Source organism: Anaerocolumna sp. MB42-C2 (genome assembly GCF_030913705.1).
Classification (GTDB): Bacteria; Bacillota; Clostridia; order Lachnospirales; family Lachnospiraceae; genus Anaerocolumna.
Map to the genome: position 1 here is coordinate 3,615,172 of NZ_CP133190.1, position 57,671 is coordinate 3,672,842.

Genomic DNA, 57,671 nt, shown 5'->3' on the forward strand with positions numbered 1-57,671 from the left:
TTCACACCCGGTGCCGCGACGTCTGGCTTAGGATAATTGTTAATGGTGAAACCTTTACTTGCATAATAATATAAAGCACCGTTTATCATATTATATGCCGTCATGCAGATTAAATTAGTTTGATTTCCCGGTGCGGTGATGGTGGTATTATTGTTGGATTTATAAAAAAATGTACTTTTGGATATAAAATTATTCATAGGAAGCCAAAAATGAAATTGCAATGGTAATTCTTCTGATTTGCCATAGATATAGAAACGCCAGATTCCAGGCGCCGGTTTAATAAATCGGAAAACAATAAATTGATTATTACTTTGGGGTTCCTGCAGCTGGTTGTCTATTATCAACATAGTATCTTTATACTTATAAATCTGTGTCTTATTAAAAACTTCCGCTGTTGCTGTTATGAATTCACCAGTGGGCGAAAAAATATCAATAAAGAACCGGTTGGGTGAGGTGCTGCGAAACTGCATGGAAAATCCCTGTTCATTATTACCCACGTTAAGAAACACATTATCGGTAGCGGCCGGACTTACAATATCACCGTAATAATGGTGTCGGCGGTTTCCCTCATTACCGGCTGATACGATAACACAATTGCCGGGATGATCACTGACCATAGCCAGGTATCTGCTTATTATCCGGTTTCCGGTATGATCGCTTTGGCCGGTACCGATTCCAAGGCAGATAACCAGAGGTCTTTTTAAACGATCCGCTACCTGGGTCAAATACTTTATACCCATTATAATGTCATTTTCCTGATAACACAGGGTATCTTCCGGTATTACGAAGAATTTTTTCAGATAGGGTTTCGCAGGTTTTAACTTAACAATTACAAATTCAGCATTAGGTGAAATGCCTGAAAAATTATTTTCGAGGTTGGGAGAACCGGCCGCTATGCCTGCTATTGCCGTACCGTGTCCTATTTCATCCATGCTTGGAACTACGGCTAAAGGATTGGGAGCCAAAAAGGCCTGATTAATCTGAGCCTGTTTATACTCTGTACCATAATAAAATCCTTCCGGATAATCATTTATACTGTCTATTGTCTGATCCCAGATAGCAGTTACTTTGGAGGTAACGGAAGAGTTAATAAAAGCAGGGTTTCTATAATCAATACCTGTATCAACAATGCCAATTAAAACACCTTGGCCTGTATAATCCTGTGAGGATTCGTTCAGTCTTTGAATTTGAAAAGTAGTATCGGCAGAGTCAGATAACAGACCAAAGCAGGTTGGTATGGAAAAATATCCGAACTTGCTTATACTATCCGGTCCCATATTATATTCCGGAATATGAAGAACTGCAAAATTAGGGTTAATAATATTAATAGATCCATCCGGATAGTTCTTAAATAGATTCATATTGCCGTTATATTCGATTAATAGATCAGCATATTCATTGCTTGTTATTTGGTATCGTTCTGCATCTGTCATATACTTATTTACCTATTATATTTCTTAATATCTTATATGATTTAAAAACGAAATGGTGCCTGATGGGAGATAATTTATAAGTTTTTAAGCACTGATTCTGCATAAGGTATTACCAGTCTTCTGCATGAAAAATTATTTCATTCCTTTGAGTACTTATGGCAATCAGACTTATCTTACCATGATTCCAGTTATTCTGTTTATATGGTTTACCCTCAATAAGATAAATTGTAAAATCCTCCGGTAGTTCATCATAACCTGCATCATAAAAATCAGCAGTATTGATACCGTTGTTCTCTGCGTTGCTGTCATTTGATTTCCCAATCCATTTAGCACCTTGGGATAATGCTTTTACATATTTATTGATAGAAACGGAATCGGATGTGTACTTTAAGTCAAATTGCTCACCACCCTGCAGGAAAGCAGGATTATAATGAAAGCTTATATTTTGAGCATCTGCTGGAATTTTATCAGGAAAACACCTGGTTAAAGGGTTATTAGGATAACCCGTAACTTTTAAGACCCTTTCGTATCTATTAATATCAACCGTTGTTGTCAACGCTGCATTGATTGACATAAAAATAAATACAATTGACATTCCGATTCCGAGAGCAAAAATAAGCAGGCTGGTTATTATAGTTGAAGCAGTAATACTCAATTTATCCGCAGCAGTATAAAAGGTTACAATTCCAAAGCAAAGAAAAGGTATTATAAAAATAAGACCTTTTATATAATATGGATTTACAACAGTTAATGTAAAAAGCAAATATAATCCTGTAAATAATATAAAAGAAATAATCGTCAAAAAGGCAGGATAGGGAGCTTTTTTAAAGATCTTCAATACTTTATTCATTATGATAGATTCTCCATTCTATAAATTTCTCCTGATAAATCTTGATTATGACTCGGTAACACTATCATCATTTCCTAATTTATTAAGCTGTGATTGATAAACATACTTGTTTTATGCCTTAAGTATAAAACAAATGGAAGAATATAGCAAATAAATTGGCATTTATAATTCAAGTCTTTTGGACTAATTAACGAATTTAAGTATAAAAAATGAATAATTTAAGCAGTAATTTTATATCTGTAACTCATTTTTTGCAGATTTTTAAAAGTAATATCAAAAAATTATAATTACATTTGCTATTTTTCAAAGATGTTAGCAATTTTTCCTTGGTTTACACCATGTAACATACATACTAGAATGAGAACAAAACAGAATAAAAGGAGGTGTTGAGGTTTTGAAGAGATATGGAACAGTTAGAACAAAAGAAATAAGTGCGGTGCCATATAACAAAAAGAAAAAGGTTAGCCTATTTCAGGATATTGCAAGAAATAAGTTTTCTTATATCATTGCATTACCGGCAATTCTTTATGTATTTATATTCAGTTATATGGCGTATCCGTATATGCTGATTGCCTTTCAGCGGTATGATTATAGAAATAATTCCATTTTTGATATTATATTCAGAGCTAAGTGGGTCGGGTTTCATAATTTTAAATTTTTCTTCCAGTCACAAAATGCTTTTCGCGTTACGTTTAATACTATTTATTTAAATGTTTTATTTATATTAACAGGAACCATAATGGCAGTGGTAATGGCACTTCTGCTGAATGAACTGCGTTGTAAGTGGTTCGTTAAGACAACACAGTCGGTAATGTTGTTTCCAAGTTATATTTCCTGGATTATGGTCAGTTATATATTAATAAGTTTATTCTCTACGGAGTATGGCTTGGTGAATTCGTTCTTAAAATCAATCGGAACGGAACCTGTGAACTGGTATACCAATCCGGACGTGTGGCCGGTTATACTAGTGATCATGCGAATCTGGAAGGGTGCCGGTATGAGTGCCATAATCTTTCTGGCTTCCATTACAGGCATTGATGATTCCTTATATGAAGCTGCATCTATTGACGGAGCCGGACGTTTACATAAGGTATTTCGAATTACCATTCCTTTAATTATGCCCACAATTATTATTATGACATTATTATCGCTGGGTAAAATTATGTACGGTGACTTTGGTATGATATATGCTTTGGTTGGAGATAATGGTACGCTATATAAAACCACAGATATTATTGATACTTATATATTCCGTTCCATGCGGCAGGTAGGGGATATGTCCCAGTCTACAGCAATCGGTTTATTCCAGTCAGGCATCGGATTCATTATGGTTTATGGCTCTAACTGGCTGACCAGAAAATTTTATCCCGATGGTGCATTATATTAAAGGGCATATTCAAAAAGCTATTTCGTTTTACAATTGCCTATATACATAAAAAAAGAAAGGAGGAAGAAAATTGAAAAATAAGATCAAACCTAAAAAGAAAACCATGGTAACAGTCACCAAAAAAAAGCTGAATTGGTCTAATTTTATCATTGGGGGAGTCATTTTGGCATTCGCACTGATTTGCCTGTTACCCATGGTATTAACCTTTATGGTGTCCGTAACGGATGAAACCTCCATAATGCGTAACGGATATAGCTTTTTTCCAAAAAAGTTATCTCTATATGCTTATAAACTTATATTTCAAGGCGGGTCTGATGTAATACGAAGTTATTTCATATCCATCTTTATAACAGTAGCAGGAACCTTACTTGCGATTGTAATTACAGGACTTGCGGCTTACACCTTGGCAAATAAAAAAGTAAAATACCGGAATCTTCTTGGGATGTATTTCTTTATCCCGATGGTATTTGGTTCCGGAATCGTTCCCTGGTATTTAATCTGTGATATGCTCCATCTGCGTAATAATTTATTGGCTTTGATCGTACCGGGACTGTTGTTTAACACGTTTAACATGTTTTTAGTCCGGAATTTTATGAGTTCATTACCGGACTCTTTAAGGGAATCGGCTACTATAGACGGAGCTAATGATATGATAATTGCATTAAAAATATACTTTCCCTTGACGGTTCCCGCACTGGCTACGGTAGGATTATTTTATGGGTTGGGCTACTGGAATGACTGGTGGAATGCGGTTATGTTAGTGGATAATGAAAAGTTATATCCCGTACAATATTTACTGCTGCAGCTAAAATCACAAATCAGCATGTTAAAAGATCTACAGTATTTAAGCGGAACGGCATCAGCGGTGGCACCGGCGGAATCGCTTAAGATGGCAACGGCAATTGTAACTATAGGGCCCATTGTACTTTTATATCCATTTTTACAAAAATATTATGTAAAAGGTTTGATAGTTGGCTCTGTTAAGGGTTAATTATAAATTCAAAAGTAATTGCAAAACTATATAAATTTTTTGAAAATACAAGAATCTTGTTTTGTAATTACCTATTATAATGAATAGGAGAGGTGTTTATGAAGAAAGGAATTGCTTTATTACTTACCGTTATGATGGTTATTTCCATTTTTGCCGGCTGCAGTAACAAAACAGATACGGACACGGCAGGAGGTAAACAAACAGAGGGGCAGTCAACAACGGGAAGCACTGCATCAAATGACAATACGACATCGGATGAGGTGGTAAAACTGGTTTATGTTGTTCCGGGAGATGCTCCTAAAGATTTAGAGAGAGGTCTTAAAAATGTAAACGATAAATTACTGGCAGATGGTGTCGGTGTTCAGATTGAAGTAAAATTTATCGCATGGGATGCATGGGATCAGAAACTTAATATTATGCTTTCTACCGGAGAAGAGTTTGACATGTTCCATGTTATGAACGACCGTGTGTCGCTGGCAAATTACGCCTCCAGAGGAGCATTGACAGATCTTGCTGAAATAATTAACCAATACGGTCCTGCAATTAAAGAAAAAAATCCGGAAAGTGCTATGAAATCCGGACAGGTTGGCGGCAAACAATACGGTATTCCGGCTTATTGGGTGGAAAGTGCATTAAATCATCAGGCTTCCCTCAGAATGGACATCTTGAAGAAATACAATCTGGAAATTCCATCCACATTTGAGGAATTAACCACTGCCTACGAAACAATTATGAAAAACTGGGAGGGTAACCAAAAACCTTATTTTCCAATGTGCGGAACCGAACAGGTAGGCGGTTATTTCTTTAATAGTGATAATAACTATGTATTATATGATAAAATGTTCTATGTTAATCAGGACGGAACTGTTAAAAATTATTTCGAAACCGATGCTTTTAAAGAAAGCTGCAACAAAGCACGTCTGTGGTATGAAAAAGGACTCATTAACCCGGATGTATTAACAACAACTAAGGACCAGATGAATAATCAGTTGAGTTCCGGAGACTGGCTTGTTCATGCAGGTACTATCGGAGATATTACCGGTATTAAGAAAAACTATCCTGATATTACAATAGATGATTTTGTTTGGTTGGATTTTGATACGAAAACACCGGAAATCCGCCCTTATGGTACACGTAATATGCAGGCGGTTCCTCTATCCAGCAAACATCCGGAAGCGGCAGTTAAATTTATTAACTGGTTATATTCCGGCCAGGATAATTTTGATTTATTTATATATGGAACGGAGGGTACGGATTATAAGAAACTGGATGGAAGAAATTATGAAGCGATTACCGATGTCACATCCGGTGCTGCACCGTATTCTTTCCCGACCTGGATGATCGGTAATATCAATTACGAATATACCAGTGCCAATGCACCGAAGATAACCAATGAGCATCTTTATCAACTGGATAATAACGCGGTGGAAGGAGTCGCTTCCAAATTCACCTTTGACGGTTCAAAACTTCAGACTCAGCTGGCTGATGTTAATACGATTATAGCTTCTAATATAACACCTATGGCGTCCGGTGTAATAGATTATGATAGTAATATCGAGGAAACGTTAAAATTATTAAAGGATGCCGGTATTGATGATCTGGTAGCTGAATTTAACAAACAATTGGGAGAAAGTCAATAATAGTCAGTCAATTATTCCTTATGTTAAGAAAATCTTTGGAGTATCTTCTCCGAAGATTTTCTTAACTTGCAAATAAGTTTACCAATTGCTATAGTTAATTCAGTGGGTTTCATAAAAATAAGGAGGAGGCATTATATGTCTATTAAGAGTAAGAAAAATCTATTTGAGGCGGATAAAGTGGATAAAATCTATGAAAGTGTGATATTATCCTTTCATGGAGTAGAGGGATTTGATGTTTATAATTGTTCCATACCTTTTAGCTGGGACGGGAAAGAATATATCTATGGCCGGGTTGAGAAAAGGGAAGAATGGGCCAGATCCTGGGTGAGATTATTTGAAAAGACAGGTATAGACGATTATACGCTTGTGAAAGATCATATGATTTACCAGTTGGAAGATCCGTACATCAGTATAATCAAAGGTGAAATAATATTAGGCGGTACCCATGTGCGAAAACGCAGCGGTAAAATCGATACGTATTATGGTTACTTTTATAAAGGAACTGATTTAAATGACCTGGTTTATTTTACGACAGGGCCGGATTATATGAAAGATATCCGTCTCGTGGAACTTTCTGACGGAAAGATCGGAGTTTTCTCAAGACCCAGAAATGAAGAAATCAAAAAGAAATATGGCTGTGATGCTATGATTGGTTTTGCGGTAATAGAAACTATGGATGAACTTACAGATGATGTAATACAAAATGCAGCTCCCATTGATGGTATCTTTGCCATGGATGAATGGGGCGGTTGTAATCAGGCTTATCTGCTGGAAGACGGTAATATAGGAATCATAGGACATCAAAGTTATAAAGACGTGGTTGATGGAGAAGAATTAGCCGTTTATGTGAACGTGTCTTTTGAATTTGATCCTGTTACATTTGAAATAAAGAATAAAAAAATAATCGGTACCAGATCATGTTATCCAAAAGCTCCGGCTAAGATACCAAGCCTTGTAGATTGTACATTTACTTCCGGAATTGTAAAAAGAGAGGATGGCAGGGCGGATCTTTACGGAGGAATTGGTGATTCTATGGAAGGACGTATTACAATTGACTATCCATTTAGTGTACCTCTTAAATAAACAGTCCTGGATGGAGGAATCAAAGTGGTATGGAATCGCATCCCCGTATTTATAAATGTGCCAGGCACATTAGATGGGAGCCAGGCTTGAAAAAGTTTATCAAAAAGCTGTTATCATATTCCGTTTACCGTAAAACTTTACTTGCCTATTCAGTCAGTATTCTTGTTATTACCGTATTAATTCTTATTTGCACCTATAAAGTTTTTTCGAATAATTTAAAAGATTATTCCACAGAGACCTCAAAACAACTTCTAAATCAGTTGGTAAGCGGTGTGGAGAATGTAAAGACAGACGTTGACAATGTAATGACGGTGATAGCCGGTGACAGTAAAGCTTTGCGCTTTTATCAGAATAAAAAAGATAATAAACAGGTTGACTATTATCTATTTTTAAGGCTTACGGAAATCAAAAGTTATTATTCTTACATAGAAGATATAGCTGCTATTAATTTTAATAATTCCGTGTGTCTTAAGGCTTTGGGTAGTAATAATGAAAATGAAACTATAAACTTTGTTTCTTCAATGATTAAGGAGCAGAAATATATCGTACCAAGAACAATTAAAATGCCTGGGGAATCCAAAAATGTAGTATCATTTATACAATACCTCCCCTACTACAATGCTGCGGTAGTCATTGATGTGAATGCGGACTGGTTTCAATACAGTATTAATAAAAACGGGAAAGAGGAACGTTGTGTTTATATTATAGATTCCAATGGGAATGCAGTAACAGGTAATACGAAAGATATTATAGAAAATCAACCTTTATCCGATTATTTTTACTCTATTATTACTCTTAAAAATAAAATGCAGGGATGTTTTGTTTATGACGATAAAGTAAGGAGGCAGATGGTATTTTTTTCTAAATCTGCAGAATTCGGATGGTGGTTCATTGATGTACAGGATTATTCCTATTTTAATAAAACGTTTCAGGATATTAGTTATCCCTTTATCGGTATTTCAGCAGTATTTATCCTAATCTGTTTAATAATATCTGTTTTATTTAATAAAAAGATTAAAAAGCCGCTTGTACAGCTGGTGAATAAATGCCGTAATGCTGCTGATATGGAAGAGCTGTCTGATATGGACGAACTTAGATATCTGGATATTGCTATCGCAAGAGGGAAGCAGGAAAGGTATGCTCATCAGAATTATATCAGGACACAGTTTTTACGGTGTTTATTATTAGACCAGCAAATGCCGCTAATGATTCCGGAGCACGAATTAAGACAGATAAGAGGGGAATATCTGGCGAATCATTTCAGTGTTTTATTAATAAAAATACAGAATTTAGAGTCTTTTAGTGAGGAGGAACAAGAAGAGGAGTTTAAAATATACCGTTATACCATCTGTAATCTGGCAGACGAAATATTTGAAAAAAGTTTTCGCTGCAAAGCCGTTGATATCGGTAATGATCTGGTTGGATTATTATTTATGTTAGAAAAAAAGGATATCCCGGAGGATTATATGTTATGTTTTAAACAATTAAAACAATTTGCAGAAGAAATGATTCATATTACCATAAGCGGAAGTCTTGGACTTATAGTCGACCATCAAAAAGATGTATTCATATCCTGTCAGAAAGCAAAGCAATACCTTGAAATGAATCAGTTAATCGGAAGAGAAGAACTGGTTGATTCCAACAACCAGGTTACTGCCAATTATCATGAGAAAAACAAAAAACTGGTTGAATCCATATTGGAATATACGATCTCAAATTATAAAAATCCTGATTTATCCTTAAAAAGTATTTCTCAGATTTTTGGTTTATCCACGACCTATGTTGGGAAGATATTTAAATCCATTCAAGGGGAATCCTATTCTAATTATGTTATGAATTATCGGCTAGAAAAAACGAAGGCTGTCCTTTTGGAAACAACAAAAACGATCAATGATATCGCAATTGAATTCGGATTCACCAATTCTGCTTATTATGCCACACTATTTAAAAATGCCTATGGAATGACTCCGACTGCATTTCGTAATAGTGCGGGATGATTTGCATTTAGTTTATTATCTGGTATAGCAATCAAAAAATGAGGAGTATACTATAGTATACTCCCCTGAATTAACTCATATTTTAAGTCCTTGTTGAACGGATAGATTATTAATTGTTTCTGTCATAGTTACAATCTCGTCTATGAAATCAACCACGCCCTTCATTGCCTCTTCCTGCTGCCTGGTTATCTGCAGGGTAGAATCACTTAGTTTAATAGTATCAGAAACAGAATCGCTAATATGAGAAGTAAATTGTTTGATATTTTCTACTGCATCATGAGAACCGCTTGCCATTTTTTGAATCTCTTTTGCTACAATACCAAAACCCCGTCCGAATTCCCCAGCTCTTGCTGCTTCAATGGAGGCGTTTAGGCCAAGGAGCTTCGACTGACCGGCTAAGGTTTCAATAGAATTAGAGAATTTATTAATCTGTAATATAGTTTCGTTAACATTAATAATTTCTTTATTCAATTTCTCCTGATGTTCATTTACATTGGTTGCAGTGGCAGTTAATTCTTCTATGGTAGCCATCATATCGGTTACACTGTCACCCAGTTTTTCAACTATTTTTTTTAAGACTAACCGCTGATACCCCATTTTTGATATTTCATTTGTAACAATAAATAAAAGGTCTGCGGCAGCCCTTAACTGCTCCTCAGGAACAATTTTAATTTTATTCACAGCTTCTATAAATTCATCGGGATTCACATCTATTTCTTTTGCAATTTGTATAAACTTTTCTTTTTCCGGAGCACTTGGAAGTACCTGTCCACCTAAAATAGATCCGATCTGTACTCCATTAAGCATAATGGGGGCTCCAAAATCCATTAAACCGCTGCCACAGTAATATACTGCCGGTTTTCCTGTTCTGGCGCTTTCAGCGCCTCCAAATGCATCACTTTCCATACAGCGCCTAAGACCCTCCTTGGATTCTCTGGAGAGTTTCATACAAAAATCGGTGAAATTAGAGCCTTGGGTAACCGGAACGCCGTTTTTGTCTGTGGTTAAGCCGGCAACGCCTACAGCATTTGAGAATGCATCCTGGAATTTCTGGAGAAATTCCAAACTGAAAATATCAGTCAATTTAATATCTTCTGCCGTTATACCTAACTCTTGATTCGCATCTTTTCTGTCTTCCTTATCTATATTCATTTTTGTCAACTCCTTATCTGCCTTTATTTGACTCCCATGGTAAAATGTAACAAAAATTATTTAATAATATTAATTTTATATCATTATTACACAAAATACAAGCAAAATATGATAAAATTAGACAAAATACGACCTGATTATAAATAAAGTGAAAATTGTTTTTTTGGTCTCCATTTTATTACAATCTAGTAATATATGGTTTTATGTAGTAGAATATTTTTACCATTAGTTTGTAAGTATTAAAAAAACAATAATAATTGGGGGAAGAATATATGAACTGTCATAAGATCATCGGGACAGGTAATACGGCAACTGTTTATGAATGGGAAGCAGGCAGAGTACTAAAATATAAGCGTTATTGATTTTATGAACCTGTGCCATGGTAATTATTTATATGATGTAGCAAGAACTGTATTTTTAATAGAATTTACACTTGCACCGGCCGGAATTCATAATAAGGAAGACGTATTATATCTAAAGAAAACCTTAGCAGAACGATATCTTATGCAAATGAATGTTACCAGAGAGATGATACAGGATTATCTGTCAGTTATTATGATTGCAAGAAAGGGTGAATGTCCTGAGGAGTAGAGATAAGGGGAAGTGGAATCGAAAAGCGATAGCTTGTTTAACCGGGTAATTGTGAACCGGAAATAATTTTCTGCATGTATAAATCATACAGAGAGCCGGTTTCGCAATTACCACTCACGTTTATCGTTTATCGTATTAATATTTTATTAGGATAAAAGGGAAGAGGTTACATTTAATATCTTTGAAATATTGTATTGGGAATTAGTAGTGACCCATAGCTGGGGTGTAAAATCCATTGTAGTCCAGATACTGATTCCACTGAGGTTATACTCATCTATCAGATCTAAAATGGCATCTAATGATCTTGCGTCTTTTAACCAGACAAAATGTTCTATTCCGTCGGTATAATACCGGAAGTAAGGGGTAACATGATATGCATCAAACCCAAGATCAATCCCGATCTGGTTTGCTAAAGCCAATGCCTGATAGTTTGCTAAAGCAGTAACAGGAGATTCATTTTCTACATAAGGTAATTCCCAATCGTATGCTATACGGGTATAACCTAATGAAATTTTTTCGGGAGGTATTTGTGTTAAAGCATATTCGATATAACCTTTTAAAAACGGAATCGTAGTCTGTTCGTAAGAGTTAATATCTGCCGATGCCCATGAATAGGAAAGCAGAATTGACAGGTCTGCCACCTGACCTATCTGAAAATAATATGGATTATCCGGATTGCCATCGGCATTGTATAAAAACGTGTTGGGGGATAAAGTAACGTGTACATGGAAACCCTCACTCCGAAGTATTTCTGTTGTTCGTATGATGAAATTAACATAACTTTGTAAATCCTCCGGAATTATATGTATAAAACCGAAATTGACACCATAACATTCTCGTTCTCTCAAAATATATAGTATATTATTAATTAATTCATTTTGCAATTCTTCACTGTTAAGTATCTTGTGCATAATACCAAAGCTTCCTCTTCCCAGTTCCGAAGAAGTTGAAATCATGATAACAGGAGCCACACCATACGCTTTTGCCGACTGAATTATATAAACATCATCGGGTGCTTCAATTTTAGCATATGCATTTACCCTATAGTTAGCAATTGTAATATAAGTCAGGTAAGGTAATGTTTTTATCAGAATAGTATCATCAATAAATGAAAAACAATAAGCATTTACCTCGATTGCTCTCTCTTTTCTATCATAACTTATAATCAACTCTTCCCCTATAGTTAAATAATCTCTGTCTGCAAGAGAAGGATTATTCTGGAGTAACTGAATAATTGTTATACCATTTGCCGCGGCTATACTTTTCCAAGTATCACCTGGTTGTACCTTATAAATTTGCTTGGGGTAGGCTAATATAATTATTTGACCGGTTACGATTCCGTAATCAGGAGAAATATTATTATCATGAATTATTTTTTCAATTGGTAAATTAAATTTATTAGCAATAGAGTAGACAGTATCTCCAGGCTGAACTACATAAATGTTCATATTAATTATCCTTCACATGATTAACTTAATAAGATAATATGAAATTTTTGAAGAAAAAATGATAATAGAAAAGGAGCATAGCATTGCATAATGAAAAAATTAATATTTTATATTAATTATTTTAAAATCACTCTTGCATAATTATATTATAGGTGTTATATTAGTTATAGAACAAATAAAAAATTAAATGCATATACAAATATAGTTAATTAGAAAGGCCGGTGCAAATAATGAATATCAATAAATTTACTCAAAAATCCATGCAGGTTGTTCAGGATTGTGAAAAAATTGCCTTAGAATATGGGCACCAAGAGATCGACCAGGAACATTTGCTTTACAGCTTGATTACTGTAGAAGACAGTTTAATTCAAAAATTATTAAAAAAGATGGATATTACCATGGAAGTATTTACCGCCCAGGTGGAAGGACTTCTTAACAAAAGACCTAAAGTGTCCGGAGGGCAGGTATATATCAGCAATGATTTGAATAAGATATTGATTTATGCGGAAAATGAAGCGAAATCAATGGGAGATGAATATGTGTCCGTTGAACATCTTTTCCTGAGTATGTTAAAACAGCCGAACAGGGAAGTGAAGGAGCTGTTCCGGAATTTCAGAATCACCAGGGAAGATTTTCTTCTGGCATTACAAACTGTTAGAGGTAATCAAAAAGTAACCAGTGATAATCCTGAGGTTACTTATGATACCCTTGAGAAATACGGTTCTGATCTGGTTGAGAGGGCAAAAGCACAGAAATTAGATCCGGTTATCGGCAGGGATTCTGAGATCCGTAATGTTATTCGTATTCTTTCCAGAAAAACAAAAAACAATCCGGTATTAATCGGTGAACCGGGTGTCGGTAAGACCGCAGTAGTGGAAGGCCTGGCGCAGAGAATCGTAAGAGGAGATGTACCGGAGGGCCTGAAAGATAAAAAAATATTTGCCCTGGATATGGGGGCATTGGTGGCCGGAGCAAAATACCGGGGTGAATTTGAAGAAAGATTAAAAGCGGTATTGGAAGAAGTTAAAAACAGCGACGGACAGATAATTTTATTTATTGATGAGCTGCATACCATTGTGGGGGCCGGTAAGACGGAGGGTGCAATGGATGCCGGGAATATGTTAAAACCTATGCTGGCCCGTGGTGAGCTGCACTGTATCGGTGCAACCACTCTGAATGAATACCGGATGTATATCGAAAAGGATGCGGCCCTGGAGAGGCGTTTCCAACCGGTTTTGGTGGATGAACCCACCGTCGAGGATACCATATCCATATTAAGAGGACTAAAGGACCGCTATGAAGTATTTCATGGTGTCAAAATAACAGATGGTGCTTTAGTATCGGCAGCCATATTGTCAAACCGTTATATATCCGACCGTTTTCTGCCGGATAAAGCCATCGATTTAGTGGATGAAGCCTGTGCTTTGATTAAAACGGAACTGGATTCCATGCCTACCGAGCTTGACGATATTCAGAGGCGTATTATGCAGATGGAAATCGAAGAAGCGGCGCTTAAGAAAGAAACGGACCGGTTAAGTATGGAACGTCTTCTAGATCTTAAGAAAGAACTGGCAGAACAGAGGGAAATCTTTGCTGCAGGAAAAGCCAAATGGGACAATGAAAAAGCGGCGGTGGAAAAAGTCCAGAGATTAAGAGAAGAGCTGGAAGCTTTAAATAATGAAATTGAAATTGCCGAACGTAATTATGATTTGAATAAAGCAGCGGAATTAAAATACGGTAAACTTCCGTCGCTTACCAGGCAGTTGTCAGAGGAAGAAGAGATAGTTAAGAAAGAAGCCCATACTTTAGTACATGAAAATGTAAGTGAAGATGAAATTGCCAGAATTGTATCCCGCTGGACGGGTATTCCCGTGGCGAAACTTACGGAAAGCGAAAGAAATAAAACCTTGCATCTGGACGTGGAACTTCACAAACGGGTAATCGGGCAGGAAGAAGGAGTCAGTAAAGTCTCCGATGCTATCTTACGTTCCAAAGCCGGAATTAAAGATCCTGCCAAACCCATTGGTTCTTTTCTGTTCTTAGGACCTACCGGTGTGGGCAAAACCGAATTAGCAAAAGCATTAGCGGCATCCCTGTTTGATAATGAGCAGAATATGGTACGGATTGATATGAGCGAATATATGGAGAAGTATTCGGTTTCCCGTTTGATCGGAGCACCTCCTGGATATGTAGGATACGAAGAGGGCGGACAATTAACGGAAGCTGTGAGGAGAAAACCTTATTCTGTTGTTTTATTTGACGAAATTGAGAAAGCACATCCGGATGTCTTTAATGTATTGCTTCAGGTGTTGGATGACGGCCGAATTACGGATTCCCAGGGAAGAACCGTAGACTTCAAAAATACCATACTCATTATGACTTCCAATATCGGATCCACTTATCTGCTGGAGGGAATTGAAGCAGACGGTAATATTTCAGAAAGATGTGAATCACTGGTTATGAATGACCTGAGAAACCATTTCCGTCCGGAATTTTTAAACCGTCTGGATGAGATAATACTGTTTAAACCCTTATCCAAAGAGAATATCGGTGATATTATTGTTTTACTCCTGGCTGATTTAAATGAAAGATTGTCTGATAAAGAGATTACCATAGAATTAACCGATGCAGCAAAAGCCTTTATCATCGACCAGGCCTATGATCCGGTATACGGTGCAAGACCCCTTAAGAGATACCTGCAAAAACATGTGGAAACATTAAGTGCGAAGTTGATCCTGAGTAATCAGATTCAGGAGCAGGATACCATTCTTATTGATGTGATAAACGGTAAACTTAGTGCTGGTTTGAAATAATTTCCCCGTGCATTTTTGTACAAGGTAAGTTATAATACCTATAAACCGATATCCCCAATAGAATGAGGTGCCACAGGTATATGACTAAATTAGAGGAATTGCTTTCCATCATTACAAAAGATCTTGTATACATTCAAATGCACAATTATCCGGATCAGGATGCATTAGCTTCTGCGTACGGATTACAGGTTTTACTGGAAGTGAAAGGTATAAAGTCAACTATTTGCTATGATGGGCAGATTGATAAGTATAATACCTTAAAAATGATTGAGCTTCTGCATATTGATATTTATAATAACAAAGAATTTACAATGGAAGAGGAAGATGAAATAATCCTGGTGGATGGTCAGATGGGTAATGTGAACATGGTTAATTTTATAGGTAAAAAAGTTGCCTGTATTGACCATCATCCAAAACAAGAGGTTTTGGAGTACCGTTTTTACGATATACGCAGTGAGATCGGAGCCTGTGCTTCGTTAATAGCAGAATACTTTGTGGATAATAAGATAGAGATATCAATGGAAATTGCGACAGCTTTATGTTACGGCATCAAGATGGATACGGCTAATTTATCCCGAAGGGCATCAGATCTGGATATCGATATGTTCTGCCTTCTTTATAAGAAAGCGGATAAAGATATTTTATTTGGTTTTGATCACTGCAGCTTAAGGAAAAATGACCTGATTGCCTATCAGGAAGCAATCTCTAATCTGAAACTGTATGGAAGAATAGGAATAGCCAGAATTGGTGATGACTGTTCCGAAGCGATTATCGGCAGTATCTCCGACTTTCTGTTGACGGTATCCGAAGTTGATTTTACTTTAGTTTATTCCTACCGGGTGGGTGGTCTTAAGTTCTCAGTACGCAGCGAATCAAAGACTGTGGATGCTGGAAAAGTAATCAAAGAGGCACTTTCGGGTTTTGGTGACGGCGGAGGGCATGCCACTATGGCAGCAGGTTTTCTGCCTAATCTGAAAACGAAGCAGGAAATTGATAAAATGGCATGTTTAATTGAGCAAAGAGTTATTGAGTTGGTAATGAGGAGTTAAAGGATAATTCTGAATTGTTATAAATGTTCCAATAATCCTAAAAATTTAGTTAATAATTAACAAATGTATTAATTTCAGAAATTATTTGACCAGATTAAAATTCCGTGTTATAATACGTACGGTACATTTATCTGGATTAAGCATCTGGAGCAAAGGAATAGTTTAAGAATAGTATAGTTAATACATTATATATTTAAGCTCTCTGTCCAAATTGGCCAAGAGCTTTTTTTATCTTACAGGAAATTGCATCCAATAAGATAAAAAGCCCTCCGGGCGGGATGCACATGACGCGCCAGTGAATATTGTCACTGAAGTGACAGCGCGTCAGCGCCAGAGTCTGGCAAGCCAGACTCTATCTTATAGTATAGGAAAGTTTCTTCCTATTCTATAAAAATATGGGATTTCACTCTATAAGAGTTGATTATATTAAACTTTTGGGAATTGTCGATTCCCACGGCGATCGTTTTTGACGTAAATCTGGTTATAGGAACAAAAAATAAGTTCCTGTAATAATTTTGCAGATGCTTAAGTTATATTACCAAGAATATTCAAGTAAGGATTGAATACCTGGTAACTAGGACAAAATAATAAGAGATTTAAGGAAAAAGAAAGGAACCGAAATAAACATGCAAACAACGAAATTTGAGGAATTAGGAATTAGTGAACCTATATTGAAAGCAATTGTTGATATGGGCTTTGAAGAAGCATCACCAATACAGGCAAATGCAATCCCTATCATGTTATCCGGTAAGGATATTGTGGGGCAGGCGCAAACAGGAACAGGTAAAACAGCAGCTTTTGGTATTCCACTGTTACAGGCAATAGATCCAAAAGATAAACATCTGCAGGCAGTTGTGCTAAGCCCGACGAGAGAGTTGGCTATTCAGATAGCAGATGAAATCAGAAAACTGGCAACATACCTCCATGGAATCAAAGTACTGCCGATCTATGGCGGACAGGAAATATCAAAACAAATACGTTCCTTAAAAGCCGGTACGCAGATTGTAATTGGTACTCCGGGCCGTGTTATGGATCATATGAGAAGAAAGACTGTTAAGTTTGATGAAGTAAAGCTGATTGTATTGGATGAAGCGGATGAGATGTTAAATATGGGATTCCGTGAAGATATTGAAACCATATTAAAGGATGTTCCGGAAGAAAGGCAGACTGTGCTATTTTCTGCTACCATGCCAAAACCTATTATGGACATAGCGAAAACTTATCAAAAAGAAGCGGAAATCATCCGTGTTGTTAAAAAGGAATTAACCGTACCGAAGATTGAACAGTATTATTATGAAGTAAAACCAAAGAATAAAGAAGAAGTTTTATGCCGTTTAATTGATATGTATGACCCTAAATTATCCCTGGTTTTCTGTAATACCAAAAAACAGGTAGATGAGTTAGTATCCGTACTGCAGGGCAGAGGATATTTTGCAGAAGGACTTCATGGTGATTTAAAGCAGCAGCAGCGTGACCGTGTTATGAACAGTTTCCGTAACGGAAAAACAGATATCTTAGTAGCAACTGACGTAGCGGCCAGAGGAATCGATGTAGATGACGTGGAAGCGGTATTTAATTATGATGTTCCTCAGGATGATGAATATTATGTTCACCGTATCGGCCGAACCGGGCGTGCAGGACGAACCGGACGTGCCTTTACGCTGGTAGTTGGTAAAGAAGTATATAAATTAAAAGACATTCAGAGATATTGCAAGACCAAAATCATTGCTCAGCCCATACCTTCCATGAATGATGTAACGGCTGTAAAAGCAGAAAAGATATTGGATCGTATCAATAACATTATCAGTTCTGAAGATTTAACAAAGATGGTTGAAATTATTGAAGCCCGTGTTAATGCAGAAGACTATACTACATTGGATATTGCAGCGGCTTTTCTTAAAATGACCATGGGTGAAGAAAATGACCAGATCGAAGAGAAAGAAAGCTATATGGATTATGGCGACACCGGTGCAGAAGCAGGTATGGTAAGGCTCTTCATTAATATCGGTAAAAAGCAGAATACAAGACCCGGAGATATCTTAGGAGCGATTGCCGGAGAAACCGGTATGCCAGGTAAATTAATCGGCTCTATTGATATGTATGATAAATATACATTCGTAGAAGTTCCAAGAGAATATGCTTCTGATGTTATTCAGGTTATGAAAGATGCGAAAATAAAAGGTAAGAGCATTAATATTGAGCCGGCTAACCGTAAATAATTAAAAAGTTATTAATTAGGCTAAGTATTAGGATAATATTCCTAATGGATGTTTATTATGATTTTATGTAGATAGAAACAAGAAAATAAGACCAGATCATTTCTTCTGAAAATATTTGGAAGAAAGAGCGGGTCTTTTTTTATGTATTAGGAAATAAAAAGCCTGACCGGCAGGATCTTTCTTATAATGTAGAACCCACAGGTTAAATTATTTATCATACAGTCCGATAAATATGGTAGGTAATGGTAATTATAATATAAAAATAAAATGTTAAATGGGGAGAATCAGTTATGGATAAAATCAATGGACAAAATTATAACAAGAACATCTACATACAAAATACTGCGACAAAAGAAAAGGAACAAAACAAGCAGGAGGAAGTCAATAATAAACAGGGCAAAAACGGAAATACGGTTTTCGCCGGTAATTTAAAGTTAGGCGAAACAGATATACTATCGAAAAGTGATAAGATGAAAGAAAATGCCATAAAGGTAATTTTAAGTGCATTTACCGGCGAACAGAAAATAGATGAGAATATTGAATCACATCAGGAAAATGCCAAAGCTTTAGAAAAAGAAGCACAAGAGGCGTTAGGTGAATTAAACCAGATTGATAAATTAAAACAAAATTTGCAGAAGACCTGTAATGTTGATCCGGAAAGCGATGAACAAAAGGATTTGGAAGTGTTGGAAAAACTGGAGGATAGCAGAAGAGGTTTTGGCGATGAGCCATTAACCGAAGAGGATATGCAAAGGGTTGGGGCTATGGGGCCTTTAACAGAGTATCAGAAAGCTGCCTTAGAATACCACGACATGGAATTAACCTTTAGAGAAAGGATTCGTGATGCCAATAATTCTATTACCGGGGAACATATGACGATAGAGGGAATTCAATTGGCTAAATTAAAGACACACACAATGGTTGATGCCGGTAAAGCATCGGATAAATTAATAAAAAATGCCAGTAAAGAAGCAATTGGCAGTCTGCTTGATGAAGCAAAAGAGAATATTGATGATAAGATAGAAGAAGATAAGGATAAAGCAGAAGAAATCAAAGAGAAAGAAAAAGAAGAGAAAGAGAAGACGGAAAAAGCGGATAGTAATAAAGAGCCCGCCCAGAAAGCAAAGGAAAATAGTGACGATGCTTCAATAGAACAAGCTCAAAAGAATGCTACCGACTGGGATAAAATCCACCAGGAAATTCAGGCTATGGCTGATAAAGCGAAATTACTCACGGAAGATATGAAAGGTATAACCGTGGATGAACAGATTTAAACTTTATTGATATATGATGTACATTTAAGGTCGGAGTTGGCGCTCCGACCTTAATTCTGCTTGGCAGGTGAAGGATAAAACCAGATGTAGTAAAACCGATTATCCGTTCCCTTTATATTTTACTTAATATAGTAAAAAATATTGAGGTGCCGGCCACTGCAATTAATATTATTCGTGCTATCATACGTGGATTTCGGTAAAATGGGATGCTATAATCCATCGGGACGTTTTCTTCTGTAGAGGTGGACATGTTATCAGGACAGAGATCAAGCTCACTTAGTATATCCATCGCTCTTGTATAATCTTCTTTATCCACATAAATATCTTCTCCAAAGATGGAGTATCCCATATAAATATTCATGTACCCGCCTGCGCCCTTGCTTTTTTTAAAACAAGGAATATTATTGTTTTGAAGTAAATTAATTAAAAGTTCAGCATCAATGTCATTAGCTACTGATTTTATCTTAATTGGATTAAGTGCTGTAAGTATTTCAATATTTTTTTCTGGTAATGGTAATGAATCTACTAAATTCTCATTGCAGTCAGGACATATCTTAAAGCCCTCCCTGTATTCGCATTTACATTTTGGACAGAACATGATGTCTTCAGACCTCCTTTTTTGCAGATTCTAATCTTTTTAGACTTGCGAAACTGCTTAGATAGATAGTGAAAATTGTTTTTTATTTACATATTAACATATATCTTATTTTAATACAAGAAACACGAAATAACACAGAATTCGGCGATTAGAGCTTAGCAGATAGATTAGACTCTGGCATGTGAAATGAATGATACTGTGCCACAAGAGTTATACTAGGATAAGAATGATGAGAAAAATACAGACAGGCAGATTGTTGATTTTACCTTAAGAAATGCATTATAAATGCATAATTTTATACAAATAAAATGTGCATAAAAAGTGAATTGGTAGCTTGTAATCACTTTAGAATATGTTATAATAAAGTAGCAAAAAAATTAGGGAAGGTGGGAGAGAATATCGTGTTTATCAAAGAAGTAAAGGATAATTTGGAAGGTAATATTATTCCGTTTTGGGAAAAATTAAGAGATAACCAATATGGCGGTTTTTATGGATTCTATGATTTTGACCTAAAATTGCACAAAGAAGCAACAAAAGGTGTCATATTGAATAGCAGAATTCTATGGTTTTTTACCAATGCATATACAACTTTGGGTGAAAAGGAATGCTTAATCCATGCAAAACATGCATATGAATTCTTAAAGAAAGCCTGTTTAGATAAGGAATATGGCGGTGTATACTGGTCTATAACTTATAACGGAAAACCGGAGGATATGACGAAACACACGTATAATCAGGCCTTTGCAATCTATGCATTATCTTCCTATTATGGTGCAACAAAAGACTCGGAAAGCTTAAAACTTGCATATGATTTATTTGAACTGATAGAAACAAAATGCAAGGACTCTATCGGATATCTGGAAGCCTTTGACCGTACGTTTCAACCGGTTGATAATGAAAAATTGTCGGAGAACGGTCTTATGGCAAGCAAAACCATGAATACTCTGCTCCATGTATTTGAAGCGTATACGGAACTTTACAGGGTAGTTAAGGTGAAAAATGATGAAGATATTTTACACCATCCTGATTTAAATGCACGCCAAGGCATGCAGATGGGAGTTAAGCAGGAAAAAGTAGGAAAGTGCTTAAGATGGATAATGGATCAGTTTGCAGATGTTTTATTTAACACAGAACGAAGAATCCTGGAAGTTTTCTTTGATGAAAATATGAAGACCTTATCAGATCTTAATTCTTACGGACATGATATTGAAGCTTCCTGGCTCATTGACCGGGGATGCGAAGTCCTGGGGGACGAAGCATATACTGCTAAAATGCGAAAAGTGACAGATGCATTAAGGGAACATATCTTAGAAGAAGGTTTTGATGGAACTTCCCTTAATAATGAATGTTTTAAAGGAGAAGTGGATACAACAAAAATCTGGTGGGTGGAGGCAGAAGCTGTTCTTGGATTTATTAACGGTTATCAGAAAGATAACAGCAAAAAAGAATATATGGATGCGGCCGCTAAGATCTGGGATTTTATAAAGAATTATATGATAGATAAAAGAAGCGGTTCCGAGTGGTTTTATGACCTTAATAAAAAGGGAGAACCGATAAGCCGGAAAGAAATTGTGGGACCTTGGAAATGTCCTTACCACAACGGAAGAATGTGTTTTGAAGTGATTAAAAGAAATATCGACTGGTAAATTAATTGGCTGATTGCCCTGAAAGGTGAGAGAATAAGATGCATCCGAATTATTATGTTCAATTAGATAAATACAATAAATTAATTCATAAGAAAAATGTAATAAGTTCGATTTATAATGGTATTTATGATCGTTATATCAATCCGGTATTAACCAACGAACATATTCCGTTATTCTGGAAATATGATCTAAATGAAGAAACCAATCCATATTTTATGGAACGGCTGGGAGTAAATGCAGTATTTAACTCAGGTGCTATAGAATTAAACGGTAAGTATTATTTAGTGGCACGGGTAGAAGGAAATGACAGAAAATCTTTTTTTGCAGTAGCAGAAAGTGATAGCCCGGTAGACGGTTTTAAATTCTGGGATTATCCCATTCTTTTACCGGATACCTGCCCGGAAGAAACCAATGTATACGATATGCGCCTTACCAAACATGAAGATGGATTTATCTATGGTGTATTCTGTTCCGAAAGCAAGGATCATACCGTAAATGATTTATCCGCAGCGAAAGCAGAAGCCGGCATTGTAAGAACAAAAGATCTTAAAAACTGGGAAAGATTAAATAACCTGAAGACATTAAATTCGCCACAGCAGAGAAATGTAGTTCTGCATCCGGAATTTGTAAACGGTAAATATGCTTTTTATACCAGACCTATGGATGATTTTATTAATACCGGTTCCGGCGGTGGAATTGGTTTCGGTTTATGTGACGATATTACGAAGGCTGTAATAGATGAGGAAATCATAACTAGTGAAAGAAAATATCATACTATTACAGAAGCGAAAAACGGAGCAGGAGCCGTGCCGATCAAAACGGAAAAAGGTTGGATTCATATAGCCCATGGTGTAAGAAACACGGCAGCAGGATTAAGGTATGTAATTTATGTTTTTGCTACGGATTTAGCTGATCCTTCCAAAGTAATAGCGGAACCGTCAGGATTTTTTATTGCACCGTTAGGGGAAGAGAGAGTTGGAGATGTATCCAATGTTACTTTTACGAATGGAGCCATTGCAAGAGATAACGGAGAAGTTTATATCTATTATGCATCTTCCGATACCAGACTGCATGTAGCAGCAACCACCATAGATAAATTGCTGGATTACACTTTCCAAACACCGGAGGATCCGTTCCGTTCTGTGGAATGTGTACAACAAAGATGTGATTTTATCAGAAAGAATTTAGAATTTTTAGGAAGATAAATCTGATATCCAATAGCTGAATTATAAACATAAAGAACCGACTGGGATTTGGGGAATCACAGCCGGTTCTTTACATAGTATGTAGGGATCAAGTTATATATAATGGGGAGTATTATATATAATAGAAAATGGCACGTTAAGTATAAATCCAGGAACTATAATCTATATAAACAGGTGTCCCATATGCTTCATTATATTGTAACATACGAACTTACAGGCAGATGAGACACCTACTTACGTTTTAAATAATTAAGTACTGCTTAACATTGTACTGGGCAGAATATTATTATAAAAACATTCATTATGCAAAATATCTATCAAGTAATCCTTTGAAAGCCTTACCATGTCTTGCTTCGTCTTTAGCCATTTCATGAACGGTATCATGGATTGCATCAAGATCTGCAGCTTTCGCACGTTTTGCAAGATCAAATTTGCCTGCGGTTGCACCGTTTTCAGCAGCGACTCTTAATTCAAGGTTTTTCTTAGTGCTGTTTGTTACAACTTCACCAAGTAATTCTGCAAATTTAGAGGCATGTTCTGCTTCTTCATAAGCTGCTTTCTCATAATATAAACCAACTTCCGGATAACCCTCTCTAAAAGCAACTCTTGACATAGCAAGGTACATACCAACTTCACAGCATTCGCCGTTAAAATTATCTCTTAAATCTTTTAAGATATCTTCGCTTACACCTTGTGCAATTCCCACAACATGTTCAGCAGCCCAGGTTAATTCCCCGGATTGTTCCTCGAATTTAGATGACGGAGCTTTACAAATTGGACAAGCCTCCGGTGCTGAATCTCCTTCATAAACATAACCACAAACTTGACATACAAATTTTTTCATACTTTTATTCTCCTTTTCGATATTATTAAATTAATAATAGTAATGATTACTGATATTATAATATAACAGGATTGTATATTTGTCAATACCATTTTATAAATTTTTTGAAATTATTTTGTATGGATATGTATTTGAGCTTTTATTACTCATTAATTAACAATAGACTTACCATCAATTCAGTTTATATATAATAAGGATAAGAAGTTCAAGGGGTAGGATAAGAAAAAACGATTGTTCATAATGAAACAACTGTTCCTAAATTTAAGATTCCAATAAATACAGGGAAGAATCTTTTTAAATTTAGGAACAGTTCATTGGGGGTTAACTATTTAATTTGCAGTTACTGCATTTACCATAAAAGAATGTTGAGTGACCGTGTATTTCTCCGCTAAAACCTGCTTCTGCAATCCGGTTAATATGGTCAAGTGCACCTGGCGCTATATCAAGGTCCAAAACACAGGAGCATTCCGTACATACAAAATGATAATGCGGGTTGGGGTTGCCATCAAATCGGTCGCTTCCATTACCGGGAGACAGTTTCATGATCTCACCCAGATCTGCTAATAAATTAAGATTACGATATACGGTTCCTAAACTGATATTGGGATATTTTTCACGTATATGCATATATACGGTATCTGCAGTAGGATGTTCTTTTGTTTGAGACAGATATTCTTTAATCGATTCACGCTGACGGCTGAACTTTGTAGTTGTCATTTTTCACCTCCAATAATAGTAATCATTATTGATTCTATCATATGAGGTTTAACTAGTCAAGGTGTATCATATTGGCATATTTACTATAAATTTATACATTAATATAAAATGGCAGGCGCTGCCTCCGAGACAGAACAGATGAAAGATTTCATGAGAACCGAAATATTTGTGCCGGTTATTAAAAATCGGAAGTTTCAGCGCATAAATTACACCGCCTACCGTATAGATAATACCGCCTGCAAGTAACCAGTTAAAAGCGTCACCGGAAAGAGCATTTAATAAAGGTGAGAAAGCCAGAACACAGGTCCAGCCCATGGCTATATAAATTATGGAAGAAACCCATTTTGGACAATAGACCCAAAAAGCTTTCAGACAGATACCTAACAAGGCCATCCCCCATATTAAAGACAATAAGGCAAAGCCTACCGGTCCGTTTAGAACGATTAAACATACAGGTGTATAGGTTCCGGCGATTAAGATAAAAATCATCATATGATCAAACTTTTTTAAACGCCTGTTAATCTTGTCAGACAAATCAAAGGTATGGTATACTGTGCTTGCAGTGTATAATAATATCATACTTAATGCAAAAACACCTAAAGAGATAAAATGTACCGGATCCGGCGCTTTCGAAGCTTTTAATAATAAGGGGAGTGCTGCAAATGTTGCCATAAGCATACCAATGAAATGGGTGATTGCGCTGCCTGGGTCTTTGGGTTTCATAATTTTTTTAGCCATAAAATCATTCCTTTCTTGCTATTATATAAAATTTTTATTGTGCTGGTATTTATAAAAATAAAATTATAACAACCAGTAGAGTTGAAAAATGCATCATGTAGTAATAAAAACTACATTATCTATAAAGGTATACTACATCATATGGAAGTAAAATGCAAGGGGTAAATATATTAAATTTTACAGGAAATAGTACCCATATATTTACAGCGGAGGTTTTGTAATTGAAAGTATTTAATTAAGAAATTACGGAGCTTATATGGAATAAGAATCTGGCAGATGGAAATATAATATTTAAGTTTTATAAGGAGGACTAAAATGGATATACAAATAGGTGATATATTAAAACTCAAAAAACAGCATCCCTGTGGAAGCAGCCAATGGGAGGTTTTGAGGGTAGGCATGGATTTTCGTTTAAAATGTTTAGGCTGCGGACATCAGATTATGCTTCCAAGAAAACAAGTGGAAAAAAGTATTCGTCAAATTACGAAAAAAGAGCAGCAGGAATAAAGTTTAAAGTAAAGTTATACCTTAATTCGTAATAAATTCATAGTTAATGGAAGTAACTGCATTATTTTCAATTAGAAAGGTAAGTTTGGTTTTGCCTTTTGTATAGGCTAAAGAACCGGATTCTTCGGTAAAATCATTCCCATAGGTTTTGATTACTTCGTCCTTGGTTTTACCTATAAAAACACCTTCTTTTGTAGATACGCTGTCATCTGTAAATTCAATTGCAGAGATATAATCGCCATCTGCCCCTGGATAGGTAGATAAGTCAAAACCGTTGTAATAATATATTTTATCCAAACCCTGAAAGGCACAGCTTGGAGCCTCAAAATAGTCCATAGGCTCACCTAAAGCAGTAACGATGGGAGCTGCATTGTCGTTCATAGATATGGTTACACCCTGGTAGTCAAATTGATAACCGGCCGTGTTTTGTGCAGGTTGTGTATTAGTTCCGTTGTTTTTAACGTTGTTGCTGCTTTTGCTGCAACCAACCAAGAGTGACATTAGGATGAGTGTAAATATAATTTTTTTCATAAGCTTACTCCTGTCTTTTTAATCTATTCATTGTCCCTTGTAACGGCCTGGGCACCCAGACTTTTTAAGTAACCGTATTTCTTCAATTCGGCCTGCTGTGCTTCTTTGGTAGCATAATAAAAATCTGCTTTTTCTTTCCACACCCTGCTTAATTCCGGAGCTTTTCTTTTATCTTCAATTTTAAAAGAATGACTTAGTATAGCACCGAAATATTTGGTGAATTTTTCTGCGCCGGAAAGATTCAGATGAAGACCTGCGTCACAGGTATCCGTAGTAAAATCAATGCCCATTTCATCTATATAGTTGAGAAAATTTATATATAATAAATCATTCTTTGCAGCATAATCTTTTATCTGCTGATCCCATTCCCTATACCAATAGGGATAAACACTGGGGGATTTGATTAATACCAGTTGGATTCCATTTTTCCTGCAAAGGTCGGTCATCCGATTCAGATAATCATAGCTGTTAGCTCCGAACTGATAATCGGGAAGTTTTTTCCCGGGAGGAATAAAAGTAACCGGCTTAACATCAACACGCATCAGATAACCGTTACTGGATATCCTTTTTCTATGAAACAGATATTTAAAATCATCCAAGGTAAGGTCGGACCATCTGGCGTGATACCTAAGAATAGGAAACAAATAGGACAGAAAACTCTCATCCCTCGTTTTGGATGCCTGGATGTCTTTTAATTTTGTTAAAGAAAACTTCATGCCATCTAAAGTCATCCGGTTATAAGCTTCATTCTGTGGTTCGTTATATTTCATGGCTAATACATTAAATACTACCACCTTCGGTTTTTCATATTTTAACGTCTCTTCTAATAAGTAATAGGACTGCCAGATCAGCTGTTGGGCACTGCCTCTGATATAACTGGTGATCCCGTAATCCTCCCATAAGGTAATGGGTGAGATATTAGAAAAAACTTCGCAATCACCAACAAATATAACATCATGATTTTTTTCTTCGGCATAATATTCTTCAATTAAATTACCCTCATGGATTTCCGATACATATTTTGGCATAAATAAGTCTTGCAATAATATAAGGAAAATGATAAAAAAGCTTATTACGATGAGATTTAAACGCAAATTTTTCTTCATATTCTCCTCCTAAGGTTAAAACTGGCTGTATATAAATTGGCTTGCATTATAACCGATGCCATATGCACCAAATATCAGGACGGAAAGAAACAGGATGAAATATATGGCATACCTGATAAGAACCGGTTTTGCCGACAGTTTTTTGCGGACGCTTCCTCGCCGTCCGATTAAACTGACAGTTAACATAGTGGTTACGCCAAGGATAAGCACCACATAATCGGCTAAGGTAAGCCCGAGCCCCATAAAACCTCCGCTTAGGATTTCCTGTATATTTAAATCAGTAAAAATGGTTCCATACATTTTAATGGTGGTACTTACATCCCGGTAGCAGTCAAAAGTCCTTAAGAAACTCATCAGCCAGAAAGTACGGGTTACCTGAAATAAACGGTAATAAAAAGTATGTCCGATAGGGCATCTGCTGTGGAATTTCTCATAAAGGGGCGCACACTCCTGTGAGATAAGGATAATGATACCGTTTAATAACCCCCATACAATAAAATTCCAACTTCCGCCATGCCAGAAACCGGTGGTAAACCAGACCACCAAAGTTGCGATATATACGGGAATCCGTTTGCCTATATTCTCACCAAAGGTTTTTCTGCAGGTTTTAGACAGGTTTAACATTGGCTTGCAAACCGAAATCGGATAAAACATATATTCCTTAAACCAGGTACCTAAGGTAATGTGCCATCTTCGCCAGTATTCCACAATGGATTTAGAGAAGTATGGTCTTATAAAGTTTTCTTTGATACGGATGCCCAGAACTTCGGCAATTCCGATTGTTATGTCAATGCCTCCGGTAAAGTCGGAATATAATTCAATGGCGTAAAAGAACATTCCCATTAATACATAGGAGCCCTGATATTTATCCGGAGCCCCGATAATAGTATTTACGGCGGTAAGAATACGGTCAGCCACAACCAATTTCTTAAAATATCCCCATAAAATCCTGGTAAGCCCGAAGGTAATATTTCTTTGGTTATATTCATGATGTTGAAACATGGTTTCTTTCAGGTCATCAAAACGGCTGATGGGGCCTTGTATCAACTGGGGAAAAAATGAGATAAACAAAGCAAGTTTGCCTATGTTTTTTTCAGCGGGATACTTTTCCCGGTAAATATCAATAATATAACCCATTGACTGAAAAGTATAAAAGGAGATGCCAAGGGGAAGCAGGAACTGAAAAAAAGACAATTCCTGATTAAAAATCATGTTAATATTATAGATTGCAAAGTCAGTATATTTTAAAATTCCCAAAATACCGAAATTAAGAAATAAGCATAATAAAAGCCAGCGAAAACGTTTGGTTTTTACAGCTGCTTTATATTCCTTTTTCTCTTCCCTGGTAAGCGAGGCTTTTTTTTCTTTTAAATAAGCGGATTGCAGGACAGACAACTGATTTAATTTAAGACTTACGAAATAAGTGGAAACCGTTGTAAACAGAATATAAGTCAGATACCAGTTTCCTGCAAAGAAATAAAAGATATAGCTGGAAGTCAGAAGCAATATCCACTGAAATTTTTTCGGTATCAGGTAATAAATTATAAATAACAGAATCAAAAAAATAACAAAGCTGTGGGATGTGAAAAGCATGAAACCCCCTCATTCTTATAAGTTACCTGGTATGCGTATCACAATAAATGTATCAATATACAATATACCATTAACGAATAGCTCGTTCAGATATGCAATTCCTAATCATCAGATAAACGTTCGATTAATTGATAGAGTGCTTTAGCCGAATTAAAGTTATCCGGAGTAATCTCATCTGCCGGAATAGCTACATCATATTCATCATTAATTTCAGATATCAGGGTTACAATATCAAAAGAATCTATGATATTATCATCAATTAAGGTATTGCAGGTTTCGTAATCGATTTCCGGATGAATACTTTTTAATAGTTCGATTAATTGTTCCATAGTGTCCTCATTTCCTCCTTTTTATAATGTGTATAACTTGGATACATTAACAGTTTTAAGTAAATCGGTTTTTCAGACTTATGATTTATTATCTTTGTAATAAGACTCCTTTAGAAATACCCTGTTTATTTTACCGTTCGGTGTGAGGGGCATTTCTTCAAGAGATCTGATAACATTGGGCAGCATATATCGTGGCAGCTTTTCTTTCATCTTATTAATAACTTCGCTGTCCTTGAGACTGCCGACGTAATATAAGAGAATTTTTTTCTTATCTTCATCAAATAAACAGCAGGCGGCTTTAATACCGCCTAAGTTATTTACAATCATTTCGATTTCACCTAATTCAATGCGGTGTCCCATGTGTTTGATCTGGTTATCCTTACGGGAAATAAAAATTAATTCTCCCCGATCATTGTATCGTCCCAGATCACCGGTACGGTAGATCAATTCGGGGTATGCCGTATTTAACGGATTCTGGACAAAGACTTCTTTTGTTTTATCAAAATCCCCATAATAACCAAGGGTAAGTGCAGTGCCGCGGATACAGATCTCACCGGTGTCACCGGGAGACGGTATTTGATTTTGTTCATCCAGTAATATAATTTCCGTGTTTTGAAAAGGCCGTCCAATCGGCATAACTTCCTCTGAATTAAAATCACGGTCGACAAGGTAATAACAGGACATTCCGGTAGCTTCCGTGGGACCGTATAGGTTAAAAAAACGTGCCTTAGGAAGAGCCTGTTTCCAGAGGTTAAATTGTTTTATGGGAAATACTTCACTGCCAAAGGCTATGGTATGAAGGTATTTGGGGATCACCTTATCCAAGGTACCAAAAGCGGATATCATAGTAAGGGCGGACACGACCCAGCACACTGTATTTATCTTATATTCATTTAAGAATTCTACCAGCTTAACCGGAAAGCGGAATATACTTTTCGGAATCAGGTAAGTGGTTGCACCGAATTTTAAGGTAGGATACAGTTCTTTTAGACAGGCATCTACATAGAGGGGAGTCTGGTTTCCGAAGACGGTATCTTCGCTGATCTGCAGCACTTTTGATAAATTTTCAATGTAATCAATAACGGAGCGGTGACAGGCAGCCACTCCTTTTGGAATACCGGTTGAACCCGAGGTAAATACAATATAGATGGGGTCCGTATCAATTGCTTTATCTCTGATTTTAGCTATAATATCTTCCTTAATGGCCGTTTTTATAATCGTTTTATATAGGAATATCTTACCCTTATAATCTAAAGACGGAATTATATCCTGAGTCGTTTCATCACAGATTACGGCATTGGGATTTAGTTTTTTAAAAATAAGCTTAATCCGGTTTTTTGGCATTTCCTCATCAAGAGGTACATAATAATTGCCCCCATAAACAATTCCATAAAAAGCGACAATAGAGGCCGGATGTTTTTTCATAAATACGATGACGGGTTCCTTATAGATTTTCTCATCGCTAAGAAAGGTTCCGATTGCCCTTCCATACTCATATACTTCACGAAAGGTAATGTGGTCTTCTTCATTGGCATATGCAGTTTTTTCCGGCTTTTGTCTCACGGTAGCCTCTAAATATTCTAAAACATTACGTAACATCTCTAACTCCTTAACCGGCACCGGTTGCTTTTATTTTGAGATTAAACAGTGAAATTCTTTTTTTAATTTTGTATCACATAATAAAATGGATTGTGCCGCCAATACTTCCATGGCATCAATATAACCGGCCCCAATGGGATAATCCCGTTTGATAAGGGATAGTTCGGTACACCCGATTATAATAACCTCGGCACCGTGTTTTTTTAGTTCCTGGGTTACAGATTGGAACTTGTCCAGTTCAGGTTTAATACCGGCTTTGATATTATCATAGATTATGCTGTTTATATAGTCTTGCCCCTGCCGGTTAGGTACGATGACTCGAATTTTGTAAAACTTCAATTCTTCCTGAAATATTCTGCTGAAGACGGTTCCCTCCGTTGCCACCAACCCTACATATTCTATATTATTATTTTGCAGATGTCTTGCGGTTTCCTGTATCATATTAATAATTGGAACAGCTAATTTTTGTGACAGCAAAGAATGATAAAAGTGAGCTGTGATACAGGGAATGGCAATATAATCCACCTGCAGGGAAACGAGTTTAGTCCCAATCTCAATCATTGGAATTACCGGGTTGTTTTTACTTTTGCCAAGAATATGGGAGGTTCTGTCCGGTATAGAGGGGCAGTTATAAATTACCATTTCCAGGTGCTCCTGATCAGCTTTTGCATCTGTCATTTTTAAAATTAAGTCAAAAAAGTATGCTGTAGCAAAGGGACCGAGTCCGCCGATAACTCCTAATTTCTTCGTAAAGATTCTCCTTTCGGTTTTTTATTTAATTTAGGTAATTGCGAAACTCACATATTATCTCTATATGCATGGTATATTCAAAAAACTATATAGCTTTGCAATTGCCTAATTTTGTTTAACAAAATTACTCCTTAGGTGTAGCCGGGTACAGATCTTTATTATAATTATAATAGTTATTGCCCCTTTCACCGGAGAGCTGTGCCAGCTTAGTATCAGTCAGCATAAAAGATTCCTTATGATCAACATTGGGACAGGAATCATAGTGATACCAGCCGCTGCCGATATTAATCATACTCCAATAGTGTCTTGTTCTGCCTCCGACTCTGGTAACATCCAGGTTGTCGATTTCAGTGAGGGTTAATAATTCTTTGGATACGGCAAAATAGGTAAAACAATCCCCAACCCCATTTTTAATTCCGTTGTAAGCTTCTTTTACCCAATCACTTTTATCAGAGTGTCCGGTATAAGCAATATGTCCTTTTGTCCATTTATAAATTGCATAAGTTTTATCACGTTTGGTCATAGAGGAATTCGTTATGTTATTGAGAATATTTTGTGCCAGGTTATCCAGAACACTTCTGTCTACGGTATATTTTCTTACTGTTACAGTAATGGTTTTTTTCGCCTTATTACCGCTGGAATCCGTTGCGGTGTAAATAACCGGATAAGAACCTTCTTTTCGTAAGTTGACTTTACTGCTGTCAATTTTAAGTGGAACATCCTTATCTTTATTATCCGTTACAGATATATTATTCTTGTAGGAAACCTTATCGCCAATATAAACTGTCTTATTCATGGCACCGATAATAACAGGTGCTTTTGTATCCTTTTTTACTGTAAGTTTGGCAGCAAGGTCTTTTTGATTTCCACTGGTATCTTTTAGTATGATATTAATCTTTGAGGTACCTGCTTTTGTAAAGTCAGGCGGTACTTTGTAGGATACGGTGACATCAGTAGCATCGGAAATATCTTTCACAAAGGACTTGGCCTTTATGCTCTCTCCGGCCCAGATTACCCGGTTCATGGTTACAGCTGTTGGAGGAGTTGTATCAACTACTTCCAGTTTACAGGTTACGGTATTATTATCTGCCTTAATCCTGATATCATACACAGCCGGTTTATTAAAATTTAATTTATCCACATCGGTTTCATAGGAAAGCTTATAGTCTGCAGTATTTAAATATTCGTTAATATCAGGAGCCGGTGAGCCGGCTTCTATTTGTATTTTATTTTTCAGATCAAGAAGGGTAAGAATGGCGGGTAATTCTGTCCGGTTCTGGCTGGTATCGGATAGAACCAGGGTTACCGGCTGTTCTCCGGTTTTATTAAAATCCGGACGAGTCTTATAGACAGTGGTTACACTGGTAGCATCACGGATATCTGAGAGGAATGTATCCGGCTTTAGTTCTACCCCTATAGGTGCAGCCTGATCGACTACTATCGCAGCAGGAGGTCTGGTATCAACAATTTTTAGTTTAGAATCGTATCGTTTACCGTTTGCTTTTATCCTGATTTCATAGACTCCCGGTGTATTAAGATCCAGAGCAGAAATATCGGTTTCATAAGCAGCAGTATCATCTTTATCTGTTAAAAATTCCTTTACATCATACATTGCACTGCCTGCTTCCAGGGTTACGGATTTTTTAACTTTTGGCAGGAAAGAAAAGTAAACGAATATTCCAATGGCTATGGCAGCGGCACAGAGTAACAATAGAAGATAGACTGCGGTTGTTTTATGTTTAGGTGGTCTATACATGTGTACCTCCTATAAATACATAACTTTAGGATTAGGGTGTCAAAAGTCAATTCGGATAATAAAGTTATTAAACAATTACCTGGATGGCTTAAATTTTTCATTTTGAAAAAATGATAAGGGATATCATTAGATAATGAGAGTATTATATGCTTATCAGGATAATTATAAACGTTATATTTAAAATTATTAGTATTTAGAAAAAGAATAAAAAATTACCAATAAACAGAACAAATGTTTGATATTTTGGATAAGTTGTGGTAAAATAAGTTTATTAATATATTCATATAAGGGGATGATAAGATGGATTCTATTCTTGTTTTTATTGATGGAACTATTTGTGACCAGAGGAATCGCATACATTTAGCGGATACACCGGATTTTAATACAGAAGATAATATATTAAGTGATTTACCTACTAATGGAAGTATAGAATGTTTGAGAGAGTTATCAGTGAAGTATAAGCTCATTTATATTGGAGCACGACATAATTCATATATTGATGTAACAAGAAAGTGGCTTAAGAAAGTTGGATTTCCGGAAGGGGAAGTATACTTAGGGGATAATCAGGAAGAAAGAATGAAGATTGTATTAGAATTAAAAGATAAAAATAATTTTATTGCCGGTATTGGTGACAGGTGGGATGACAATGAACTGCATTTGGCAATCGGATGTAAAAGTATTATTTTACAGGAATGGGAGCCCAATTGGGATACCGTCATAAAATATATTTGATGTCTTAAGATTGACCCGATATAAGCTGGTTTAATTATGTTCAGTCGGATTTGGACTTCATACAAAAACTTTAAATGGCTGCACAAAACATTCCTATTATAAAAACTTCTAAGAAACAGGTTTAGTGCAGCCATTAAATTTATTTATTTTTTAATTCCATTTTAGCCAACTGAATACATCCCATAATTCCCTGATTATCATTTAAGGCAGCAGGAACGATATAGTGCTCCATATCATTAATCTGGGAAGTCCTTACATAACCGTTTAATAATTCGGTTACTTTATTGCGTATAAGAGGGAATAACTGCGCCTGATGCATAACACCGCCCCCTAATACGATTCTGTGAGGTGACAGCGTTAAGATATAACCAACAAGTGCCTGAGCAATATAATATGCTTCTATCTCCCAGACTTTTTGGTTGTCCTTTAATTCAATCGCTTTTTTACCCCAGCGTTTTTCAATGGAAGGACCGGATGCTAAACCTTCCAGGCAATTTGGATGATATGGGCATACTCCTTCGAAATTATCCTCCGGATGTTTACTTAAAAGTACATGTCCTGCCTCCGGATGAAGCATTCCGTGTAACAATCCGCCGTTTTGATATACACCAATTCCAACACCAGTACCAATGGTTATATATATACTGGATTCTACATCTTTCGTTATTCCCCAGGTAGCTTCTCCCAATGCGGATCCGTTAACATCCGTATCAAATCCGATAGGAATAGGCAGCTCCTTTTTTAGATTGCCAACCAGATCATAATTAGCCCATGCCAATTTTGGGGTTGAAGTAATATATCCATAAGTTTTTGATTTTTTATCTAAATCAATGGGACCAAAAGATCCAATCCCCAAAGCTGCAATTTCTTTACCTTTAAAATATTCAATTATTTTAGGAATTGTAATAGAAGGGGTTTCGGTAGGAATGGATACCTGCTCAAGAATTTCACCATTTTCATTGCCGATAGCCAGTACCATTTTAGTACCGCCGGCTTCTAAAGCACCAAATAACATGTTAAAAACCTCCAAGTAATATTCTTATAGTTACGTTTTTTGCCTAACAGTTTAGGGCAGTTAAGCTTTCTTCTATTTTAACCCATGTTTTATGAAAAATATAGTACTATTTTAGCAAAATATAAATTCTTCAACAAACTTTTATGAAAGAGCTCCGACAATTCTTGAAGAATATATAGTACAGTGCTATACTTTTTCTATCATAATTATAAGGAAGACTTGAATGTAAAGTTTCACGATTACCTAGATCGGATTTAGGTTTAATCAGAGAGGAGAAATTATATGAAATATTTTACTACGGAAATCAAAACTAATTTAGAAAATGCACCAAAACAGCCGGTGACCCTTAGCTGTTACATACCGGATAATTCACCTGATATAGATACTAACAGGCTTCATCCCGCTGTAGTGGTGCTTCCCGGAGGGGCCTATGGCTTCACCTCTGACCGTGAAAATGAAGCGGTAGCACTAAAATATATATCTGAGGGAATCTGTGCCTTTGTTTTAAAATATCATGTCGCACCGGTTCGTTTTCCAGTTGCTTTGTGTGAAGCTTTGCTGTCGGTTTTATATGTAAGAGATCATGCAGACGAATATCATATTGACCCGGATAACATCAGCGTATGCGGTTTTTCGGCAGGGGGTCATCTGGCTGCATCAACCGGTGTGTTCTGGAATCATGATTATATTTTTAAGCTGCTTAGTATAGAACCTGATAAAATAAAACCCAATAAGCTGATTTTATCCTATCCTGTTATTACAAGCGGCGAATATGCTCATCGCGGGTCCTTTGAAAATTTACTGGGGGATGAGAAAGAGAATGAAAAATGGCTTGAATTTAATAGTCTGGAAAAACAGGTCACAAAAGATACTCCGGAGACCTTTATCTGGCATACTTATGATGATGAAGCGGTTCCGGTGCAAAACTCTATGATGTTTGCATCTGCGTTAATTGAACATAAAGTACCAACGGAACTGCATATTTATAAAAGCGGCTGCCATGGACTGTCACTGGGTAATTATCTTGTATATGGTGATAAAAAGTATGGTGACAGCCATATGTCGTCTGATTGGATTGATAAGGCGGTTCGTTTTATTTATAACTAAAATGAACAAGGCGTTTCGCTTCCTTTGTTACAATTCAGCTGCGAGTTGAACCGTAATGTTTACTTTGAGCTGAGCTATAACCCCATTGACAAAATTAATATCGTATAGTAGAATATTGGTAAATGAAAACTTATGTAAATTATTTTAGTAAAATCTAAAATTAATATGGAGGTACGGTATGAGTAAGTTAATTATTAATGCAGGTAACAAAAAATCCAGGATTAACAAAGAAATCTATGGACATTTTTCCGAACATCTGGGCAGATGTATTTATGAAGGACTGTATGTAGGGGAGAATTCTAAAATTCCCAATAAAAACGGAATGCGAACCGATGTAGTAAATGCCCTCAAGGAAATGAAACTACCGATGCTTCGCTGGCCGGGCGGCTGTTTTGCAGATGAATATCACTGGAGGGATGGCATTGGTCCTAAGGAAACCCGTAAGAAAATGATTAATACCCACTGGGGCGGAGTATTGGAGGATAACAGCTTTGGTACCCATGAGTTCCTGGAGTTATGTGATCAGATTGGATGTCAGCCATATATAAACGGCAATCTTGGAAGCGGTACGGTTCAGGAGATGTCAGAGTGGATTGAGTATATGACTTTTGACGGGGTTTCACCTATGGCAGACCTAAGAGCGAAAAACGGAAGAAAAGAACCCTGGAAAATTAAATTTTTCGGAGTTGGTAATGAAAACTGGGGCTGCGGCGGTAATATGACACCTGAATATTATGCCAACGAGTACCGTAGATATCAGACTTATTGCAGGAATTACGGTGATAACCGCCTCTTTAAGATTGCCTGCGGTCCAAATGAGGGTAATTATGAGTGGTGCGATACGGTTATGAGAATGGCTTCTCCTTATATGGATGCCTTATCCCTGCACTATTATACCATTGAAAAGAACTGGGAAGATAAAGGTTCGGCCACCGTATTTGATGAAAAAGGCTGGTATATTACTTTAAAGAAAGCTTTACATATGGAAGAGCTGGTGACCAGACATAGTAAAATTATGGACAAGTATGATCCGGACAAACGAGTTGCTTTAGCTGTGGATGAGTGGGGCTGCTGGTTTAATGTAGAACCTGGAACCAATCCGGGATTTTTGTATCAGCAGAATACCATGCGTGATGCATTAGTAGCAGGTATCAACCTTAATATCTTTAACAAACACAGTGACCGTGTTAGAATTGCCAATATTGCACAGCTTATTAATGTACTGCAATCTGTAATTCTGACGGAAGGGGATAAGATGCTCTTAACCCCTACCTATCATGTCTTTAACATGTATAAATGCCACCAGGATGCCACTTTAGTAGACAGTTATATTGATACAGAGGAAGTCGGTCCGGAAGAAGCAAAGGTTCCTAACCTTTCTGAATCTGCTTCCGTAGATCCAGACGGAAGATTACATATTACCCTTAATAACTTATCTGTAAGCCAGTCCTATAATATTAACAGTATCCTGGTTGACAGAAAAGTAAATGGTGTTAAGGCAGAAATATTAACCAATAAGATGGATGCTTATAATACGTTCGAGAACCCTGATAAAGTACATACGGAAGAATTTACCGAATTTAAACTTACTGAGGGTGGGCTGGATTTTGTAATACCTCCTTGCAGTATAATACACTTTGAAATTGATTAGGCCTGCGTTATAAATGTGAATACTCAATATGGTACTAATGGATTAGTATCAAACAGTTTTTTAAAATGGTGAATTTATTAATAAAAAGGCGACGGCCCTTATATTTGCGATCTAAGACTATGGTTTTTCCATAGTCTTATTTTTATGCAATAGATAATTGCGTCCTATTGCATAAAAAGCCCGACTAGTTTACCTTTTGTGGTTCCTAAGATATAGATAAAATTGTCATTACCGTGACATTGACAATTTGAAATTCAAAGTATAAATGATTAAAATAATAGCGTATAATATTTTACATAAATTTATTAAAATAATTAAAATTCGACATTTTTATGATTTCCTATAAGCAGTAATGCAATTTACTTATCACTTGGCAAAATAATATTATTCTTTGTTAAAAATGAAGGCGGTACTTTAATGGATGGAGATAAAAGTGTAAAAGCACTGGAAACTACACAAAATATCAGCGAAAATATTGATACTTGTGATATAAAAAATCATAAGTTATTTCTAACCGGATTTTTTAATACGGAGCATATTGTTCTCATTATATGGAGGCCTGACGGCACAGTAGTCTGGTTGAATAAATATGCCGGGCGACTGGCAGATATTAACGATAGTTTTGTAAAGGGAGAAATCAAAGTCAGTACAATTTTACCTGCAGAAGTGGAAGGATTGATTAGAGAAAAGGCAATAGGTAAAGAGAATATGGCACGCCATTATGAATATACCGGGCCGTTGATAACTAAAAATACTTGCAAACTGTATTTTAAATGGGACAGTTATTCTATACCGGATGAAAGCGGTGATGAATACATAATAACAACAGGAGTTGATATTACCGGATTTAAATTCACAGAAAAGAAATTGCAAGAAGCCAATGAGGAATTAAGTGTATGGCAGAAGGAAATGGCCGCCATGAATGAGGAATTGATGGCTCAGGAAGAAGAGCTAAAACATCATCTTACAGAATTAAAGAAACAGGATGAGGCTTTAAAAGTAACTGAAGAACGGTATCGACTGGTCGTAGAAGGGGCAAGTGATGGCATCTGGGATTGGGATCTTTTAAAGAATTCAGCTTATTTATCGGAGGATTGGAGTCTTATGCTGGGTTTTGAGGAATCTGAGGTATTGGGCTATTACGATAAGTGGGTAGACCGGATCCATCCTAATGATAAGAAAGCAGTCATAAATAATATTAAAAATTGCCTGAATAATAAATGCTCCCATTATTTATATGAATATCGGATAAAATTAAAAACAGGTAAATATATCTGGGTATCCAGTAAAGGCAAGGTGCTGTTTAATGAAAATTTAGTACCAATCCGCATAGCAGGTTCTCATACGAATATTACCGAAAGAAAAAAAACAGAAAGTAAATTGAACTACCTTGCATATTATGATATCCTGACAGGCATTCCGCTTCGAGCTACATTTATGAATAGTCTGAAAGATACCATACAGATATCAAAAGCAAAAGGTATATGTTTTGCTGTGTTATTTTTAGATATTGACAATTTTAAAATTGTTAATGATACTTATGGACATCATATTGGTGACAGATTTTTAAAAAAAGTGGCTGACAGACTGAAATCCTGTATCAGAAAAAAAGATATGTTATCCCGAATCGGCGGAGATGAATTTACACTTTTACTAAACAATCTAACAGAGAAGCAAGAGGCGGAGCTTATTGCTAATGACATTCTTAAAATATTTGAGTATCCGGTGGAAATTAACGGGCATAAGCTTTACACAACGTTCAGTATTGGAATATCGGTTTTTCCGGAAAATGGGCAGGATGGTAAAGGGTTGATTAAAAAAGCAGATATAGCAATGTATCAGGCAAAAGAAAACGGCAAAAACAACATAAAATTTTATGATTATGAAATGAGCAGAAGTATTAATTACAGGGATGATCTGAAGCGGAGTTTAAGGAGTGCCTTGGAGAAGCAGGAATTTTACTTATGTTATCAACCCCTGGTGGAAGCGAAAGCGAAGAAAGTAGTAAGTCTGGAAGCACTTATTAGATGGAGGAAACCAGGGAATGGTATTATCAGTCCCAATGAATTTATTTGTCTTGCAGAAGAATCCAAATTAATAATACCCATAGGGGAGTGGGTTCTAGATACTGCCTGTAGACAAATAAAGGAATGGCATGATGCAGGAATCTATAATAGCAGTGTTTCGGTAAACATATCGGTTCTGCAGTTAAAACAGCCGGAGTTTATTAAAATGGTATCGGAAATTCTATTAAAGACAGGGCTTTCACCCGAATACCTGCAGCTTGAAATAACAGAAAGCTCCTATATGGAACACATTCATTCAGTGGAAGAAAACATGAAACTTCTCAAAAAAATAGGAATAAAAGTTTTGCTGGATGATTTCGGCACAGGATATAATACATTAAAAAACCTTCAAAATTTTACCGTAGACAGTTTAAAAATAGACCGGTCATTTGTTGGAAATATTAAAATTAATGTGAATAAAGTAATTGTTGAGGCTATAATCCTGCTTGGCCGCAGGATACATGCGGAAATAATTGCGGAAGGAGTGGAAACAAAGGAGCAGTATGAATATCTGAAAAGTATTGGTTGTAATATCATTCAAGGATATTATTTCTGTAAACCGCTTGAATCGGAAGAGACTGTTTTGTTTCTGAAACAAGATATGAAAGCAGTATTTGTAAAGCTCTAAATATAAAAACTGCCGCAAATAGTAGAGATACTACGTGCGATCTGCCTAGAGGACAGTCAAAAACAATCAATTTTCGTATCGTCAGCCATGTTAACGGCCGGCGATATTTTTTTATCGGAAAGTTCGGGCAGGATCCACATGAGACGCCATAGGTAGATGTCATTGAGGTGAATGGTTAAGGCACAGACTTAATCGCAATAACTGTAAGAATGAACTATAATTTGTAAGCATGAACATTGAATCATTTCATACATCAGAATAAAATATAAGCATACCAAACATAAAAAAGAGAAGGATAAATAATGATGGAAACAAAAATGATTCATGTAAATAAAAGATGTTCCAAAAGAGAAGAAAGACAAGCGAGAATACGTTATGCAAGAAAAAATCTGAATATCTATTTATTTTTAATTCCTGGAATTTTATTTATAATCCTCTTCCGATACATGCCTATGTATGGCCTGGTGACCGGATTTCAGGATTATAATATCTTTACCGGAATATTACATAGTCCTTTCGTAGGTTTAAAACACTTTAAAACATTATTTGTTTCTCCGGATTTTTATAAAGTTCTCAAAAATACACTATTAATCAGCTGCGGTAAAATACTTTTTACTTTTCCCATGTCTATTCTGATTGCTATATTACTTAATGAAATTGGGAATCATTTCTTTAAAAAAGTATTTCAGACAATTTTATATCTACCCCATTTTTTATCCTGGGTTATTATTACTGGCCTTGTGGTAACCGCTTGTTCCCCATCAACAGGAGTTATTAATCAAATTATTACTTTCTTAGGAGGAAAACCAATATCCTTTCTCATGGATAATTCCTGGTTTCGTACTGTGGTTATAGGATCTGAGGCGTGGAAAGAAATTGGTTATAGTGCCATTGTTTTTATTGCTGCCATTACCGGAATAAATCCGGAATTATATGAAGCAGCCAAAGTCGACGGAGCAGGTAAAATAAAACAGATTATTCATATCACTCTTCCCGGTATGATTTCCATTATTCTTCTAATGTTTATCCTTAAATTAGGCGGAGTGTTAAATGCAAACACCGAACAGATTTTATTAATGTATAACCCCACAGTATATAAAACTGGTGATGTTTTAGGAACATATATTTATCGTACCGGTGTATCCCAAATGAATTATAGCTATGCTACCGCAATTGGGCTATTTGAATCGCTGGTCGGACTGGTTCTGGTGCTTGCAGGTAATTATACAAGTAAAAAAGCGACAGGAAGGAGTATCTGGTAATGAAAAGTCAAAATATAGTAAACAAAAATATTAATATCAGAATGAATGGGCAAACGGGTAATATAAAAGCAGTCAAACAGGTAATAACGGAAAGTAATATGGTTACTGCATTTTCCTATTTATTTATCGGAGTTCTGGTTTTAATAGTATTATTTCCTATGATGCATGTAGTTTCAAAAGCGTTCAGTGCGGAATGGGCAATAAATTCCGGCTCCGTGGGAATATTACCCGTAGGATTTCAGACTTTTGCTTTGAACAGTATATTAAAATCCCGGAATTTCCTTATAGCTTTTGGGAATTCCCTGTTTATTACGTTAATTGGTACCTTGTGTACCTTGACCTTATCGGCTCTGACAGCATATCCTCTATCCATGCGGAATCTGCCTTATATGAAAGGGTTTTTGCTGTTATTTGTTTTTACTATGTATTTTGGAGGCGGAATTATTCCAACATACCTGCTTTATAATACATATGGTATTCTGAATACAAAAAGTGTTTTAATTTTACCAGGTTTAATTAATGTGTTTCACCTCCTTATTATAAAAAATTTTTATGAAGATATACCGGAAAGTATAATCGAATCTGCAAAAGTGGATGGAGCAAATAATTTGACTATATTTTTGAAGTTCATCGTTCCATTGAGTAAACCTGTATATGCTACAATCGTTGTATTTACATCCGTTATGTTATGGAATAACTACTTTGATCCCATGATGTACATAAACAGTCCGGATTTACAGACGCTGCCTCTTTATTTAAGAGATATGATTATGAAAGCACAGGATGTACAGGCAAAGGAATTGCTGTTAGTAGATGTTTCTGCAGAAAGTATTACTGCAGCAGCTATTGTTGCATCAACTATTCCTATCTTACTTGTATATCCGTTTATGCAGAGACATTTTGTAAAAGGTATGACCATCGGTTCCACTAAAGGCTGACCGCTTTTTAGCAGCTGATGTTATATAAAAAGATGAAGGAGGAAACTTATGAAAAAAGGAAAGAGTTTAATAACAGTTATTATGATGCTGTGTCTTACAGCATCCCTGTTAACAGGATGCAATGGGGTAAAAAACAAGGAAGCAAGTACCGAAACCGATAAGACGGTTTCCGACGGAGACAAAGAGAAAGATTCAAGAACATCCGAGACAAAAGTTTTAAAAGCTTTGGTTCCTAATAATGGAGGGTTAGAATGGAATAATGGTGATGCAAATCCGGTTTATGATTGGATTGCGGAAAAGACTGGTTATAAGGTAGAATATGATATTTTACCTGCTGATAATCCAAACGATAAGTTAAATGCTATTATGGCATCCGGTGCGGATTACGATTTTATTGTACTGAGTGATAAAGGCCGCTATGCCGAATATGCAAGCCAGGGTGCTTTAATGGATATGAAACCGTTGGTAGAGAAATACGCACCTAATATCGCAGCAAGTATTAATAAAACTTTGCTTGATATATGCGTGGTGGGGGATACTTATTTTGCAATACCAACTATGAGTCCCAGTGGCAGGGAGGACAGTTCTAATGTCGGGTTGGGTATGATGGTTCGTATGGATATGTTAAAAACCATGGGGATTAATAAACCAACTACCCTGAAGGAATTTACGTCCATGTTGGAAATGTTTAAGACACAAGACCCGAAAGGTCATGGCAGTGCAACGGTTCCTTTATCTGCAACCATGGGTGACTTATACAGTCTCCGAACCAGCAGTCTGGGAGGGGCTTTTGGGATTGCAACAGATTGGACAGACGTTAACGGAGAATTGGTTCCGTATCAGGTACAGGAGGGTTTTTTTGATTTCCTTTCCTATCTTAACGATCTATATACCAGAGGTTTACTGGATCCAGAAATGCCGACTAACCAGACAGCAACGGTTTTGGAGAAATTTACCACAGATCTGGCTTTATGCCGTGTAGATGGGTATTGGTCCATACCGTCTTTGTTAGAAACATTTAAAAATACCAATCCCGATGCAACGGTTGAATTTATTCAACCAATCGAAAAAGATGGAAAAGCCGGTGTAAGTACCGGCTCAGGGAACCAAATTGATACATATATAGTTATTCCTAAAAATTCGAAAAACGTGGAAGCAACCATGGATTACTTTAATAAAAAATTAGAACCTGAAACATTTAAGGAAATGGTTCTTGGAACAGAGGGAGAGGATTATACTATTGATGCTGACGGCAATTACCTTCCTATACTGCCTACTTTTTTTGAACACAGGGGAAATGCAAATGCATATCTTACCGGTGCCAACGATGATTATGGTAAGTACTGGCTTTGCAGAGCGCGAAAGAATGAAAATCAATTTGCGGCTTACTCACAGTTAAATTATGATTATGGTAAATTTGTGACCATTGATCCGTCATCTGAGCTTCCTTGTGCTGTGTATACAGATATCTCTGCTGAGAGCACCAGCTCGTCAAGTTTGACGGAAGAATTTATGGTAAATTCCATTGTTAATGGTATTACGAAAGAAAGCTTTCAAAACTTTATAACAAACTGGAAAGCCCAGTGTGGTGATAAACTTATTGCTGCACAGAATAACTGGTATAAAACCAAATAATATATATACGTGTGTTCTAATTATTAAGAGGCTGGAAAAACAGCCTCTTATAAATAATTTAATCAATAAATAATATGGTGCGGTATAAAAATCTAAGTTATAATAAGGAGAGATAACAAGTATGAATATTCAATTTGTAAGAGAAATCCCTGAGAACACGGAATATGAGATAATAATTGCAGGCGGAGGACCTGCCGGATGTGCAGCGGCGATTGCTGCTGCAAGGTGTCGCGCCAATGTACTTCTAATTGAAGCGTCCGGTTCCCTGGGCGGAATGGGAACAATCGGTCTTGTCCCTGCCTGGTGCCCTTTTTCTGATAAGGAAAAAATAATATACCGGGGAATTGCTCTCGAGATTTTTAATAAAGCTAAAGCAGGAATGAGGCATGTTAAGAAAGAAGATGCCGACTGGGTTCCGATAGATCCGGAAGCTTTAAAACGGGTGTATGACGAGATGATTATGGATGCAGGTGTTACGGTACTCTTTCATACACAGGTGGTTTCTGTTAACCGTCAGGGAAATAAGCTCGATTATATTGTAACAGCCAACAAAGGCGGATTGACGGCATATAAAGGTAACATTTATATTGATTGCACCGGAGATGCCGATATCTTCGCAGGAGCCGGTCTTCCTTACGATTACGGCGATGAACAAAACCATGATATTCAACCCTCCACTCATTGTTTTGTACTGACGAATGTGGATGAATATCATTATCACAATTCACCTGTTTTACATATGAATAACCCGGAGTGTGCAGCATACGATATTGCCAGATCTGAGAAATATCCTCTCATTACGGATGCTCATTGCTGTCATTCATTAATAGGTCCTCGTACGGTTGGATTTAATGCAGGGCATTTGTGGAATGTAGATTCTAGGGATCCGATTGGTGCTTCGAAAGCCCTGATGCAGGGGCGGCAGCTTGCATATCAGTATCATCAGGGTCTTAAGGAATATCTTCCGGAAACCTACGGTGCTTCTTATCTTGCAGAGACTTCTTTGGTTACAGGGATTAGAGAGTCAAGGCGGATAAAAGGTGAGTATACTATTACATATGAAGATTATAAGAATAGAAAGGCCTTTCCTGATGAAATAGGAAGAAACTGTTATTTTCTGGATGTCCATCAAACGAAAGAAGAACGGGACCGTATTATGAGGGGAGAAAGAAATGGGGAAGAAGATTTTGAGCCATATGCTCCGGGAGAGTCCCATGGAATTCCTTATAGAAGCCTCATTCCAAAAGAAGTTGATAATTTAATAGCGGCAGGGAGAATAATATCCAGTGACCACAGGGTACAGGGAAGTATCCGGGTTATGCCGGTTTGCCTTGTTACCGGTCAGGCAGCCGGAACCGCTGCGGTTTTAGCATCCCAAACAGGTGATACCCATAAGGTTGATATTATGCAATTGCGCAGGATATTGGGGGAAGCAGGAGCTTATTTTGAATAATATTTAAGCGGCTTAATACTTACAATGTTTGGGGGAGGAGAGGAACTCATGTATAAACTTTTAATAGCTGATGATGAAAAACAGACAAGAGAAGGACTTTTATACTTTTTTCAAAACAATCCCAGTGGTTTTGAAGTTATTGGATGTGCAGATGGCGGATTGTCCGCATTGGAAATGACTGGAAAATATGAGCCTGATGTGATACTTACAGATATCAGGATGCCAGATTTGGATGGATTTTCCATGATAAAAAGACTGGAAGAATTTAACCAAAAGCCATCTGTATTAATCATGAGTGCCTATGATGATGTGGAATATTTCAAATCAGCCTTTAAAGTGAACGCAATGGATTATATCTTAAAACCGATTGATACAACAGAACTATTGTCTGTAATGGAAAAGATAAGAAAACAACTGAATACAGAGTGGGAAGAACGTAAAAAAAGAGAAGAGATCCAAAATCAGATGAAAAAAAATACTCCTATATTACGTTCCAGACTTTTTATAGATTTAATAAATGGTGCCTTTAAAGATAAAGCAAAGTTAAAGGAACAAATGGATTTCCTTAATATATCCTGTATGAAGAAATCCTGCTATAACATCGTTATGATAAGTTTAGACAGTAAGCAGACAACTTATAGCGGTACTAATCAGAAAATGGATAATGCGCTGAATTTCGGCATTCTAAATCTTCTGGAAGAACTTCTGGAAATATATACGGAGGGTTTCGCTTTTGAATACGGCAAAGGTGATTTTATTCTGTTATTAATGGAAGAATCAGGGGAGGAACAAAACGTAACCAATGCTTTTCAGAAACAGGTTGAAGAACTGGTGGATAATTTTCTTAATATTCTGCGTAACGGGACTAATATAAGAGCGACCATTGGAATTGGTGATTATGTTAATGATATTTTAGAGATTCCTGTTTCGTTTCAAAAGGCGAAAGAAAATGTGTATAAACGCTTAATTTTCGGAAGTAACCGGATCATTCAAAATCAGGAATGCATAGAGTTTAAAGATGAATCCCTCTTTCATTTTATAGATGAGGTTAAGAGATTCCTGTCCTTACCGGATCAGAGTTCCTTAAGAGAAAGTGTGAACAATTTTTTTCAGACTTTGTCTGTAAATCCTAATTTAGATGTGTTATATGGGATTCAATGTTCGGGTATGTTAATGATGGCTGCGCTGGAATCTTATATGGCTCTCCATGGAAACCTCCAGACGAAAGAAGAGGATATTCTATATGCCTACGAGAAATTAAGAAATACGGAAACAATACCGGACATGAAACGGGTTGTTATAGAATTTTGCCTGGGGTTAAACCGAACAATCTGTGGAAAAATGATGGATCAGAATTCTGAAACTGTAAAGAAAGTAAAAGACATTATTGGAAAAAATTATATGCATAATATTGCGATTCAGACTATTGCAGAACAGATATATCTCAGCCCGAATTACATTTGTGCTGTCTTTAAGCAGTTAACAGGTCATACAATCAATCAATATATAACCAGTGTAAGAATAGAAGCAGCCAAAAAACTACTGGCAGACACTACTGTTAAGCTGACAGATATCGGTTTTCTGATCGGCTATGCGGAACCCAGTTCTTTTGGCAAAATATTTAAGAAGAATACGGCGTTGACTCCGAAGGAATACAGGCAGATGATGATAGGAATTCAAAATAATTAATTCTAATTACGGGTCCGTATTCCATAAGCTGGTTATGGAAGGATGTAGTCCTATGAAACGAAAGCTTTTCATTATATTTTTTATGCTGGTACTTTTGCCCACCCTTGCGCTTTTTTACAGTAATTATCTTAAGACTGAGCGGTCCGCTGCGATCAATGTGAATCAGGCAATGCTTCAGACTTTAAAACAAGTTGATTACAATGTGAAAAATACCTTGGATAATATGGTCCGGGTTTCGGATACCTTATTTTTTGACAATGAAGTCAAGGCATTTGTGGGGGAGGAAAATAATAATGACCTGATTTTACAATTAGAACAGTTAAAAAATCTAAGAAACCAGTTTTATAATATGGAGAGGGATACAGGTTTATATAAAGTCAGGATTTATGTGGATCAAAAGAAGATGGTATCTACGGAACACGTTAACTTTTTTTCATTAGACAGTATAAAAAATTTACCTTGGTACAAAGAAACTGCCGATAAATGCGGGGCAGTTGACTGGTCTAGCGTTTACCTGGAAAAGGACATAGCAGGAGAACCTGATCTATGGCTGGTTTCATGCAGACGTGTACTAAAGCATAGTAATAATATATATGATAATGATGGCATACTTTCTGTAGATATAAAAGAATCCACACTGTATTCATTTATAAAAGATATACATCTTAGAAAAAGTGAGCAAGTTTTTATTGTAGATAGGGATGGTAAAATGATTGCCGGGCGGGATGAGTCTAAATTAGGGAAAACTGTAATTGAAGCTTCAGTCCTTGGTCAAATTAACAAGAGTGATAGAGGCATTTTAGAACCGAAAATAACCAATACGGAAGAATACCTGATCTATACCACAATAGAAAATACCGGGTGGAAGATTGTAGACCGGATAGGGCAGAAATATATATTAGAAAATTATTCTTTTTTAGGGGATATGCAATTCGTTTTATTATCCATATTAGTATTGCTGTTGTTTGTTGCGGCATCCTTTGTTATAATTAATAACTTAACTAAAGAATTAATTACAAGAATGAACCGGATAGCAGAAAAGATAGAAAATGAGGGAATACAGGCAAAAGGGCAGGAATATGATAAAATCAATAAAAGCGATGAATTGGGTAAAGTGGAAAAACTGGTATATGAAATGATTCAAAGAAGTAAAGAACTGGCGGAAGAATCTTATAAAGTGAAACTGGAAGAGAGGAAAGCACAGTTAATGGCTCTGCAGGCCCAGATTAATCCTCATTTTCTGTATAATACTCTGGAATGTATTAATTGGATGGCAATTCGTAAAAATGCATTGGATATAAGTGCCCTTGTAACAAAATTGGCCAAGTATTTCCGATTGACTCTCAATAAAGGGAAAAGTATCGTAGGAATTGAGGATGAAATTGAGCTAGCTAAAATTTATCTTGCTATCCAGAATACAAGATTTGATAATGCGATCCAATTTGAGGTCAATATGGATTCTGAGATAGTAAAATATAACATTCCTAAACTTACATTACAGCCAATAATGGAAAATGCTGTATTACATGGAATTATGAAAAAACCTGAGAAAAAGGGCAACCTTACAATTACCGCCAAAGTATATAAAGATGATATACTTATCATTATAGAGGATGACGGAGTTGGGATAGAAGATGAAAAATTGAGGGACCTACTAAGTAAACAACAGTCGGAGCATTACGGTCTGTTTAATGTTGAGGAGCGGATAAAGCTGTACTTCGGGGAAAGTTATGGCATCTCGATCCAATCTGAAATAGAGAAAGGGACAAAAGTGACTCTAAGAATAGGCAAAATGATATAAGGATAAAGGATAGCCCATCAACATAAAAACTGCCGCAAATAGAGAGATACTATTCTGCGGCGGTTTTTACGTCTTCCTTTATTTTTTAAGTAATGTAGAGCCTCTTACAATTAGTTCGGTACCTAATATAATTTGCTTGTCTTCTAAAAATGGCTTATCGATCTTTTCTACCAGAAGTTCACAGGACTGGAAGCCCAGCTGGTAAGAAGGCTGTTCGATTGTTGTTATCTGAGGTTCCGTCATTGTGGATAACTCGATATTATCAAAACCGACTACGGATACATCCTCCGGTATGGAAAGTCCGAGTTTTCTTGCCCCATTCATTATACTTACTGCAAATACATCTGATGCTGCAAAAAAGGCATCCGGATGATCGGGCAGACTTAAAATGTGCATAGCATTGGACAATGCCAGACTGTAGTTAATGGAGGAAATATGTGCAATCCAGGATTCATTTACCGTCAAACCGGCTTCTTCTAATGCTTCGCGATAACCCTGTTCCCGATGTCTGGCGTATTTGTGTTTCGGAGAACAATTTATCATACCTATCTTTTTACAGCCGGAAGATATCAGGTAATTCACTGCGGTTTTTGCTGCAGCAACATCATCAATACTTACAAAAGGTACATTATATTCCTCACAATATTCGGAGCACATTACCACAGGACAACGAAAAGATAGTTCTTCGATCAGATTAGGATGGGGTACGGAGGAAAGCAGAATAATACCTGCAATTGAGTTATTTTTAAGTATATTCATATAATCACTGCTATCGGTATAAAAAGCTTTAGCCTGTAAAAGCAAAACATCGTATCCGTGGTCATGGGCCGATCTTTGAACTCCATTGATAACCAAACTGTTAAACGGATTATCGAATTCCGGTACGCACATGAGTATAACATTGCTATTAGCATCAGATAAAGGTGATGGGGATTTTGGTAAAAAATTAAGTTCCTCCATTACTGCTAAAACGCGCTGCCTGGTTTCCGCTTTTACAGAGTCTTTGTGATTGATTATTCTGGACACGGTTGCAATGGATACATTCGCCTTAGCCGCTATTTCTTCTATAGTAATAGTACTTCTCTTCATAACAATCTCCTGTAAAAATAATAGATATTACTTCAATATAGTATATCTTTAAATGTAAATAATGTAAAGAGATATTTCCACTTACAACGTCGGAAAGAATAAATCGTGTTACTGTTCGCGGAACTGCTGCTTTTTGCATGGGAGTGAACAGTAACTAAATCGTACTAGCTCCGGGGATTGTCTTGGATTAAGGAACAGTGCCTTACAAAACGGTGTTTTATCTGAGGGTAAGAACCAATTAAGGATACGTCATGGAAAATAATATGATTAAAATGTAAATTTACAGTAAAATATAAAATAATCATTTAATTTAAAAACTAAAAAAGGTAAACAGAAAGAATAACAAAAAAAGTTTTGTTTTTTATCCGAACGGCAATTGTTAAAAGTGCATTGTATCAGTAAGTTAAAAGCGAAAAAACTATTGACAATATAAAAAGGCACATGTAAAATAAATAATGTAAAGTTTACGTAAGAAATAAATTATTACAGAAAATATCATAATATTTTATAATATAACATGATGCAGAGTATAGTTCGATGAGTAACTGTATGAAGTTGTTGGTACTTAGGGCATGTATTTGGGTGCCTTCTTACCACTACGAACTTTATCCGAGCGAGAGAGTGTTATGAATGAACTATACTCTGCGTCACGTGGTCAAAATATAAATTGTGCAAAAATTGAGGTATAAAATTGGCTTTTGAGACTCGAATCATAAAGTAAAAGGAGACAACTATATGGGAGAAAAGGTTTTACGGATTGGAGTAATAGGTACAGGATTTATCGGAAAACAACATATTGAAGCGATTCGTAGAATTCCTGGTGCGGAAGTTGTGGCGGTAGCTGACAGCAACGGAGAAATGGTTAAATCGGTTAGTGAACAGCTTCATATCCCATCTTATTATTCTGATTATACAGAACTGTTAAAGAAAAAAGATATAGATATTGTTCATAACTGTACACCAAGCGCATTGCATTTTGAAATAAATAAGGCGGTTATGAAGAGCGGTAAACATGTCTATTGTGAAAAACCCTTGACATTAAATACTAAGGAATCAGAGGAACTGGTTCAGCTTTCCAAAGAAAAAGGTATTGCGGCAGGTGCTAATTTTAACTACAGGCATAATGCCATGGTTCAGGAAATGCATGAACGTGTGAAGAATAACAGCATAGGAGAAATACTTGTTGTGCATGGGCAATATCTCCAGGATTGGCTTTTATATGATACAGATTATGACTGGAGGCTGGATCCTAAGCTTGGAGGCGAGTCCAGAGCTGTTTCCGATATTGGCTCCCATTGTTTTGATACCATGCAATACATATTAAATAAAAAGATTATTTCCGTTTATGCCAATTTAATAACAGTATATCCGATTCGTAAACGGACGGAAAAAGTAGGAGGAACCTATTCAAACCAACAGGGCAAGGTTTTGGAAGAAGTTTCCATTCATTCAGAAGATGTTGCTTTTATTATGATAAAGTTTGAAAACGGAACCCAGGGGTTAATTAATTTATCTCAAGTAGGAGCCGGTAAAAAAAATGGGTTGTCGGTAACGATAAGTGGAAGTACTGCATCTCTTGAGTGGGAGCAGGAAAGACCCGATAAATTATGGGTAGGGCACCGGGATTCCGGCAACGAAGAAATCTATGCATCCTCAGGTTTTTTAACCGGTGCGGCAAAACGGTACGCACTTCTGCCAAACGGTCACCCATTAGGGTGGACAGATGCCCTAAAATGTGCCATACAATCATTTTATGAAGCTATTTTACATGATACCTATCAGGAAGATAAACAAAATTATGCTACGTTTGCAGATGGTCATTATATTATGAAACTGGTTGAGGCGTGTCTAATAAGCAGCCAACATAAGGAATGGGTTGATATACAATAATTGGGGAGCATTATGCCCTGTCAGCCTGTCCTAAAAGGGTCGATATCAGTAACGGTTTTGTTATTCCACATTCTTTTGGCCGTATATCACAACAGTTACAATTGAAACAAGAACAAGCACGGTATTGGCAGCAATGGTTCCCGGCCAGGTCATAGTATTAGTACCAAAGATGGGGGATGCTGCATTGAACATGGTGTGGAATAATACACACATAAACACACAGCCTTTTCCTGATATTTTATAGATTGCCCCGTTAAAAAACCGAAATGACATGAGTTGAACTGCAAACATCCAGAAGTTAATGAGTCCCTCTCCGTGGTTCGTTCCTGGAAGGAAGAAGAGAGGTATGTGCCAGAACATCCATATAATTCCAACTAAAACAGAAGATAAAACATAGCCGTATTTTTTATCGAGTTCAGGCTGCAATAAGAGCATCCATCCGGCTTCCTCCAATCCGCCGATAATAAGATTACCAGGCAGAGAAAGGAATAAGGTATAAAATGGTAACATCATTTCCGTGCGGCCAGAAACTGCTATATGTATCAAAAAATATAGTGCAAGTCCTGCAGCAACGAACAAATAAATAAATATGTTATTTTTGATGTAGAAAACGGTTTTCAGCCATTCCTTGAAATTTAGTATTTTGTTATTTTTCTTCAGAACGATATAGGAAGCAATAGCGGGTGATAAAATATAGACGGCAAAAGGAATATTCATCCCGAATTCCTTTACTGAGTGGACCCAATTGTGAACCGAATATCCGAATTGTCCAAGCACAATTAAGGAACCTGACACAAGATAAGCTATACAAAATGTCAGCAGTGTAAATTGTACTATGATTTTTTTGTCTGACATGATTTCTTCACCTCACAAATAGAAATACTCTTCCTTTTTATATTTCAATACAAACTCCCATTAAAACTTATTATATCCATATTAACATATTAATCCAGCTCTGTCATCTCCGCTTTTTCTTATCTCTCTGTTTGACAGGGGATAACATAAGCTCTGACAAACGGAAAATGGACAAGCCATAAATACAGAGAAAAGTTTTATTATTTCAGAATGAAATTTGCTTGTACAGACATCTTCTTGTAGAAAAAAGCTGTCGTCATATACTTTAAATGTTATAATGGTAATGATCTTAAAAATAATCTAATTACCTGGATTTAAGGAGTAAGGAGAAAGAAAATCAGATGAAAGAACAGGAATACAGTGCAGCTAATTACTGCAAAAAATGTCTGCTAAAAGATATGCCGGAAAATGTTTATTTTAAAAATCTGTATGATTATATTGAAACATTAAGTGATGATATAAAAGCAGATACAAAAGAATATGAAAGAAGATTAAATATATGCAAAGAGTGTGATAATCTGCTAAATGGTATGTGCCGAATCTGCGGCTGTTTTATAGAACTGAGGGCTGTGATAGAAAAGAATTATTGTCCGGATATGGATAAGAAGTGGTAACTGATAGAAGCATGTAAAATACAATAGGAACAGCTGGGGAGTCATTGCATAAAATACATTTTTGTACATATCATAACGAAATAGGAATGATCGGGTAAATAATAGCATATTCCATATAAAGACACTGTTAGAGTAATATTAACAGATACATTTATAGAAGAAAGGAAGAGGGGTATGGGGTATTTTACCAAAATATTTACGGGCCGCGGTATAAATTCCATTTATGCACAGTACTTATCTTTTTGTATTATGATTTTAATTCTTACTTTATTATGTTTCATCCTAAATTTTATTATCAAAAAAGTGATACTAAAACTAATCACCAAACTGATTGAAAGTAATAATCATAGATGGGATAATATTATGTTGGATCGGCAGGTCTTTAAGAGGCTTTCCTACATTGTTCCGGCTATCGTTGTTTATAATGCGGCACCGCTGTTTTATCAGTACGAAACAATTATTAAGCGTTTTACCTTAACCTATATTTTCCTTATAGCAATATTTGTGCTAAATTCAGCCTTAGATTCCGCTAATGATATTTATAATCTATACCCAATATCCAGAATTCGGCCGATAAAAGGTCTGATTCAGGTGGTTAAAATTGCTGTATATATTATTGTGGGTATTATTATTATAGCAAATCTCCTGGGGCAAAGTCCTATTGCGCTTTTAAGCGGAATCGGTGCTTTGACGGCAGTATTCTCCCTGGTATTTAAGGATTCCATATTAGGGTTTGTTGCCGGTATACAATTAACGTCCAATAAAATGCTTCAAATAGGAGACTGGATTGAGATGGATAAATACGGTGCGGATGGCGAAGTAATGGAAGTAACACTGAATACGGTGAAAGTTCAGAATTTTGACAAAACCATAGTAACCATACCGGCTTATGCCTTGGTCTCCGATTCCTTTAAAAACTGGAGAGGAATGCAGGAATCAGGCGGAAGGCGTATTAAAAGGGCGGTCTATATGGATACCACAAGTATTTGTTTCTGTACACCTGAGATGATCGAAAGATTCAGACAAATCCATTATCTTAAAGGTTATATCCATAAAAAAGAAGAAGAACTTAAGAAGTTTAATATGGAGGCCGGAGCAGAAAGTGATATGCCGGTTAACGGCAGGCACCTGACTAATATCGAAATCTTTCGAATTTATATATTAAATTACATTGAGAATTATCCGGGTATACGTAAGGAAATGCCCCATATCGTAAGGCAGCTGCCCCCCGGGGAGTTTGGATTACCCCTGGAGATCTATGCATTCACAGGATATACCGACTGGGTGAATTACGAAAACCTGCAAGCGGACATTTTTGACCATATTCTTTCCGTAGCGGCAGAATTTGGTCTTCGGATTTTTCAGAACCCAACCGGACAGGATTTAAGGATCTGGGGAAAACAAGAATAAAAAAGTGGTATAAGCTTTGCAAGATTTACCGAAAATCTGTGTATAAACTTATTGAAACAAATTATTCGTTTCTTTAAGGAATGAATTGTAAATATATGCAATAAGCATGGAAAAGAGGTAACATGTATAAAGCACTCAGAATAGGTAATCTTACAGCGAAGCTGCCCATTATTCAGGGCGGAATGGGAGTTGGAATCAGTTTAAGTAATCTTGCGGGAGCTGTTTCCGCTAAAGGAGGCATTGGGGTAATATCCACTGCACAGATCGGATTTACGGAACCTGACTTTGACCGTAATCCATTGGAAGCCAATCTTAGAATGATTGGAGAACATATTAAACGGGCAAGAAAATTAGCACCCTCGGGAATATTAGGTGTTAATATCATGGTGGCAACACAAAATTATGCCAGATACGTAAAAGAAGCAATCAAAAACGGGATTGATTTAATTATATCGGGAGCAGGGCTTCCCACGGAATTGCCGGAGATCGCCAAAGGCAGTAAGACAAAACTGGTTCCTATTGTATCTTCCCTAAAGGCAGCCAGTGTAATATTAAAGATGTGGGATAGAAAAAATAACGTTGCTCCGGATGCCATTATCATTGAAGGACCGAAAGCCGGAGGACATCTCGGTTTTCACCCGGAAGAGCTGGAGCATATAGATGATGCTGCGTATGATGAAGAGATTAAGTCTATCATTGCATTAACCAAAGATTATGGAACAAAGTACGACAAGGAGATTCCGGTCATCGTTGCCGGAGGAATTCAGAATAAACAGGATATGGAGCATTATTTTTCCATAGGAGCAGACGGTATTCAGGTGGCAACAAAATTTGTAACCACAAAAGAATGTGATGCGGATATCAAATACAAGCAGGCTTATATCGATAGCAAAGAAGAGGATATTATCATTGTAAAAAGCCCGGTTGGAATGCCTGGACGAGCTATAAAGAACTCATTTATGGAGAGGGCCGGGTTAGGACGTATCCCTATAAAACGCTGCCATAATTGTATTAAAACCTGTAATCCGGCAGAAACGCCTTACTGTATTACAGATGCATTGGCAAATGCAGCAAGGGGTGATCTTGATGAAGCCTTGTTATTCTGCGGCGCTTATGCTTATAAGGAAGACAGAATCAGGACGGTACAGGATGTATTGGATGATTTTTTTGATTAAAAAAGTACTTGCCAAGCTTTTATTTCTATGGTAAAATATATATTCGTGATATGTTATACAAAATTTTCCTTGCTCTTTACACACAGATGGATAGTTCGCTATTCCGGATTGTCAACGAACCCACAGCGGGTCGCCATGATAAAGGGCCAGAGACCAGAAGGAGGTGCACACAACTATGAACCAATATGAGTTAGCCTTAGTTGTAAATGCAAAAATCGAAGACGAAGCCAGAACAACAAGTTTAGAAGCCGTTAAAGATCTTATTACAAGATTCGGCGGTACTATCACTAACATTGATGAATGGGGTAAGAAGAGATTAGCTTACGAAGTTCAGAAAATGAAAGAAGGCTTCTATTATTTCATCCAATTCGATGCTGATTCAACATGCCCAGGCGAAGTAGAAGATCGTATTCGCATTATGGAGAATGTAATCAGATTCTTATGCATTAGACGAGACGCATAATAAAAGGAGGTATTCCTTAATATGAATAAAGTCATTCTAATGGGACGTCTCACAAGAGACCCTGAAGTAAGATACTCTCAAGGAGAGAATTCCTTAGCAATAGCAAGATATTCTTTAGCAGTAGACCGCAGATTTAAAAGACCCGGAGAACCGGATGCAGATTTTATCAATTGTGTATCATTTGGAAAAGCTGCTGAATTTGCAGAAAAATACTTAAAGCAGGGAACAAAAATTGCTGTAACCGGCCGTATCCAGACAGGTAGTTATACCAATAAGGACGGACAAAAAGTTTATACCACCGATGTTGTAGTGGAAGAACAGGAATTTGCTGAAAGTAAAGCAGCAAGCAGCG

Annotated in this window: 47 protein-coding genes (2 of these 47 only partly in view); 29 read left to right on the top strand and 18 right to left on the bottom strand. The window is 36.5% G+C overall.

Going from position 1 to position 57,671, the window contains the following annotated elements:
* Positions 1 to 1,433 carry the 5' portion of a S8 family peptidase gene (locus RBU59_RS16060; RefSeq protein WP_308143517.1) on the bottom strand. Its footprint begins 283 nt before the window's first position, so only the first 1,433 of its 1,716 coding nucleotides appear in the window; the start codon lies at positions 1,431 to 1,433; its stop codon lies off the left edge, out of view.
* A gap of 109 nt (positions 1,434 to 1,542) precedes the next feature.
* Positions 1,543 to 2,283: a hypothetical protein gene (locus RBU59_RS16065; protein ID WP_308143518.1), complete on the bottom strand. Its 741-nt coding sequence runs from the start codon at positions 2,281 to 2,283 to the stop codon at positions 1,543 to 1,545.
* A 394-nt stretch (positions 2,284 to 2,677) separates the two neighbouring features.
* Here RBU59_RS16065 and RBU59_RS16070 point away from each other — a divergent pair, with 394 nt between their 5' ends.
* The 5 genes from RBU59_RS16070 (at position 2,678) to RBU59_RS16090 (ending at position 9,381) form a co-directional block, all read left to right on the top strand.
* Positions 2,678 to 3,670 (top strand): ABC transporter permease, encoded by a 993-nt coding sequence (locus RBU59_RS16070; protein WP_308143519.1) that lies wholly within the window; start codon positions 2,678 to 2,680, stop codon positions 3,668 to 3,670.
* A 70-nt stretch (positions 3,671 to 3,740) separates the two neighbouring features.
* On the top strand, positions 3,741 to 4,661 hold the full coding sequence (locus tag RBU59_RS16075; protein ID WP_308143520.1) for a carbohydrate ABC transporter permease: 921 nt from the start codon (positions 3,741 to 3,743) through the stop codon (positions 4,659 to 4,661).
* 98 nt (positions 4,662 to 4,759) lie between these two features.
* Entirely contained in the window at positions 4,760 to 6,301 is a 1,542-nt protein-coding gene (locus RBU59_RS16080; protein ID WP_308143521.1) for an extracellular solute-binding protein, read from the top strand.
* A gap of 135 nt (positions 6,302 to 6,436) precedes the next feature.
* Complete coding sequence (locus RBU59_RS16085; RefSeq protein ID WP_308143522.1) at positions 6,437 to 7,384, top strand: DUF1861 family protein; 948 nt, start codon at positions 6,437 to 6,439, stop codon at positions 7,382 to 7,384.
* An 86-nt stretch (positions 7,385 to 7,470) separates the two neighbouring features.
* Entirely contained in the window at positions 7,471 to 9,381 is a 1,911-nt protein-coding gene (locus tag RBU59_RS16090) for an AraC family transcriptional regulator (protein ID WP_308143523.1), read from the top strand.
* Positions 9,382 to 9,456: 75 nt separating this feature from the next.
* Here the strand turns inward: RBU59_RS16090 and RBU59_RS16095 are convergent, their stop codons facing one another.
* A complete protein-coding gene (locus RBU59_RS16095; RefSeq protein WP_308143524.1) occupies positions 9,457 to 10,533 on the bottom strand; it encodes a PocR ligand-binding domain-containing protein in 1,077 nt (358 codons plus the stop codon).
* Between the two features lie 366 nt (positions 10,534 to 10,899).
* Between RBU59_RS16095 and RBU59_RS16100 the strand changes: the two genes are divergently transcribed.
* Positions 10,900 to 11,124 (top strand): hypothetical protein, encoded by a 225-nt coding sequence (locus tag RBU59_RS16100; protein ID WP_308143525.1) that lies wholly within the window; start codon positions 10,900 to 10,902, stop codon positions 11,122 to 11,124.
* A gap of 146 nt (positions 11,125 to 11,270) precedes the next feature.
* Here RBU59_RS16100 and RBU59_RS16105 read toward each other — a convergent pair whose 3' ends face one another.
* Complete coding sequence (locus RBU59_RS16105; RefSeq protein ID WP_308143526.1) at positions 11,271 to 12,572, bottom strand: LysM peptidoglycan-binding domain-containing protein; 1,302 nt, start codon at positions 12,570 to 12,572, stop codon at positions 11,271 to 11,273.
* A 230-nt stretch (positions 12,573 to 12,802) separates the two neighbouring features.
* On the opposite strand from RBU59_RS16105, the gene clpB reads away from it, so the two are divergent.
* The 4 genes from clpB to RBU59_RS16125 all read left to right on the top strand — a co-directional run bounded on the left by clpB (position 12,803) and on the right by RBU59_RS16125 (position 19,927).
* Positions 12,803 to 15,385, top strand: a complete 2,583-nt coding sequence (gene clpB / locus RBU59_RS16110) for an ATP-dependent chaperone ClpB (protein ID WP_308143527.1) — start codon at positions 12,803 to 12,805, stop codon at positions 15,383 to 15,385.
* Between the two features lie 80 nt (positions 15,386 to 15,465).
* Positions 15,466 to 16,434 carry a DHH family phosphoesterase gene (locus tag RBU59_RS16115; protein WP_308143528.1) on the top strand — a complete coding sequence of 323 codons (969 nt, stop codon included), beginning with the start codon at positions 15,466 to 15,468 and terminating at the stop codon, positions 16,432 to 16,434.
* Between the two features lie 626 nt (positions 16,435 to 17,060).
* Positions 17,061 to 18,653, top strand: coding sequence for a DEAD/DEAH box helicase (locus RBU59_RS16120; protein ID WP_308143529.1), 1,593 nt, complete (start codon positions 17,061 to 17,063; stop codon positions 18,651 to 18,653).
* Positions 18,654 to 18,943: 290 nt separating this feature from the next.
* Positions 18,944 to 19,927 carry a hypothetical protein gene (locus tag RBU59_RS16125; RefSeq protein ID WP_308143530.1) on the top strand — a complete coding sequence of 328 codons (984 nt, stop codon included), beginning with the start codon at positions 18,944 to 18,946 and terminating at the stop codon, positions 19,925 to 19,927.
* Positions 19,928 to 20,039: 112 nt separating this feature from the next.
* Here the strand turns inward: RBU59_RS16125 and RBU59_RS16130 are convergent, their stop codons facing one another.
* Entirely contained in the window at positions 20,040 to 20,525 is a 486-nt protein-coding gene (locus RBU59_RS16130; protein ID WP_308143531.1) for a putative signal transducing protein, read from the bottom strand.
* A gap of 401 nt (positions 20,526 to 20,926) precedes the next feature.
* Between RBU59_RS16130 and RBU59_RS16135 the strand changes: the two genes are divergently transcribed.
* Positions 20,927 to 22,171 (top strand): AGE family epimerase/isomerase, encoded by a 1,245-nt coding sequence (locus RBU59_RS16135; protein ID WP_308143532.1) that lies wholly within the window; start codon positions 20,927 to 20,929, stop codon positions 22,169 to 22,171.
* Positions 22,172 to 22,209: 38 nt separating this feature from the next.
* Positions 22,210 to 23,376 (top strand): glycoside hydrolase family 130 protein, encoded by a 1,167-nt coding sequence (locus tag RBU59_RS16140; RefSeq protein ID WP_308143533.1) that lies wholly within the window; start codon positions 22,210 to 22,212, stop codon positions 23,374 to 23,376.
* Positions 23,377 to 23,677: 301 nt separating this feature from the next.
* On the opposite strand, the gene RBU59_RS16145 is transcribed toward RBU59_RS16140, so the two are convergent.
* The 3 genes from RBU59_RS16145 to trhA all read right to left on the bottom strand — a co-directional run bounded on the left by RBU59_RS16145 (position 23,678) and on the right by trhA (position 25,675).
* Complete coding sequence (locus tag RBU59_RS16145) at positions 23,678 to 24,220, bottom strand: NADH peroxidase (RefSeq protein ID WP_308143534.1); 543 nt, start codon at positions 24,218 to 24,220, stop codon at positions 23,678 to 23,680.
* A 321-nt stretch (positions 24,221 to 24,541) separates the two neighbouring features.
* On the bottom strand, positions 24,542 to 24,937 hold the full coding sequence (locus tag RBU59_RS16150) for a Fur family transcriptional regulator (RefSeq protein ID WP_308143535.1): 396 nt from the start codon (positions 24,935 to 24,937) through the stop codon (positions 24,542 to 24,544).
* 66 nt (positions 24,938 to 25,003) lie between these two features.
* A complete protein-coding gene (gene trhA, locus RBU59_RS16155) occupies positions 25,004 to 25,675 on the bottom strand; it encodes a PAQR family membrane homeostasis protein TrhA (protein WP_308143536.1) in 672 nt (223 codons plus the stop codon).
* A gap of 315 nt (positions 25,676 to 25,990) precedes the next feature.
* On the opposite strand from trhA, the gene RBU59_RS16160 reads away from it, so the two are divergent.
* Complete coding sequence (locus RBU59_RS16160) at positions 25,991 to 26,182, top strand: DUF951 domain-containing protein (RefSeq protein WP_308143537.1); 192 nt, start codon at positions 25,991 to 25,993, stop codon at positions 26,180 to 26,182.
* Positions 26,183 to 26,203: 21 nt separating this feature from the next.
* Here RBU59_RS16160 and RBU59_RS16165 read toward each other — a convergent pair whose 3' ends face one another.
* From RBU59_RS16165 to RBU59_RS16195, 7 genes are all read right to left on the bottom strand, one after another.
* On the bottom strand, positions 26,204 to 26,713 hold the full coding sequence (locus RBU59_RS16165) for a hypothetical protein (protein ID WP_308143538.1): 510 nt from the start codon (positions 26,711 to 26,713) through the stop codon (positions 26,204 to 26,206).
* Positions 26,714 to 26,736: 23 nt separating this feature from the next.
* Positions 26,737 to 27,819, bottom strand: a complete 1,083-nt coding sequence (locus tag RBU59_RS16170) for an SGNH/GDSL hydrolase family protein (RefSeq protein ID WP_308143539.1) — start codon at positions 27,817 to 27,819, stop codon at positions 26,737 to 26,739.
* A 15-nt stretch (positions 27,820 to 27,834) separates the two neighbouring features.
* The gene (locus RBU59_RS16175) at positions 27,835 to 29,412 is read right to left on the bottom strand and encodes an MBOAT family O-acyltransferase (protein ID WP_308143540.1); all 1,578 of its coding nucleotides are present in this window, start codon (positions 29,410 to 29,412) and stop codon (positions 27,835 to 27,837) included.
* A gap of 101 nt (positions 29,413 to 29,513) precedes the next feature.
* Positions 29,514 to 29,741 carry an acyl carrier protein gene (locus RBU59_RS16180; protein WP_308143541.1) on the bottom strand — a complete coding sequence of 76 codons (228 nt, stop codon included), beginning with the start codon at positions 29,739 to 29,741 and terminating at the stop codon, positions 29,514 to 29,516.
* 78 nt (positions 29,742 to 29,819) lie between these two features.
* Positions 29,820 to 31,340 carry an AMP-binding protein gene (locus RBU59_RS16185; RefSeq protein ID WP_308143542.1) on the bottom strand — a complete coding sequence of 507 codons (1,521 nt, stop codon included), beginning with the start codon at positions 31,338 to 31,340 and terminating at the stop codon, positions 29,820 to 29,822.
* A gap of 30 nt (positions 31,341 to 31,370) precedes the next feature.
* Positions 31,371 to 32,096, bottom strand: coding sequence for an aspartate/glutamate racemase family protein (locus RBU59_RS16190; RefSeq protein WP_308148592.1), 726 nt, complete (start codon positions 32,094 to 32,096; stop codon positions 31,371 to 31,373).
* Between the two features lie 118 nt (positions 32,097 to 32,214).
* Positions 32,215 to 33,846 carry an immunoglobulin-like domain-containing protein gene (locus RBU59_RS16195; RefSeq protein WP_308143543.1) on the bottom strand — a complete coding sequence of 544 codons (1,632 nt, stop codon included), beginning with the start codon at positions 33,844 to 33,846 and terminating at the stop codon, positions 32,215 to 32,217.
* A 300-nt stretch (positions 33,847 to 34,146) separates the two neighbouring features.
* Here RBU59_RS16195 and RBU59_RS16200 point away from each other — a divergent pair, with 300 nt between their 5' ends.
* Positions 34,147 to 34,578, top strand: coding sequence for a hypothetical protein (locus tag RBU59_RS16200; protein WP_308143544.1), 432 nt, complete (start codon positions 34,147 to 34,149; stop codon positions 34,576 to 34,578).
* Between the two features lie 139 nt (positions 34,579 to 34,717).
* Here the strand turns inward: RBU59_RS16200 and RBU59_RS16205 are convergent, their stop codons facing one another.
* Positions 34,718 to 35,593: an ROK family protein gene (locus tag RBU59_RS16205; protein WP_308143545.1), complete on the bottom strand. Its 876-nt coding sequence runs from the start codon at positions 35,591 to 35,593 to the stop codon at positions 34,718 to 34,720.
* A gap of 282 nt (positions 35,594 to 35,875) precedes the next feature.
* Here RBU59_RS16205 and RBU59_RS16210 point away from each other — a divergent pair, with 282 nt between their 5' ends.
* From RBU59_RS16210 to RBU59_RS16250, 9 genes are all read left to right on the top strand, one after another.
* Positions 35,876 to 36,700 carry an alpha/beta hydrolase gene (locus tag RBU59_RS16210; protein ID WP_308143546.1) on the top strand — a complete coding sequence of 275 codons (825 nt, stop codon included), beginning with the start codon at positions 35,876 to 35,878 and terminating at the stop codon, positions 36,698 to 36,700.
* A gap of 178 nt (positions 36,701 to 36,878) precedes the next feature.
* On the top strand, positions 36,879 to 38,351 hold the full coding sequence (locus RBU59_RS16215; protein ID WP_308143547.1) for an alpha-N-arabinofuranosidase: 1,473 nt from the start codon (positions 36,879 to 36,881) through the stop codon (positions 38,349 to 38,351).
* Between the two features lie 417 nt (positions 38,352 to 38,768).
* Positions 38,769 to 41,045 (top strand): sensor domain-containing protein, encoded by a 2,277-nt coding sequence (locus tag RBU59_RS16220; protein WP_308143548.1) that lies wholly within the window; start codon positions 38,769 to 38,771, stop codon positions 41,043 to 41,045.
* Between the two features lie 302 nt (positions 41,046 to 41,347).
* Positions 41,348 to 42,307, top strand: coding sequence for an ABC transporter permease (locus RBU59_RS16225; protein ID WP_308143549.1), 960 nt, complete (start codon positions 41,348 to 41,350; stop codon positions 42,305 to 42,307).
* The gene (locus tag RBU59_RS16230) at positions 42,307 to 43,245 is read left to right on the top strand and encodes a carbohydrate ABC transporter permease (protein ID WP_308143550.1); all 939 of its coding nucleotides are present in this window, start codon (positions 42,307 to 42,309) and stop codon (positions 43,243 to 43,245) included. Before RBU59_RS16225 ends, RBU59_RS16230 begins: the two co-directional genes overlap by 1 nt.
* A 48-nt stretch (positions 43,246 to 43,293) precedes the next feature.
* Positions 43,294 to 44,880 carry an extracellular solute-binding protein gene (locus RBU59_RS16235; RefSeq protein WP_308143551.1) on the top strand — a complete coding sequence of 529 codons (1,587 nt, stop codon included), beginning with the start codon at positions 43,294 to 43,296 and terminating at the stop codon, positions 44,878 to 44,880.
* Positions 44,881 to 45,001: 121 nt separating this feature from the next.
* Positions 45,002 to 46,333, top strand: a complete 1,332-nt coding sequence (locus RBU59_RS16240) for an FAD-dependent oxidoreductase (protein ID WP_308143552.1) — start codon at positions 45,002 to 45,004, stop codon at positions 46,331 to 46,333.
* 48 nt (positions 46,334 to 46,381) lie between these two features.
* Positions 46,382 to 48,022: a response regulator gene (locus RBU59_RS16245; RefSeq protein ID WP_308143553.1), complete on the top strand. Its 1,641-nt coding sequence runs from the start codon at positions 46,382 to 46,384 to the stop codon at positions 48,020 to 48,022.
* 52 nt (positions 48,023 to 48,074) lie between these two features.
* Positions 48,075 to 49,823 carry a cache domain-containing sensor histidine kinase gene (locus RBU59_RS16250; RefSeq protein WP_308143554.1) on the top strand — a complete coding sequence of 583 codons (1,749 nt, stop codon included), beginning with the start codon at positions 48,075 to 48,077 and terminating at the stop codon, positions 49,821 to 49,823.
* 78 nt (positions 49,824 to 49,901) lie between these two features.
* On the opposite strand, the gene RBU59_RS16255 is transcribed toward RBU59_RS16250, so the two are convergent.
* Complete coding sequence (locus tag RBU59_RS16255) at positions 49,902 to 50,912, bottom strand: LacI family DNA-binding transcriptional regulator (RefSeq protein WP_308143555.1); 1,011 nt, start codon at positions 50,910 to 50,912, stop codon at positions 49,902 to 49,904.
* A 735-nt stretch (positions 50,913 to 51,647) separates the two neighbouring features.
* Between RBU59_RS16255 and RBU59_RS16260 the strand changes: the two genes are divergently transcribed.
* Positions 51,648 to 52,802: a Gfo/Idh/MocA family protein gene (locus RBU59_RS16260; RefSeq protein ID WP_308143556.1), complete on the top strand. Its 1,155-nt coding sequence runs from the start codon at positions 51,648 to 51,650 to the stop codon at positions 52,800 to 52,802.
* Positions 52,803 to 52,862: 60 nt separating this feature from the next.
* Here RBU59_RS16260 and RBU59_RS16265 read toward each other — a convergent pair whose 3' ends face one another.
* On the bottom strand, positions 52,863 to 53,657 hold the full coding sequence (locus RBU59_RS16265) for a CPBP family intramembrane glutamic endopeptidase (RefSeq protein ID WP_308143557.1): 795 nt from the start codon (positions 53,655 to 53,657) through the stop codon (positions 52,863 to 52,865).
* A gap of 341 nt (positions 53,658 to 53,998) precedes the next feature.
* On the opposite strand from RBU59_RS16265, the gene RBU59_RS16270 reads away from it, so the two are divergent.
* The 5 genes from RBU59_RS16270 to RBU59_RS16290 all read left to right on the top strand — a co-directional run.
* A complete protein-coding gene (locus tag RBU59_RS16270; RefSeq protein WP_308143558.1) occupies positions 53,999 to 54,271 on the top strand; it encodes a DUF6171 family protein in 273 nt (90 codons plus the stop codon).
* 174 nt (positions 54,272 to 54,445) lie between these two features.
* Positions 54,446 to 55,681 carry a mechanosensitive ion channel family protein gene (locus RBU59_RS16275; protein WP_308143559.1) on the top strand — a complete coding sequence of 412 codons (1,236 nt, stop codon included), beginning with the start codon at positions 54,446 to 54,448 and terminating at the stop codon, positions 55,679 to 55,681.
* 122 nt (positions 55,682 to 55,803) lie between these two features.
* Positions 55,804 to 56,856 (top strand): NAD(P)H-dependent flavin oxidoreductase, encoded by a 1,053-nt coding sequence (locus RBU59_RS16280; protein ID WP_308143560.1) that lies wholly within the window; start codon positions 55,804 to 55,806, stop codon positions 56,854 to 56,856.
* 175 nt (positions 56,857 to 57,031) lie between these two features.
* Positions 57,032 to 57,319, top strand: coding sequence for a 30S ribosomal protein S6 (rpsF, locus tag RBU59_RS16285; RefSeq protein ID WP_308143561.1), 288 nt, complete (start codon positions 57,032 to 57,034; stop codon positions 57,317 to 57,319).
* 21 nt (positions 57,320 to 57,340) lie between these two features.
* Positions 57,341 to 57,671: the 5' portion of a single-stranded DNA-binding protein gene (locus tag RBU59_RS16290; protein WP_308143562.1), read on the top strand. It continues 107 nt past the right edge of the window; 331 of the gene's 438 nt are visible here — the first part of the coding sequence; it begins with the start codon at positions 57,341 to 57,343; its stop codon lies off the right edge, out of view.

What these genes read in the sequence shown, in the direction of transcription:
- RBU59_RS16065 (WP_308143518.1), bottom strand. Translation starts at nt 2,283, where the DNA reads ATGAATAAAGTATTGAAGATCTTTAAAAAAGCTCCCTATCCTGCCTTT.
- RBU59_RS16080 (WP_308143521.1), top strand. Translation starts at nt 4,760, where the DNA reads ATGAAGAAAGGAATTGCTTTATTACTTACCGTTATGATGGTTATTTCC.
- RBU59_RS16085 (WP_308143522.1), top strand. Translation starts at nt 6,437, where the DNA reads ATGTCTATTAAGAGTAAGAAAAATCTATTTGAGGCGGATAAAGTGGAT.
- RBU59_RS16095 (WP_308143524.1), bottom strand. Translation starts at nt 10,533, where the DNA reads ATGAATATAGATAAGGAAGACAGAAAAGATGCGAATCAAGAGTTAGGT.
- RBU59_RS16100 (WP_308143525.1), top strand. Translation starts at nt 10,900, where the DNA reads ATGAACCTGTGCCATGGTAATTATTTATATGATGTAGCAAGAACTGTA.
- RBU59_RS16105 (WP_308143526.1), bottom strand. Translation starts at nt 12,572, where the DNA reads ATGAACATTTATGTAGTTCAGCCTGGAGATACTGTCTACTCTATTGCT.
- clpB (WP_308143527.1), top strand. Translation starts at nt 12,803, where the DNA reads ATGAATATCAATAAATTTACTCAAAAATCCATGCAGGTTGTTCAGGAT.
- RBU59_RS16115 (WP_308143528.1), top strand. Translation starts at nt 15,466, where the DNA reads ATGACTAAATTAGAGGAATTGCTTTCCATCATTACAAAAGATCTTGTA.
- RBU59_RS16120 (WP_308143529.1), top strand. Translation starts at nt 17,061, where the DNA reads ATGCAAACAACGAAATTTGAGGAATTAGGAATTAGTGAACCTATATTG.
- RBU59_RS16125 (WP_308143530.1), top strand. Translation starts at nt 18,944, where the DNA reads ATGGATAAAATCAATGGACAAAATTATAACAAGAACATCTACATACAA.
- RBU59_RS16130 (WP_308143531.1), bottom strand. Translation starts at nt 20,525, where the DNA reads ATGTTCTGTCCAAAATGTAAATGCGAATACAGGGAGGGCTTTAAGATA.
- RBU59_RS16140 (WP_308143533.1), top strand. Translation starts at nt 22,210, where the DNA reads ATGCATCCGAATTATTATGTTCAATTAGATAAATACAATAAATTAATT.
- RBU59_RS16145 (WP_308143534.1), bottom strand. Translation starts at nt 24,220, where the DNA reads ATGAAAAAATTTGTATGTCAAGTTTGTGGTTATGTTTATGAAGGAGAT.
- RBU59_RS16150 (WP_308143535.1), bottom strand. Translation starts at nt 24,937, where the DNA reads ATGACAACTACAAAGTTCAGCCGTCAGCGTGAATCGATTAAAGAATAT.
- trhA (WP_308143536.1), bottom strand. Translation starts at nt 25,675, where the DNA reads ATGGCTAAAAAAATTATGAAACCCAAAGACCCAGGCAGCGCAATCACC.
- RBU59_RS16160 (WP_308143537.1), top strand. Translation starts at nt 25,991, where the DNA reads ATGGATATACAAATAGGTGATATATTAAAACTCAAAAAACAGCATCCC.
- RBU59_RS16165 (WP_308143538.1), bottom strand. Translation starts at nt 26,713, where the DNA reads ATGAAAAAAATTATATTTACACTCATCCTAATGTCACTCTTGGTTGGT.
- RBU59_RS16170 (WP_308143539.1), bottom strand. Translation starts at nt 27,819, where the DNA reads ATGAAGAAAAATTTGCGTTTAAATCTCATCGTAATAAGCTTTTTTATC.
- RBU59_RS16175 (WP_308143540.1), bottom strand. Translation starts at nt 29,412, where the DNA reads ATGCTTTTCACATCCCACAGCTTTGTTATTTTTTTGATTCTGTTATTT.
- RBU59_RS16180 (WP_308143541.1), bottom strand. Translation starts at nt 29,741, where the DNA reads ATGGAACAATTAATCGAACTATTAAAAAGTATTCATCCGGAAATCGAT.
- RBU59_RS16185 (WP_308143542.1), bottom strand. Translation starts at nt 31,340, where the DNA reads ATGTTACGTAATGTTTTAGAATATTTAGAGGCTACCGTGAGACAAAAG.
- RBU59_RS16195 (WP_308143543.1), bottom strand. Translation starts at nt 33,846, where the DNA reads ATGTATAGACCACCTAAACATAAAACAACCGCAGTCTATCTTCTATTG.
- RBU59_RS16200 (WP_308143544.1), top strand. Translation starts at nt 34,147, where the DNA reads ATGGATTCTATTCTTGTTTTTATTGATGGAACTATTTGTGACCAGAGG.
- RBU59_RS16205 (WP_308143545.1), bottom strand. Translation starts at nt 35,593, where the DNA reads ATGTTATTTGGTGCTTTAGAAGCCGGCGGTACTAAAATGGTACTGGCT.
- RBU59_RS16210 (WP_308143546.1), top strand. Translation starts at nt 35,876, where the DNA reads ATGAAATATTTTACTACGGAAATCAAAACTAATTTAGAAAATGCACCA.
- RBU59_RS16215 (WP_308143547.1), top strand. Translation starts at nt 36,879, where the DNA reads ATGAGTAAGTTAATTATTAATGCAGGTAACAAAAAATCCAGGATTAAC.
- RBU59_RS16220 (WP_308143548.1), top strand. Translation starts at nt 38,769, where the DNA reads ATGGATGGAGATAAAAGTGTAAAAGCACTGGAAACTACACAAAATATC.
- RBU59_RS16225 (WP_308143549.1), top strand. Translation starts at nt 41,348, where the DNA reads ATGATGGAAACAAAAATGATTCATGTAAATAAAAGATGTTCCAAAAGA.
- RBU59_RS16230 (WP_308143550.1), top strand. Translation starts at nt 42,307, where the DNA reads ATGAAAAGTCAAAATATAGTAAACAAAAATATTAATATCAGAATGAAT.
- RBU59_RS16235 (WP_308143551.1), top strand. Translation starts at nt 43,294, where the DNA reads ATGAAAAAAGGAAAGAGTTTAATAACAGTTATTATGATGCTGTGTCTT.
- RBU59_RS16240 (WP_308143552.1), top strand. Translation starts at nt 45,002, where the DNA reads ATGAATATTCAATTTGTAAGAGAAATCCCTGAGAACACGGAATATGAG.
- RBU59_RS16245 (WP_308143553.1), top strand. Translation starts at nt 46,382, where the DNA reads ATGTATAAACTTTTAATAGCTGATGATGAAAAACAGACAAGAGAAGGA.
- RBU59_RS16250 (WP_308143554.1), top strand. Translation starts at nt 48,075, where the DNA reads ATGAAACGAAAGCTTTTCATTATATTTTTTATGCTGGTACTTTTGCCC.
- RBU59_RS16255 (WP_308143555.1), bottom strand. Translation starts at nt 50,912, where the DNA reads ATGAAGAGAAGTACTATTACTATAGAAGAAATAGCGGCTAAGGCGAAT.
- RBU59_RS16260 (WP_308143556.1), top strand. Translation starts at nt 51,648, where the DNA reads ATGGGAGAAAAGGTTTTACGGATTGGAGTAATAGGTACAGGATTTATC.
- RBU59_RS16265 (WP_308143557.1), bottom strand. Translation starts at nt 53,657, where the DNA reads ATGTCAGACAAAAAAATCATAGTACAATTTACACTGCTGACATTTTGT.
- RBU59_RS16270 (WP_308143558.1), top strand. Translation starts at nt 53,999, where the DNA reads ATGAAAGAACAGGAATACAGTGCAGCTAATTACTGCAAAAAATGTCTG.
- RBU59_RS16275 (WP_308143559.1), top strand. Translation starts at nt 54,446, where the DNA reads ATGGGGTATTTTACCAAAATATTTACGGGCCGCGGTATAAATTCCATT.
- RBU59_RS16280 (WP_308143560.1), top strand. Translation starts at nt 55,804, where the DNA reads ATGTATAAAGCACTCAGAATAGGTAATCTTACAGCGAAGCTGCCCATT.
- rpsF (WP_308143561.1), top strand. Translation starts at nt 57,032, where the DNA reads ATGAACCAATATGAGTTAGCCTTAGTTGTAAATGCAAAAATCGAAGAC.